This is a genomic window from Blautia sp. BCRC 81119 (assembly GCF_003184505.1).
Taxonomy (GTDB): Bacteria; Bacillota; Clostridia; order Lachnospirales; family Lachnospiraceae; genus Blautia_A; species Blautia_A fusiformis.
The window spans coordinates 1-57671 of sequence record NZ_QJHD01000014.1; the positions used below are offsets into that span (position 1 = coordinate 1).

The window sequence follows — 57671 nt, forward strand, 5'->3', positions numbered from 1 at the left end:
GGTTTGTTTAAACCGTTCTTTAAATGTAAAGAAATTTTCGAGAATCGTATGTGTTTCACTGTTTAGTTATCAAGGTTTGTTGTGTCTGTCTCTCAGACAGCTCGTTTATTTTATCTCATTTCTTTTTGTTTGTCAAGCACTTTTTTAAGTTTTTTTCAAACATTTTTGAGTTAAGATTTTGTTGTCGTTTCGTTGACGACTTGGATACTTTATCATATCTTCTGTCTTTTGTCAACTGTGAATTTCATTTTTCTGAAATCCTTTTTAATTGTTTTTTTTTTGAAAACAATTATTTGCGACAGCTCAGTTATAATACCACTGGGAGTTATGCTTGTCAACCATAAATTTCAATTTTTTTAGATTTTCCTGGAAGTTTGTTTTTATAGGACAATTTTTTATTCTTATTTGTAATTTTTAGGATTATCTTTATTGTTGTTTATTGTGTTGTTTTTTAATAATAAGTCTCTTCGCTGTATGGCGCTACGCCGGTCGCATTTTCAATGCGGGAATATGCAGGGGGAAGGCCATCTCAGAGTTCCGTAGCCCGAAGGCCCTCCCCCTGCACCCCCACCCTCTTGGGCACGGAAATAGTTCTTCGTTGTTGTGTGTGCTGCGTTATTGACTTTTGTCTGTATGCTGCGGTATTCAGAATGGAACGTTGTGCCGATCTGGTTTCTGTATTCTTCGATATTTATGGTGATACGCTGTGCCGATCCTGTTTCTGTATTCTTCGATACTTATAGGAATATTCTGTGCCAGTCTAACATTTCAGGACAGGACGCCCAGTCCGCTTCCATCCCCCGCATGTTTTTTCCTGTCGGCTGGAAGCGTCAGCCAGAGGAAGGTGGCATCGGGCCGGGCTGCTGCGGAGGAGGGGTGATTACTACTTGGGCTGCGAGAGACGGCGTTATTGCGGCAGGGTCTGCTGTCTGAGCCGCAGGCGAGTTCTGGCCCTGCCGCAATGCTTTTAGCCGTCTCACGGAGCCCTAGTAGTATCCCCCGACGGAGTCCCTGCCCGGAGCGATGCCACCTTCCTCTGGCGTCCCTCAAAAACATCCCCGCTTGCATCCACCCCCGGAGCGATGTCACCTTCCTCTGGCGTCCCTCTCCATCCTTCTCACAAAACCTCAAAAGCATCCCCGACTGCATCCACCGAGCAATGCCACCTTCCTCTGGCGTCCCTCGACCACATCCATACACACAAAAAAAAGCCCGGCATCTTCATATTCCAAAGACACCGGACTCCCATCAGTCATATATAAGCTGGAAATGAGACTCGAACTCACGACCCCTTCATTACGAGTGAAGTGCTCTACCGACTGAGCTATTCCAGCTTGTGCTAAACACAACTGATATTATACCGTATTTTACAAAAAATGCAAGCACTTTTTCCTACAATCCACTCAAATCCTTACCCTCCAATCACCCCAACCATATTCCCATTTAATTCACAAACCATCACTCATCCCCGGAAGCCCCCTTCCTGCGAGAAGCCACCCGTTTCACAACCTTTACCGCATCCTTTACAGCCACAGATTTTTCAACCACCGTCATTTTCGCTTTATCCATACGCTTTCCCCTGCTTTTCCCCACAGTCTTTTTCACATTTCCTTTCTTCACAGAGTTTTTCTTCACATTCCCCTTCTCCGGTGTACACCCAAATACCGCCACACCATAAGCCGGAAGCTTCAGCTTCAAAGAAAACTCCCTGTTATCACACTCCATATGAACAGCCGCTTTCGCCCGTGCGTTCACCACACCCTGTCCGCCAAACTTTTCACTGTCACTGTTGAAAATTTCCTTATATTTCCCTGCAAAAGGCACACCAACCCGGTAACTGTCATAAGATACCGGTGAAAAATTACACACCGCAAGAATCGTTTCTTCCGGCTTTTCCGTCTTACGAAGAAACGCAACCACATTCTCATCATAGCTGGTAAACTGGATCCACTCAAACCCATCCGAATTACCATCCATTGCATACAACGCCGGATGATTCCTGTAAAGTTCATTCAGATCATGCAGATACACCCTCATTTCCGGCCCCACATCCCCATCCGGCGCTGTCATCTTCACACCCGGATGAAGCATCAGATAGCCATACGCAGCACGCAGCTGAGCATCCTTCTGCCTTGAAGATCCCGGAAGCTTCTCCAGAAACTCTTTTAACGTACCCACATCTCTCTTCCCCAGAGTCAGTACATAATGCTCACTATATGCATACATCATGGAAAGCGTCAGCTGATCATAATAATTTCGTCTGTCCAAAGGCTCTGCTTCCAGGTAAGAAAGAAGATCCTTTGTCCAGCCACCACTCCATTTATAGTCAAACCCCAGATGATCATTCTCCACACTGTCTGTAAGCTGCGGCCATAAACCATCCTCCTGTGCGATCAGAAGAATCCCCGGATACTGCTTCTTCACAATAGAATTCAGATGCTTCAGAAACTCCAGTGCCTGAAGATTCTCATTGGAACTATAAAGATTAACCGTCCACTGTCCCGCCTCTCTTCCAAAATCCAGATACAGCATCGCATCTACATCATCCATCCGAAATCCGTCCACATGAAATTCATCCAGCCAGAAAAACGCATTGGAAATAAGAAAATCTTTGACCATAGGACTTCCGTAATTATAAAGCATGGTGCCCCACATCGGATGAACGGCCATAGCCGGATCCTGTACTTCATAAAGAGGAGTTCCGTCAAATTTCTCAAGCCCTGCATCAAACCGCGGAAACTGAGCCGGTGTCCAATCCAGGATCACGCCAATCCCTGCCTGATGAAGATCCTCCACCAGTGTCCGGAAATCTGCCGCAGTCCCAAAACGGGTAGTCACAGCATAATACGCAGACGTAGAATATCCTCCTGAACTTCGGTCAAGATACTCCATCACCGGATGAAATTCTACATGCGTATAACCGGTTTCCTTCAGAAACTCCACCAATTCACCACTGTTTTTCCACTCTGTTACATCCGTTTCATAAATGGAAACCGGAACTTCACGGCTGGCAAACCTTTCACGTTCCTTCATCCACGCTTCATCCTGCCATAAAAACTCCCCCAGCTCTGTTACAACAGAAATCACAGACGGCGCTCCCTGGGTTCCATTTCCGTAAGGATCAGACTTCCGCTGTACATTGCCGCCTTTGATCTTGATCTCATACTGGTAAGAGGCCCCTGCCTGTACACCTGGAACAAAAATCTCAAAAATTCCGGACATTGGCATCCGATGCATCGGAAGACGCCTTCCATCCCACCTGTCAAAATCACCGATCACACTGACACGGATTGCATTGGGTGCCCAGACAGCAAAATATGTTCCTTCTACCTCGCCACAGGTCCCCGGATGCGCTCCCAGCTTCTCATATGCCTTGTAATAGACACCGGCACAAAAAGCTCGTTCCTCCTCTTCCGTGATCTGGCATGGACATTCATACGCATCGTAAAAAGTCTCTTTCCTGCTTCCTCTTATCACACGGAAACGATATTCCGGAATCCTTTTCAGTGGAAGCATTACAGCATAATAACCAGCCTCATCTTCCAGGATCATCGGATAACTCTTTTCCCCTACAACAACCTCTGCAGCATCCGCTCCCGGAAAAAATCCCTGGATCAGAACGCCATCCTCTGTTACCCTTGGCTGCATCACATCACGAGGTGATGCCTCCTCCCCATAAACGATCGCCTCGATCCGGGGCCAATCCATATATTCATACGCTTTATCAGCCATAATCGTCTCCTCCATCATATTTGTTGTTTTATAGACTAAGTTTACCACCATTTTACAGAAAAATAAAGATAACAGTTCTAATCTTCGCAAAAAGCACCACAAGTAACCGGTAACAGAACAGAAAATAATTCGATTTGGTCCTTCCCAAAATCATGTGTAACGATTATAATATGAAGCAGAATATGAAACAAATAACTTATCAGGAGGAATCATCAATGGAAAACAGACAGTATGATGTAACAGCTCTCGGCGAGCTTCTGATCGACTTCACAGAAAACGGTGACAGTTCCCAAGGAAACCCTACTTTCGAGGCAAACCCGGGCGGAGCTCCCTGTAACGTTCTTGCCATGCTGAACCGTCTTGGCAAAAAAACTGCATTTATCGGAAAGGTCGGAAACGACATGTTCGGCAAGCAGCTGAAGGCTGCCGTAGAAGAATGCGGCATTGATACCAGAAATCTTGTCATGGACGATGAAATTCACACTACCCTTGCTTTTGTACATACTTACCCGGACGGAGACCGTGATTTTTCTTTCTACCGTAATCCAGGTGCAGATATGATGCTGACAAAGGATGAGGTAGATGCCGATCTGATCCGCAATTCCAGGATCTTCCATTTCGGCACGCTTTCTTCCACACATGAGGGTGTCCGTGAAGCAACCCGCTATGCTCTTGACGTGGCAAAAGAAGCCGGATGCATCATCACCTTTGACCCGAACTTACGCCCTCCACTCTGGAAGGATCTGAACGATGCCCGCAAAGAGATCGAATACGGCATGGAACGCTGTGATGTACTGAAGATTTCTGATAATGAAGTGGAATTTCTTTTTGACACAACAGATTATGATAAGGGTGCTGCCCTTATCGAAGAAAAATATCATATCCCGCTTGTGCTGATCACAATGGGAAAAGACGGAAGCCGCGCTTATTATCGCGGACGGAAGGTCGAGGCTGCTCCTTTCCTTCAGGAAAAAACCATTGAAACCACCGGTGCAGGAGACACCTTCTGTGCAAGCACCCTGAATTATGTGCTGGAACACGGTCTTGAGGATCTCACTGACGAAAATCTCGCAGAGCTTCTTACTTTTGCAAATGCAGCAGCTTCTCTCATCACAACAAAGAAGGGAGCACTCCGCGTAATGCCTGAAAGAGATGAAGTTCTTGACTTCATTGCATCCCGCAAGTAGTGTATGTTTTTCTTTTATTGAATTATTTTTTTGTTTATTGGCTTTGAAAAGCTGAGAAAACACCGCAGGGGGAGAAAGCACTCAAAGTTACGAAGCCCGTTTTTCTCCCCCTGCACCCCCTCTTTCCGGGCACGTACCGCGGAAACGGCGCTTCGCGCCTATCCGCCAATTGTTGTGTATTCTTCATATTTTCCCTGTTATATCATATATTTTTATTAATATCTTATCGTATAAAAATTTACAGCCAATATCATTACGCATATTATATTTGCACATTATATTTGTATTTGATATATTTACATTTAATATATTCGCATTTGATATATTTACACTTAATATATTTGCATTTGATATATTTACATTTGATCATTTGATATATTTGCATTTGATCATTTGATATATCTGCATTTGATATATTTCCCCCTCAAATTCACTTCTATATTATTCCAAAAAATCCGCAGATGTGCCCCGCACATCGAGACCTGCCAACGCCCTCCCACCCTCACTCTCGGCTCAACCTTCCACATCCAATACCGTCACATACCTATAACGCCTCAAGACTTTTTCACTCTCAACAACCCCTTCAGGCCGTTCTCCTCCATCGGCTCAACCTTTCGTTCCCAGCACCGTCGCATACAGACACAAGTCAACAAAACTCCCGTCCTCCACAACCAAGCACTCCTAAAAAAAGCCCGAGGGGTGTGCAGAGGGGCCGCGGCTTTGCGGCCCCTTTGCGGTTTTCCTTTTTTCCTCAAAAAAATACTGCACGCCATTCGCCAAAAAAGCAAACGCCACACAGTATTTAAAAAAAAGTATTTCTAACCTCTTGTTACTTTACTTAACAACACGCACCCTGTACATTCCCTCAATCTCCTTGAGTTCATCCAACGCCTTAGCAGACGCCGCACTCTCAAGATCAATAAGAGTATAAGCAAACTCCCCTTTACTCTTATTCGTCATATCCGCAATATTCAGTCCCTCAGATCCAAGGATCTTGGTAACCTGACTGATCATATTCGGTGTGTTGCTGTGCGCAAGAGAGATTCTTCCAACAGCCACACAGGTACCCATATCACAGTTCGGATAATTAACTGAATTTTTGATATTACCATTCTCAAGGTAATCGCGGATCTCCTTTACAGCCATCTCTGCACAGTTTTCTTCAGATTCCTCTGTAGACGCACCAAGATGCGGAGTTACCAGAATACCCTCGCGTCCTGCAACTGTCTCATTTGCAAAGTCAGTTACATACTTCTTAACCTTGCCACTCTCAACAGCCTCGATCAGCGCATCCTCATCAACAAGAAGATCTCTTGCAAAATTCAGAAGAACTACGCCGTCCTTCATCTTATCGAAAGCTTCTTTGTTGATCATCTTCTTAGTGCTGTCAAGAAGCGGCACATGAATGGTGATATAATCGCACTGGCTGTAGATCTCATCCAGGCTCTTGCTGTGCTTGATGGTTCTGGACAGGTTCCATGCCGCATCAATAGAAAGATATGGGTCATAGCCATATACTTCCATGCCAAGACCGCATGCTGCGTTTGCCACCATGGCTCCAATGGCTCCAAGACCGATGATACCAAGCTTTTTGCCGCTGATCTCGCATCCTGCGAACTGTTTTTTCTGCTTCTCGGCAAGCTTGCCGATGTGCTCTTTATCTTTCTCCTGTGCAACCCACTCGATACCTCCTACGATATCTCTGGATGCAAGGAGCATACCTGCAAGTACCAGCTCTTTTACGCCGTTTGCATTGGCTCCAGGCGTGTTGAATACAACAACACCCTTCTCTGCATACTCCTTAACCGGAATATTATTGACGCCTGCACCTGCACGTGCAACTGCGCAAACGCTCTTCGGCAGCTCCATGTCGTGCATTTTTGCACTTCTTACAAGGATTGCATCACACTGGTCAGCAGTCTCTGTTTTTTTATAATTATCGCCAAAAAGTTTCAGACCTTTTTCAGCGATCGGATTCAGGCAATGATACTGGAACATTATGCATTCTCCTCCTCGAATTTTTTCATGAATGCAACCAGTGCCTCTACGCCGGCCTTTGGCATGGCATTGTAGATGCTGGCACGCATTCCGCCAACAGTACGGTGTCCTTTCAGGTTTACAAGTCCTGCTTCAGTTGCCTCTTTGACAAACTTGGCATCCATTTCCTTGTCACCGGTTACGAACGGTACATTCATAAGAGATCTGTCTTCCGGAACTACAGTTCCTTTGAACAGCTTGCTGGAATCCAGGTAATCATAAAGGATTTTTGCTTTTTCCTCATTGCGCTGTTTCATCACTTCCAGACCACCCATCTTCTTCAGCCATTTAAATACTTTTCCGCATACATAGATGCAGTAAGCATTTGGCGTATTGTAAAGAGAGCCTGCGTCTGCATGTGTCTTATAAGTAAGCATGGTTGGGGTTCCCGGAAGAACATCCTCTGTGATCAAGTCCTCACGGATGATCACGATAACCATGCCTGCCGGTCCGATGTTCTTCTGAACACCGCCATAGATAATACCATATTTGCTTACATCCACCGGCTCAGACAGGAAGCAGGAGGATACATCTGCTACCAGGGTCTTGCCTTTTGTGTTTGGAAGTTTTTTGAATTTTGTGCCGTAAATGGTGTTGTTCTCACAGATGTATACGTAGTCTGCATCCGGGCTGATCGGCAGATCACTGCAGTCCGGGATATAGCTGAAGGTTTTATCTTCAGAAGATGCGATCTTGTTTGCTTTTCCGTATTTCTGAGCTTCCTGATAAGCTTTCTTTGCCCACTGTCCTGTTACGATATAATCTGCGACCTTGTTTTTCATGAGGTTCATCGGGATCATGGCAAACTGCTGGGATGCTCCTCCCTGAAGGAAAAGTACCTTGTAGTTATCCGGAATGTTCATAAGCTCGCGAAGATCTTTCTCTGCAGTATCAATGATCTCCTGAAAAGCTGCACTTCTGTGGCTCATTTCCATAACAGACATTCCTGTGCCGTTATAATCCATCATCTCATCCGCTACTTCTTTGAGTACTTCCTCTGGAAGCACTGCCGGTCCGGCAGAAAAATTATACACTCTACTCATGTTTCTTCATATCCTCCTCGTCAAATACATCATCAAGGTTCGCACCAGCCGGTACCATCGGGAACACACTCAGATCCTGATCGATCCAGCAATCCAGAACGACAGGTTCCTCTGCTGCCAGTGCCATCTTAAGTGCAGGCTCCACATCCTCCATCTTTGTCACACGAATGGCTTTTGCACCCAGCGCCTCTGATAATTTCACAAAATCAACGGCGTCATCCAGTACTGTGGAAGAGTACCTCTTTCCATAGAAAAGCGTCTGCCACTGACGCACCATTCCCAGTACATGATTGTTCATAACAATCTGGATCAGCTGTCTGCCACAGCGTGCAGCTGTTGCCAGCTCATTCATATTCATACGGAAGCATCCGTCACCTGCTATATTTACAACTGTTTTTTCCGGCCTGCCCATCTTCGCGCCAATTGCAGCGCCAAGGCCGTAGCCCATGGTTCCAAGGCCGCCGGAAGTAAGAAGAGTTCTCGGCTCTTTGTATTTATAATACTGCGCCGCCCACATCTGATGCTGTCCAACATCTGTGGAGATGATCGCATCACCGTTGGTCAACTCATAAAGCTTCTCTATAATATACGGACCTGTAAGCTGTGTGTGATCATAATTCAGCGGATATTTTGATTTCAATTCCTGGATATGTGCGATCCACTCCGGATGTTCTTTCTTCGGAATTTCCTCCAGAAGGCATTTCAGCACTTCCTTCACATCACCGATCACACTGGCATCCACTTTGATATTTTTATTGATCTCCGCAGCATCCACATCGATCTGAAGGATTTTTGCATTATGTGCAAAAGTTTTGGTATTTCCTGTTACACGGTCACTGAAGCGTGCACCGAGAACAATAAGAAGATCGCACTCTGTTACGCCAAGATCGGAAGTCTTGGTTCCGTGCATACCTACCATACCTGTATAGAGAGGATCTTCTCCCGGGAAGGTACCCTTGCCCATCAGAGTATCGCAGACAGGAGCCTGGATCCTGCGAGCCAGCTCACGTACTTCCTGGTCAGCACCGGAGATCACACATCCGCCGCCAACAAAAATAAACGGTTTCTCTGCCTCTCTGATCATTTCCAGTGCCTGATCAATATCTTCTTTACGGATACTTTTGATCTCACGGTTAACCATAGCCGGATGGCATGGCTCATATTCATATTTCATTCCTGTGATATCCTTCGGGACATCCACAAGCACCGGGCCGGGTCTTCCGCTTTTTGCAATATAAAATGCTCTTCTTAACGTATCTGCGAGATCTTCGATATTCTTTACGATGAAACTGTATTTTGTTACAGGCATTACGATACCTGCGATATCAACCTCCTGGAAAGAATCTCTTCCCAGGAGTGGTCTTCCTACGTTTGCAGTAATGGCTACCATCGGTACGGAATCCATGTATGCAGTCGCGATCCCTGTTACCAGGTTAGTTGCTCCTGGACCGGAGGTTGCCAGGCAGACACCTACCTTTCCGGTCGCTCTTGCATAACCGTCAGCAGCATGGGATGCACCCTGCTCGTGGGAGGTCAGTACATGTGTGATCTCATCTTTGTATTCATATAAGGCATCGTAAACATTCAGGATCGCGCCGCCCGGATATCCAAATACGGTATCAACGCCCTGTTCCTTCAGACATTCTACGATGATCTCTGCACCTGTAAGCTGCATATCTTTCGTTCCTCCTTATTTTGCTTTCGGTACTTCCAGGATCGCACCACGGTTTCCGGATGTTACCATGGAAGCGTATCTTGCCAGATATCCGGTTGTCACCTTCGGCTCTCTTGGCTGCCATTTTTCTCTTCTAGCCTGCATCTCTTCATCTGAAACCTTGATCTCCAGTTTCAGCTCCGGAATATTGATGCTGATGATATCGCCTTCCTCAACCAGTGCGATCGGGCCGCCTACTGCTGCCTCCGGTGATACGTGTCCGATAGCGGCTCCTCTAGATGCACCGCTGAAACGTCCGTCGGTGATCAGGGCTACGGAAGAACCAAGTCCCATTCCCACGATGGCAGATGTAGGGTTCAGCATCTCTCTCATTCCAGGGCCACCCTTTGGTCCCTCATAGCGGATAACCACAACATCCCCCTCTACGATCTTACCGCTCTTGATGGCAACAATTGCGTCATCCTCGCTGTCAAATACACGTGCAGGACCTTCATGTACCAGCATCTCCGGTACAACAGCAGAACGTTTTACAACACCACCATCCGGTGCAAGGTTTCCTTTCAGTACGGCAAGTCCGCCTGTCTTTGTATACGGATTGTCGATCGGGCGGATAACCTCCGGATTCAGGTTTACACAGTTTTTGATATTCTCACCTACTGTTTTTCCGGTTACTGTCATACACTCTGTATGGAGAAGTCCCAGCTTGTTCAGCTCATTCATGACCGCATAGACACCACCGGCCTCATTAAGATCTTCCATGTAGGTCGGGCCTGCCGGTGCAAGGTGGCAAAGGTTCGGGGTCTTCTCACTGATCTCATTTGCAAAGCTGATATCAAAATCCATTCCGATTTCATGTGCGATAGCCGGAAGATGAAGCATACTGTTTGTGGAGCATCCAAGTGCCATATCTACTGTAAGTGCATTTAAAACTGCCTCTTTTGTCATAATGTCTCTTGGGCGGATGTTCCTTCTGTACATTTCCATTACCTGCATTCCTGCATGTTTTGCAAGACGGATACGCTCGGAGTATACGGCCGGGATGGTACCGTTTCCTTTCAGTCCCATACCGAGAACCTCTGTCAGGCAGTTCATGCTATTCGCAGTGTACATACCGGAACATGATCCGCAGGTCGGGCAGGTTTTGTTTTCGAATTCTTCCAGATCATCTGCTGTGATGGTTCCTGCTGCATAGGAGCCTACTGCCTCAAACATACTGGAAAGACTGGTTTTGTGTCCTTTTACATGGCCGGCAAGCATCGGACCGCCGCTTACGAATACAGTAGGAACGTTGATCCTTGCCGCTGCCATCAGAAGGCCAGGTACGTTTTTGTCACAGTTGGGAACCATGACCAGGGCATCAAACTGATGAGCCAATGCCATGGCCTCTGTGGAATCTGCGATCAGGTCACGTGTAACAAGGGAATATTTCATTCCAACGTGTCCCATTGCGATTCCGTCACATACTGCGATCGCCGGAAATACAACCGGTGTGCCGCCAGCCATTGCAACGCCGAGCTTTACAGCATTTACAATTTTGTCAAGGTTCATATGTCCCGGTACGATCTCGTTATAAGAACTTACGATTCCTACCAGTGGTTTGTCCATTTCTTCCTTTGTCATTCCAAGGGCATTGAACAGGGAACGATGTGGTGCCTGCTGTGTGCCTTTTCTTACGGTATCACTTTTCATTTTTAAGGTCTCTCCTTTTTATTCTTTACGATAGGATCCGGTATCTGTTTATAGACTTCCTCTTCCAGGTACCGGGTTTTTCTGTTCTGTTTCGTTTTCTTCTCTCTGTCCCGCTTCATTTATGCAATGGCATCTGCGATCAGATCGCCCATCTCTTTGGTTCCGACAAGCTTGCATCCGTCAGACATGATATCTCCTGTTCTGTAACCCTCTGTAAGAACCTTCTGTACTGCTGTTTCCACAGCATCTGCTTCTTTATCAAGATCCAGAGAATATCTCAGCATCATAGCAGCGGAAAGAATGGTTGCGATGGGGTTTGCCTTGTTCTGGCCTGCGATATCCGGTGCAGAACCATGGCTCGGCTCATAGAGACCAAGCTTTGTCTCATTTAAGCTTGCGGAGGAAAGCATTCCGATAGAACCGGTCACCATACTTGCCTCATCAGAGAGGATATCTCCGAACATGTTTTCTGTAAGGATAACATCAAACTGCTTCGGATCACGTACCAGCTGCATTGCACAGTTATCAACCAGCATATGCTCCAGTGTTACATCCGGATAGTCCTTTGCCACATCCTCTACTACACTTCTCCAGAGTCTGGAAGAATCAAGAACATTGGCTTTATCTACACTTGTAACCTTATTTCTTCTCTTACGTGCGATCTCAAATGCCTTAATGGCAATACGGCGGATCTCATTCTCATTATAAGAAAGAGTATCTACTGCTGTGCGGACTCCGTTCTCCTCAGTAGTCTTTCTTGCTCCGAAATAAAGACCTCCTGTAAGCTCTCTTACGATGATCATGTCAAAACCATCTCCGATGATCTCATCACGGAGCGGGCATGCATCACGAAGCTCATTGTAAAGATAAGCCGGACGAAGGTTTGCAAACAGGTTCAGCGCCTTACGTATCGCAAGAAGACCTGCCTCCGGGCGTTTGGACGGCTCCAGCTTGTACCACGGGGATGTCTTGGCATCGCCGCCAATGGAACCCATCAGTACTGCATCAGAAGCTTTTGCCTGGGCAATGGCTTCCTCTGTAAGAGGTACTCCGTGAGCATCAATGGATGCCCCTCCTAAAAGAACCTCTGTGTATGAAAATTTATGACTGTATTTCTCACATACTCTGTCTAAAACTTTTTTGGCCTCGGCAACAATCTCCGGACCGATTCCGTCTCCCGGAATCAGGGCAATCTTGTACTCCATTTTATTCACTCCTCCGATTTCCCCTGTGCTGTAAAATTTTAACGCACTGGTGTGGATAATTGTTATTATCATAACGCACTTTTCGACGGATTTCAACCTATTAAATAGATAAAGTTATTTCCGGAATGTAAAAAATAAACGGCAATTCCCTGTTTCTGCCGCCACAGAGACATACTTTCGCACACAGAAAAAAGAAAAACTGCCCTACCATTCCGGTACAGCAGTCTTTCTTTTTTTATCATATTCTGTTTTTCCTGATGATATTCTCAGAATTTCCCGCTGGAACCGCCGAAGGTATCACCGGAAGATGAGGTATGGGTGCTGGAACCACCGTTATTATCCTCATTTTTCGGTTTTGCGGATTTTGATACCGTACTGTAGAGGTAAAAATCATTACTTCTGGTCACATTCATACTGCCCTGCCGCACATAAGAAGCCGCCCGATCCTGTTTTCGCACAGTTTTCAGCTTTCTTCTCATATTTCCGGTCACCAATAATCCTGCCACAAGCCCCACAGCAAGAGCGATCAGCAGGTTTATCCCAACCGCAAAAGGCTCATCCGGAAGGTTTTCCACATCGTATGGCTCTGCCTCATCTGCCTGCGTGATAAAATCATCGCATTCCGTGGCAAACTTATGAAACGCTTCGTTATAATCACCGTCACTTAAATAAGGCTTCACCTGATCCATGATGTAGGACTGTCCGGCATCCGTAAACACTTCTATCGCATATCCGTGTGTCGCAATGGCCCAGTTACGGTCTCCCATATCCAACAGGAATAAAATACCGTCACCATTTTCCCCCTGCCCATATCCATGGTCAATAAAATAATCCTCCGCATACGCCTGGGCTGTTTTTCCCTCAAGACTGTTAACAGTAACGACCACAACATCTACCTGATCCCGCTCACTGATCTCATCCAGAGTACTGCTCAGGCTATCCTGCTGCTCTGCATCCAGAAGTCCCGCCTGGTCATCCAGACGGCTTACGGTGCCTGCCCATACCGGAAAAGCACATGCCAGACACAAAAGGATCGATATCAAAAATACAGATATTCTTTTTTTCATGGCATCCACCTCCCTACAAAGCCCAGATCAGATACAGGATAATATAAGTGATCACACCCACGACCCCCGTTGTTCCCAGGAACCATCGTGCAAAAGCGTTCTTGTCTGTAGGCAGATTTCCCACAAATTTCCCTGTCTGACCATTCATGGCAAATATGTAATTATCACCCTTCCACTTCGTCTGCAGGATCCATACGGGATATAACGCATATTTCGTTGTCCCGTTATGAAGCCGGATACTGGTATTCTCCGGTACCACACTGGCGTATCCTCTCACCGTATCCCGGAATGCAGCCTCTGTGCTGCGGCGGATACGCTCATTGGCACGTTCCTCACACTCGCTCGCTGTCACATCATATTTATCTGCAAAATATCCAGCCAGATACGCAGTCTGAAAATCCACCGCTTCTTTGAAATCAAAAGGCTCTATAGACTCCATCAGATCATTTTCCATGCTGGCAGAGCCATCCACCGGTACATGATCAAAACCAAGAGAACCACTTCTGTGTACTGCATAATAGCTGGTCTCCGTATAATCATAATCACTATCGCTCCAGAACCGGGTCTTTGTTGCACGGTAACGGATATCTGCATCTGCGTCTGTGTCATACAGCCAAAACGGAACGTAGATGCCCTTAACCTCGCTGATATGATTCTCTGACTTAAATGCTTTCGGCAGAAGCCTCTTACCGGTAAGATGCTTTTTCAGCCTCTCCTTTGCCGCTTTCTTGTCCAGCTTAAACGGGATCACATAATCCGGCTTCAGTGCACCGGACAGCTGCCCGGTCATTACCACCGGACTTCCGCAAAACGGGCAGGCCGTTGCTGCCGTGTTGGCATCTCCCACGATCTCACCGCCACAGGACTTGCACACATAGGTACGCAGCCCCTCACTCTCCCCGTCCTGCCATTCACTGCCGGCCTCATCCGACCAGCTCATATCCTCAGGCTGCTCTTCCTCCACAGTCTGGGCATATTCCGATAACGTCCCGACATCAAACTCCGTATCACAAAATGGACACTTCATCTTCTGCACAGAACTGTCAAACTCTATGGAGCCACCACAGCACGGACACTTAAACTCCTGCATCTTCGCCATATATTCACCTCACTTCATCATTCTGTATCCAACAACCGGCAGGAGTTACCTTGCATTTTGCTCCTGACCATCTCTCTTTCTGATCTATACTGCATCCTCCGGTCCGAACGGATCACCGCACTCCGGGCAGAATTTCGGTGGATTCTCCGGATCTGCCGGTTCCCATCCGCACCTGCTGCAGCGATACTGCATCTTCTTCTCCGGTTTCTTCGCTCCGCAGTTCATACAGAACTTGCCTTTATTCACCGTACCGCAGGAACAGGTCCAGCTGTCCTCCACCGGACGCGATGCACCACACTCCGGACAGAATTTCCCCGAAGAAACCGCACCACAACTGCAGGTCCAGGAACCAGCCGCAGCCCCTGCTCCGTTCCCTGCCGGCGAAACCGGCTGCGCTGCCTGCTGCTGTACACTCTGCTGCTTCTGGCCCATCTCAAACAACTGCTGCGCATTCAGACCACCTGCATTAGCAGCCATACCCATGCCCATAAAACCAGTCATAGCCCCTGCTGAATTAGAAGCCGCAGCCTTCATAGCATCCGCCTGGGCCCCGGTCAGAGTAGCCGCAGCCATAGCAGGATCACGCATCATAGCCGTACGCTGAGCCTGCTTGATCATCTCGGCATCCTCATCCGGCAATGTCACAGAACCAAGTGCCACACTGACCACCTTAAGCCCACGAAGCTCCTCCCACTTGGCAGAAAGCACCTCATTCATGGCATTCTCCAGCTCCGTATTATGAGTCACGATCTGATTCGGACGCAACTCCAGCTCCGAAAGCCTTCCGAAAGCAGGCTGCAGCGCACTGATAAACTCCGCCTTCAGCTGTCCGTCCAGCTCCTCTCTGGTATACTCCCGCTCCACATTTCCACACACATTCGTATAAAAAAGAAGGGGATCCGCGATCCTGTAGGAATAAACACCATGACATCTCACAGCCACATCCACATCCAGCCCGATCCTGGAATCCACAACCCGGAACGGGATCGGATTAGCAGTACCAAACTTGTTATCCACAAGCTCCTTGGTATTAAAATAATACACCCTCTGATCCTTACCCGTATCACCGCCAAAAGCAAACCTCTTCCCGATCGTATCAAAGGTCTTCCTGATTCCGTCACCCAGACTACCTGAAAAAATACTCGGCTCCGTAGAAGCATCATACGTATACTCTCCCGGATCCGCACAAACCTCAACAACCTTTCCCTGCTCCACGATCATCATACACTGACCATCCGCCACAGCGATCCCGCTGCCGCTGGAAATGATATTATCACTCCCATGTTTATTGGAAGACCTGGAAGAAGACCTCTTCGTCCCCTTCACAACCATCACTTCTTTATCCATAGCCTCACAGTAAAAAAACTCCTTCCACTGATCCGCCAACGTACCACCCGCTGCACCCACAGCCGCTCTGATAAGACCCATAAATCCAACCCCTTTCTGAAAATTCATTCTTATTTACAATTTTACGATATTCCAAAGCCATCGTCACTCTCATTTCTGATAGTAACATCATTATTACACGAATTTTACCAAAAATCCACTTATTTCTATACAATATTACAATTGTTATATTCCCATCACATCCGCAATCTCAGCACATCCACACAATCCATCTGCGCTGGCATCAAAGGCTATTCTCCCATCACATCCGCAATTCTAGGCACATCCGCAACCCCAGGCTGACAGCGCAGCGCCTCAGCCGTCCCATCACCCAAACCCAAACTCATCCACTGCAGTCGTCCAGCGCAGCGCTGACGACCCACAACCTACCGTCAAACGACACTCCTTTCTCACCGGAAGCACCAGCCGGGGAAGGGGATGCTGGATGGCTCTGCTTCTGCAGGAGGGGAGCTGATTCTTGGACGGCGGGAATCTGCGTTGTTTTTAAAAAGTCCGCTGTCTGAGCGGCAGCAGGCCGCGAGTTCGGACTTTTTAAAAACGCTTTTAGCAGATTTCCGGCGTCCTAGAAGCCAGCCCCCGACGAAGCCGCAGACCAGCCAGCATCCCCTTCCCCAGCGTACCTTCATCCGTCCATACACATACAAAAAAGACACCACGTCACAAAAAAACGCAGTGCCTTTCACATATTCCCGTTATTGCGAAAAAAGCATCAGGCAGAAGCCTGATCAGCCTTCTCAACCTCAGCAATCGCCTGCTTCCTCATAGGAATACGGCAATTCTTATTATTACCAAACTCAACAATAACATCTTCCTCAGTCATATCAATAACAACACCATAAAAACCACTGGTAGTAACAACACTGTCACCAACCTCCATGCTGTTCAACATAGTCTGAGTTCTCTTCTGCTCCTTCTTCTGCGGACGGATCATCATAAAATACATAATTCCAAACAGAACTACGATCCAGACAATACCAAGACCCGCGCTAAGTCCGCCAGCTGCCGCTGTAGATGATGCGATCATTTCAAATTCCTCCTGCTAAAAACAAATAATCTGCGGTACCCCCGCCGTTACTGACCTCTAAAAGTGTCACTTCGTACTATCATACACAAAAACCAAAAAACCTTCAAGGGTTTTCTTATAAAATCAAAGCAATTTACACAAATTTTATAAATAAAATTTACCGGTTCCCGTTGATCCTGCCTTCCTCAAAGCCTTCCAGACGCATCTTCTTATAAGCCGCAAAATTTCCTGCATCCAGCGCATCCCGGATTTCTTCCATCATATGATTATAGAAATACAGGTTATGCAGAACACAAAGCCTCATACCAAGCATCTCCTTCGCCTTCAGAAGATGACGGATATACGCTCTGCTGTAATGACGGCAGGTCGGGCACTGGCACTCCTCATCGATCGGTTTGGAATCCAGCTCATACTTTGCATTAAAAAGATTCATCTTGCCATGATTGGTATACACGTGACCATGACGGCCGTTACGGCTGGGATATACACAGTCAAAAAAGTCAATACCACGCTCAACCCCCTCCAGGATATTGGCCGGGGTACCAACCCCCATAAGATACGTCGGCTTGTTCTGTGGCAAATGCGGAACCACCTCATCCAGGATCCGGTACATCTCCTCATGACTTTCACCAACTGCAAGGCCGCCAACTGCATAGCCGTCCAGATCCATCTCCGCGATAGCCTGGGCATGCTCAATACGGATATCTTCATAAACAGCCCCCTGGTTAATACCAAAAAGAAGCTGGTTCTTGTTAATGGTATCCGGCAGACTGTTCAGACGAGCCATCTCATCCTTGCATCTTTTAAGCCAGCGTGTTGTACGCGCTACCGATCTCTGTACATAATCCCTGTCTGCCACACTGCTTGGGCACTCATCAAAGGCCATTGCAATGGTAGAGGCCAGATTTGACTGGATCTGCATGCTCTGCTCCGGTCCCATAAAAATCTTATGACCATCGATATGAGAGTTAAAGTACACGCCCTCTTCCTTGATCTTACGAAGCTTCGCCAGCGAAAACACCTGGAATCCGCCGGAATCGGTAAGGATCGGTCTATCCCAGTTCATAAATTCATGAAGACCTCCCAGCTGCTTTACCACCTTGTCACCAGGGCGCACATGAAGATGATAGGTATTGGACAGCTCTACCTGTGTACCGATCTCATGAAGATCCACAGTGGAAACTGCGCCTTTAATTGCTGCAATCGTTCCTACATTCATAAAAACAGGAGTCTGGATCGTTCCGTGGACCGTCTTAAACTCGCCCCTTTTCGCTCTTCCTTCTGTTGTGATCAGTTTATATTCTGCCATTTCATTTCCCTTCTAAAAACATTTTAAAGTTGTCCCTGTCCGGCATCTGTGTTACAAGTACAGCCATAACCAGCTGCCGATGCAAATATCTTTCAAAACTTTTAGTCAATATCATAACACATTTTTTTCTTTACGGCTACTGATTGTTAAACTTTTACATTGCCATTTTTTAAACGATATCGTATAATATAGAATATTCGCTTAAAAATCCTTTATAATAAGAAGAAACAACTCCCATCTGACAGAAATGTCAGAGTCGGGAAACCCCTGTATAGATACAACGAGGAGGAAATCAATTTTTTATGAAGAAACACACACTTGGAATTGACATTGGTTCCACCACTGTTAAGATTGCGATCTTAGACGAAAACGATACGCTTGTCTTCTCCGACTATGAGAGACATTTTGCAAATATCCAGGAAACCCTTGCAGATCTTCTTCAGAAAGCTGAGGATCAGCTTGGTGAACTGACACTCTGTCCGGTCATTACAGGTTCCGGCGGACTGACACTTGCCAATCATCTGGAAGTACCTTTTGTACAGGAGGTTATCGCCGTATCCACTTCCCTGCAGAAGCTGGCACCAAAGACGGATGTTGCTATCGAGCTTGGAGGCGAGGATGCCAAGATCATCTATTTCGAAAACGGAAATGTAGAGCAGCGTATGAATGGCATCTGTGCCGGCGGTACCGGTTCCTTCATTGACCAGATGGCATCTCTGCTCCAGACCGATGCACCAGGTCTTAATGAATACGCCAAACATTACAAGGCACTTTATCCCATTGCGGCACGCTGCGGTGTTTTCGCAAAAACAGATATCCAGCCACTGATCAACGACGGAGCAACTAAGGAAGACCTTTCTGCCTCCATTTTCCAGGCAGTTGTCAACCAGACCATTTCCGGTCTTGCCTGCGGTAAACCGATCCGCGGACACGTTGCTTTCCTTGGCGGGCCTCTTCACTTCCTTTCTGAGCTGAAGGCCGCTTTTATCCGAACCCTGAAGCTGGATGATGAACATATTATCGCACCGGACAACTCTCATCTGTTCGCAGCCATCGGCTCCGCCCTGAATGCAAAGCAGGATGTTACCGTTTCCCTGACTGAACTGAAGGAACGCATGCGGACCACCATCAAGCTGGATTTTGAGGTAGAACGTATGGAGCCGCTTTTTGCCACAGAGGACGACTACCAGGCTTTCCATGACCGTCAGAGTGCCTACAGGGTAAAAACCGGAGAACTTTCCACCTATAAGGGCAAATGCTTCCTGGGAATCGATGCCGGCTCTACCACAACAAAAACCGCGCTGGTAAGCGAAGACGGAACTCTTCTTTATTCCTTCTACAGCAGTAACAACGGAAACCCGCTGAAAACCACCATCAGCTCCATCAAGGAAATTTACAGCCTTCTCCCGGAAGATGCAGAAATTGCTTTTTCCTGCTCCACCGGCTACGGCGAAGCCCTGATCAAAGCGGCACTTCTTCTTGACGAAGGTGAAGTCGAAACAGTTTCCCATTATTATGCAGCTGCCTTCTTTGATCCTGAAGTAGACTGCATCCTGGATATCGGCGGTCAGGATATGAAATGTATCAAGATCCGTAACCAGACTGTTGACAGTGTACAGCTCAACGAAGCATGTTCCTCAGGCTGCGGTTCTTTTATCGAAACCTTTGCAAAATCTCTGAACTACACAGTACAGGACTTTGCAAAAGCAGCTCTTTTTGCAAAACATCCTATTGATCTTGGAACGCGCTGTACTGTATTTATGAATTCCAAAGTTAAGCAGGCCCAGAAGGAAGGCGCTGAGGTTTCCGATATCTCCGCCGGTCTTGCCTACTCCGTTATCAAAAACGCCCTCTACAAGGTTATCAAGGTTTCCGATGCTTCCGAGCTTGGCAAGCATATCGTTGTACAGGGTGGTACCTTCTATAATGACGCAGTTCTCCGCAGCTTTGAGAAGATTGCCAACTGCCAGGCCATCCGCCCGGATATCGCCGGAATCATGGGTGCCTTCGGTGCTGCTCTGATCGCAAGAGAGCGCTATCAGGAGGGCGAAAAAACCTCCATGCTTTCCATTGATCAGATCAACAGTCTCCAGTACACTACATCCATGGCAAACTGCCGTGGATGTACCAACAACTGCCGTCTGACCATCAACAAATTCTCCGGCGGCCGTAAATACATCAGCGGAAACCGCTGTGAGCGCGGACTTGGAAAAGAAAAGAACAAGGATCATATCCCGAACCTTTTCGATTACAAATATAAGAGGCTCTTTTCCTATGAACCTCTTTCCGCAGATAAGGCTACCCGTGGACAGGTTGGTATCCCCCGTGTTCTGAACATGTTTGAAAATTACCCGTTCTGGTATACCTTCTTTACAGAGCTGAAATACCAGGTGGTGCTTTCTCCCACTTCCACACGTAAGATCTATGAGCTGGGTATTGAGTCCATCCCAAGTGAATCCGAATGCTACCCGGCCAAGCTTGCTCACGGACATGTCACATGGCTGATCCGTAATGGTGTGAAGTTTATCTTCTACCCATGCATCCCTTACGAACGCAACGAGTTCCCGGATGCGGTCAACCATTATAACTGCCCGATCGTTACTTCCTATGCGGAAAACATCAAGAACAATGTGGACGAACTCAGTGATCCGTCCATCACCTTCCGCAACCCGTTCCTGGCATTTACTTCCGAGGATATCCTGACAAACCGCCTTGTGGAAGAATTCCAGGATATTCCTGCCGCCGAGGTCAAAGCCGCTGCCCACAAGGCCTGGGAAGAACTTACGGCCGTACATATGGATATCCAGAAAAAGGGTGAGGAAACCCTGCAGTACCTGAAAGAAACCGGCCGCCGCGGAATCGTTCTTGCAGGCCGTCCATACCATATTGACCCGGAAATCCACCACGGTATCCCGGATATGATCAACAGCTACGGAATCGCCGTATTTACCGAAGACTCCGTTGCACACCTTGGACATCTGGAGCGTCCCATCCGTGTCAACGACCAGTGGATGTATCACTCCCGTCTCTACTCTGCCGCAAATTTTGTAAAAACAAGAGAGGATCTGGATCTGATCCAGCTGAATTCCTTCGGATGCGGACTTGATGCCGTTACCACCGATGAGGTTTATGAGATCCTGGATGGAAGTGACAAGATCTACACCTGCCTGAAGATCGATGAGGTCAACAACCTGGGTGCGGCAAGGATCCGTATCCGTTCCCTGATCGCTGCTATCCGTGCAAAACAGGCACAGAATAAAAAAAGGAACATCAAGCCGGCTTCCATTGAGAAGATATCCTTTACCAAGCAGATGCGTAAGGAGTACACCATTCTCTGCCCGCAGATGTCTCCATTCCATTTCGGAATCTTTGAGGCTGCTTTTAAGGCATCCGGCTATAACCTGGAAGTCCTCCCCAACGACAACAAGCATGCTGTTGATGTGGGCCTTAAATATGTAAACAACGATGCCTGCTATCCGTCCCTGATGGTTGTGGGACAGATCATGGATGCTCTTCTTTCCGGCAAATATGACCTGAACAAAACTGCAGTCATCATGTCTCAGACAGGCGGCGGCTGCCGTGCCTCCAACTATATCGCATTCATCCGCCGTGCCTTGAAAAAAGCCGGCATGGAGCAGATCCCGGTTATCTCCCTCAACTTAAGCGGACTGGAGAGCAACCCTGGCTTTAAGCTGACACTGCCGCTGATCAAGCGTATCGTTTACGGTGCCGTATTTGGTGATATCCTGATGAAATGCGTATATCGCATGCGCCCTTACGAACTGGAAAAGGGTATCGTAAACCGCAAGCACAAGATCTGGGAGCAGCGCGTCATTGCCTTCGTAACAGGCAGCAGCGTCAGCCATGGTACCTTCAAAAAAATGTGCCGTGAGATGGTCCATGATTTTGATACGATCCCGATTTCCGATGAGAAAAAGCCTCGCGTTGGTATCGTAGGTGAGATCCTGGTCAAGTTCCTGCCTGCTGCCAACAACCACCTGGCAGATCTTCTGGAGGCAGAAGGTGCTGAACCGGTTGTTCCGGATCTTATCGACTTTATCTGCTACTGCTTCTACAACCAGAATTTCAAGGTTGAAAAGCTTGGATTCAAGAAATCCAAGGCAACCATCGCAAATCTTGGTCTCAGAGCCATCGACTGGCTGAGAAAAACAGCAAATGAGGCCCTGGAGCAGAGCCGCCACTTTACACCGGCCGCAGATATCCGTGATCTTGCAAAAATGGCTGCGCCCATCGTTTCTGCCGGAAATCAGACCGGTGAGGGATGGTTCCTGACCGGAGAGATGATGGAACTCATCCACGGCGGTGTCCCGAACATCGTCTGCATCCAGCCTTTTGGATGCCTGCCGAACCACATCGTAGGAAAAGGTGTCATCAAGGAAGTTCGCCGTGAGCATCCGGAAGCCAACATTGTTGCCATCGACTACGATCCAGGTGCCAGCGAAGTAAATCAGCTGAACAGGATCAAGCTTATGCTTTCCACAGCACAGAAGAATCTGCATAAAAACGATAAAAAAGACGCATAACAATAAATGCAGGTTACAAATATTTTTTCCCAAAAAACAAATTCAAAGCTGCACAGCCGCAGGATCACTGTCGGCTGTGCAGCTCTTTTTATTTCAGATATGATTCCTGTCAGACAGATGTTTTTCTCTGATCCATCATTCTTCACAGGAGGCTTTGCACGGAGCATCAAAGCTCGGATTAAAGGCATAGAAATTTTTAGCATCCAGCTGCTCCTGCACAGAACGCAATGCTTCACCGAAGCGCTGGAAATGAACCACCTCTCTTGCCCGAAGGAAACGTATGGGATCTGCAACTTCCGGGATGTTTTTCACCACCCGGAGGATATTATCGTAGGTGGAGCGTGCCTTCTGTTCTGCTGCCAGATCTTCAAACAGATCCGTGATCGGATCACCCTTACTCTGGAATTCGCATGCATTAAACGGAACTCCACCTGCAGCCTGCGGCCAGATTCCCACCGTGTGGTCAATATAATACGGCCCAAGTCCGCTGTTCTCAATTTCTTCCATCGAGAGATCCTTTGTCAGCTGATGGACAATGGTGGACACGATTTCCAAATGTGCCAGTTCTTCTGTTCCCACATCATTGAGCACAGCCGCGACCATCCGGTTCGGTGCGGTAAAACGCTGGGAAAGATACCGCATGGAAGCTCCTATTTCTCCGTCCGGTCCGCCATACTGGCTGGATATAAACTGTGCCAGCTTTGCATTGGGCGTCTTGATATTTACAGGATACTGGAGTCTTTTTTCATAATTCCACATACCTTATCTGCACCCTCCTTCCTGTTCCCATGGAAACGGCTGTTCCATCCACTGCCATGACTTAAGATTGCTGTCGTTTCCGGTATCAATGGTCAGCGGTCCATAAAACTTTGCATATTTTTCCAGGAGCTCATTTCTTCTGGCTGAAAGCTCACTGTAATATTCAAGAGCCCTTTTTTCTTTTGGATGCGTATCCAGAAAAAGGAGAAGATCGTCAATGGCAAAGCTTACCTGGTCAATAAACTGCAGCAGTTCTTTTTTTGAAGTACAATTTCCGGACATCATCGGCACCCTCCTCTCCTGCCGCAGAACGGCTTGCAAAGCTCAGGGAAGATAGTTCCGACCTGAAGAGCTTTTTTCAGTTCAAAGGTAGGCGCAAATTCCTGATATGGCACATACGCCATTGCAGGAACCTGTTTTGCCATATCAGAAAATGATTGATCCGTCCGGCCTGCCATCCCGCTATTCATCCCACAGGTATACTGATATGGCCGGCAGCCCGAACGATTCATCTGAAATCGGTCCATAATCGAAATCCTTTCATTCATGATCACGCTATATTTTATGACCGTTTTTTAAACTTGTGAAAACGGGAATGTTCACTTTCCTTCACATATATCTGTCTTTCTGCCATTTTTTTCTATATATACAGGAAAATATTACTGTTTAAAAATCAGATATACAGTGCTATAATATCCTTGCCTATCTTTACACGGATGGGCGCTTTTACTTATGATTTGTAGCCTGACCGGCTATTGAAGGAGGAAATTATGCAGGTAATTATTGTAGGCTGCGGAAAAGTCGGTAGAAATCTTGCAGAGCAGCTTCAGGCAGAGGATATTGATATCACTCTTGTCGACGTTATTGCCGACAAGATCAATGATCTCTGCGAAAATATCGACGCTATGGGAATCGTCGGTAATGGTGCCAGCATCAATACTTTAATGGAGGCAGGTGTTGATACTGCAGATATCCTGATCGCAGTTACCGCTTCTGACGAGCTGAACCTTCTCTGCTGTCTGATCGCGCAGAAGGCCAACCACTGCCAGACTATCGCCCGCGTCCGTAATCCCATTTATGAAAAAGAAATCGGATTCATCAAAGAACGTCTTGGTGTTACCATGATCATTAACCCGGAGTTTGCTGCTGCCCAGGAAATTTCACGGCTTCTCCGTTTTCCATCTGCGATCAAGATTGACACCTTTGCACGTGGTCGTGTAGAACTTCTCAAGTTTAAAGTTCTCCCGGAATTCAAGCTGGACGGAATGAGCGTTTCCCAGATCTCAGATGCTTTCCGAAGTGATATTCTGGTCTGCGCGATCGAGAGCCGTGACAATGTATCCATTCCTGGTGGTGATCACATTATACACGACGGAGATATGGTTTCCATTCTGGCCTCTCCGCTTAATGCAGCGGCATTTTTCCGTAAGATCGGTCTCAAGACCAATCAGGTCAAAAACTGTATCATCGTAGGTGGCGGAACCATTTCATACTATCTTGCCCATGCACTTCTCGATATGAAGATCGATGTCAAGATCATCGAGCAGAACAAAAATCGCTGCGAGCACTTAAGCGAACTGCTTCCGGATGCGACTATCATCAATGGTGATGGAACAAACCGTTCTCTTCTTCTCGAAGAAGGACTTTCCGAGTCCGAATCTTTTGTCACTCTGACAAATCTGGATGAAGAGAATGTATTTCTTGCCCTCTTTGCCAAAAGCATCTCCGATGCCAAGCTGGTTGCCAAGGTCAACCGTCTGGAATTTGATGATGTCATCGACTCCCTGGATATCGGAAGTGTCATCTACCCGAAAAATATCACTGCTGATTATATCCTGCAGTATGTCCGCGCCACTCAGAACAGCATCGGCAGCAATGTAGAAACTCTTTATCATATTCTGGATGGCAATGCAGAAGCACTGGAATTTGCGATCCGTGAGGAATCTGCCGTAACTTATATCCCTCTTGCAGAGTTGAATCTCCGCAAAAATCTTCTGGTGGGATGCCTGAACCGCAACGGCCGCATCCGCATTCCCCGTGGTCAGGATATGATCCAGGTGGGAGATACCGTGATCATCGTAACCACTCACAAGGGGCTTCGCGACATCACAGATATACTGGAAAAATAGAGGTACTGACAAATGAATTATTCGATTATTATTTATATCCTGGGATGGATCATGAATGTGGAGGCTGTCTGTATGCTGGTTCCCGGCATCACTGCCCTTATCTACCGCGAAAAATCCGGTATTGCCTTCCTGATCACGATCCTGGCATGTCTGGCTATCGGTGTTCCTCTGGTCAGCCGCAAGCCCTCCAAAAAAGCATTCTACGCCCGTGAAGGTCTTGTTACCACTGCCTTAAGCTGGATCGTTCTCAGTATTGTCGGCGCTGTGCCTTTTGTACTCAGCGGAGCTATCCCCGATCCGATCGATGCTTTTTTTGAGATCGTTTCCGGTTTTACCACAACCGGTTCCAGTATCCTTTCTGATCCAACACAGATGCCTTACTGCATCAACATCTGGAGATGCTTTTCCCACTGGATCGGTGGTATGGGGGTTCTGGTATTTATCCTGACACTACTGCCCCTTTCAGGTGGCTATCATATGAACCTTATGAAGGCAGAAAGCCCCGGTCCTTCCGTAGGAAAGCTTCTTCCAAAAGTCCAGTCAACTGCCAAGATCCTGTACAAGATCTACATTGCGCTCACTGTTGCACTGATCATCCTTCTGCTTCTTGGAGGGATACCTCTTTACGACAGTCTCTGTGCAGCATTTGGAACTGCCGGAACCGGTGGGTTCGGAATCAAATCCGACAGTATGGGAAGCTACAGCTTATATGTTCAGATCGTCATCACCATCTTTATGATCCTGTTTGGCGTTAACTTCAATGTCTATTTTCTTCTTCTCACCAGGAAGTTTTCTCAGGCATTGAAATCTGAAGAGGTCCGTTGCTACTTCTTTGTGATCATCGCTTCTGCCCTGATGATCACACTCAACGTCCGACATCTGTTTGACAATGTGTGGGAAGCACTTCAGCAGGCATTTTTCCAGGTTGGTTCTATTATCACTACCACCGGTTATGCCACTACGGATTATAACCAGTGGCCTGCAGTATCCAGAACGATTCTGGTACTGCTTACCTTCTGTGGTGCCTGTGCCGGCAGTACAGGCGGCGGAATCAAGATTTCCCGTCTTCTGCTTCTTGCAAAATCTGTTCGCAAGGAACTGCATCTTTATCTGCACCCCAACGCAGTAAAAAAGATCAAAATGGACGGAAAAGCGGTGTCTCACGAAGTTATGCGTGCCACCAATATTTATATGATCGTTTATCTGATGATTGTGGCTGCATCTATCTTCATCATCAGTTTTGATGAATTTGATCTTGTAACAAATTTCACAGCCGTAGTCACCACTTTAAACAATGTAGGTCCCGGTCTTTCCCTGATCGGTCCTACCGGAAACTTCGGGATCTTTTCTCCGCTGTCCAAGCTGGTCCTTTCTTTTGATATGCTGGCCGGCCGACTGGAGCTATTTCCGATCCTGATCCTTTTTCTTCGTGAAACCTGGAAGAAATTCTGATAAAATAAAAATCGGAGAACTGATATGTTATCATCAGCTTCTCCGATTTTTTTCTCCTGATACAGGCACGCTCCTGCCTGCTGCTTATTGCTTTTCGCAATTGAAGCAGAGGCTTTCCCTGGTTCGGTTAACATTCCGTCTCTCATTTATTCATGTATATATTCGTCATATTTTGCTATATTCGTGGCATAAATTGTTCTTTTCACATTTATTTCAAATGTTAGACACACTTTCTTCACATTTTTGCTGTATATTATAGGTCATAGAAGGTGATGAACTTTCTATAATATTTTTCTTTTTCATACGCGCCGGTACGAAAGTACCGGCCTCCTTCCATTTACGGAGTATTTTTTTCCACTCCCTCATAATCGAAATCAGGAATAAAGCTTTCTGAAGCAGTTTCTCCTTCCTGGATAAATCCATTCTGAATCCCCATATCCACAGCAGCATCCAGAACTTTTTCATACTCTCTTTTTGTAACTTTCCGGTTTAATTCCTTAAATTCCACAAATTTTCTCACCGGCGTATACTGATTCATAATACTGATATAAATATCCTCCCCATAGGTTTCATGAAGATACCTCAGAGCTTTTATGGAATTTCCTGTATGTCCCGGCAGGATCAGATGCCGGACAATGGTTCCCTTCCGGATGTATCCATCCTCTCCAAACTCACATTTCCCGGTCTGACGCACCATCTCTCCGATTGCAGCCTTTGCAGCCTGCACATAATCCGGCGCATAAGAAAATTTCTGTGCAAGCTCCGGATCCAGATATTTCAGATCCGGAAGATAAATGTCCACATATCCTTCCAGAAGCTTCAGGGTTTCTGTTTTTTCATACCCACTGGAATTATACACCACCGGAATATCCAGACCATTCCTTCGGGCCATATCCAGTGCCTCTATGATCTGTGGTACATAGTGTGCACCTGTTACCAGATTGATGTTTGCAGCTCCTTTTTCCTTCAGTTCCAGAAAAATCTCTCCAAGCCGTTCCACACTTACAGCCCGTCCCCTGCTCCCGATGGCAATATCATGATTCTGGCAGAAACAGCAGCGCAGTCCGCACCCGGAAAAGAACACTGCCCCGGAACCTTTTGTTCCGGAGATACAGGGTTCCTCCCACATGTGAAGTGCAGCCCTTGCCAGATAAATTCTCTCATCCATGCCACAGAAGCCTTTTTTCCCTGCACCCCGGTCTGCCAGGCATTCTCTTGGACAAAGAGCACAAGCTGACATAATTTCTTCCGTACAGTGTGCGCTCCCTGCCATACTGCTGATTTTATTTTCATTCTCCACTTTCACTTTTCTCCTGATCTTTCTTCTATTATCGTTATTTTCTCTACTAGTTTAGCACATCACGTCTGCTGCCAACAAGTCTTTCTCTGTTTACACTATATCCTTAATATAGTACAATGGATTTCATGAAATCTTAAGAATTTACCCCTTTCGTCTTAATTTCCGACTGCTATTCTAACAACATCAGGGAGGTACAAAAAAGTGGCTAACATACTTGTTTGCGATGACGACAAAGACATCGTGGAAGCTATCGAAATCTATCTTACACAGGAAGGCTATTGCATTCTGAAAGCCTATGACGGACAGGAAGCGCTGGATATCCTGAACAGCGAAACTGTAGATCTGCTGATCATCGATGTGATGATGCCCCGTCTCGACGGAATCCGGGCAACAGTCAGGATCCGGGAAAGCAATCCTCTGCCCATCATCATCCTGTCCGCAAAATCTGAAGACACGGACAAAATCCTGGGCCTCAACATCGGTGCAGATGACTATATCACCAAACCCTTCAATCCTCTGGAGCTGATCGCCAGGGTAAAATCCCAGCTGCGCCGGTACACACAGCTTGGCTCCGCTGCACCGGCATCATCGGAACACATCTACACAACCGGAGGTCTTACGGTAAACGATGACAAAAAAGAGGTGCTGGTAGATGGAGAAGCGGTACGGATGACGCCCATCGAATATAATATCCTGCTTCTTCTCATGAAAAATCCCGGACGTGTTTTTTCCACCACGCAGATCTACGAGAGCATCTGGAATGAAGATGCTCTGGCCGCGGATAACACTGTAGCCGTCCACGTCCGTCACATTCGCGAAAAGATTGAGATCAATCCCAGGGATCCCCGCTATCTGAAAGTTGTCTGGGGCCTGGGTTATAAAATCGAAAAACTGAGCCGGTGAGCCAGCCGGCCATGAAGTATCTGTACTTCAGAAAGGGGTATTATGAATAAAAATAAACATACGGGAAAAAAACGTTCATTTATGCGCATTCCTGCTCTTGTCCTTGCTCTTATCCTGCCTGTGATCATGGTCTTTTCAGCGGCACTGGTGATCCAGGCAGGTATCCGGATAGACTCTGCAGAAGATCTTAAAACAAAGGATTATTTCCAGACTTCTGCTTTTGCTGACAGCTTTTACTCAAAAATTTCCACAATCCTGTCCGGGATCTCAGCCAGGGAAATCCTGGATAAAACAAGCGAAGATGCATACATTGATCTCGGAGAGCTTTATAACGGAGATTCTCTCTCCTTCAAAAACACCTCCGGACTGGCTTATTCCTTCAATGATCTTAAGGAATGGAGTTCACAGACGATCCATTCCAATGATAACTGGATCGTCCTGGGCCTTACCACCCCGGAGGGTGAAACAAAATATATGTACTATTCTGATTTCAAAAAAGCTCTGGAAGACGGAACCCTGCAGCTAAATGCCAACTCCGGTGCCCTGAAATACGAGGGAATTTCCCAGAAAGACTGGACTGAGCGGATTCTTTCCTCTCTGAGCGCCGAATATGCAGACGGCGGCATCCAGTCACAGGAACCTCTGAAAAACATCACAGACAAAAACGGAAACGTAGTTTACACAGATGTGGCAGATATGCTCACTCCAATCCTTGAAATCCCCTGTGCACCGGAAGGTTACGACAGTCTCCTGGATTACATGAATTCCACTTCATCCAAAACCAGGAATTTCAAAGGGAACCTGAACGATGCCTTTGAGCAGCTGGATAATGCCCGGGATCTTTTTTCCAGCTGGACAGAAGCTGCTCAGACACTGGAGGAGTACAGCAGTGATAATTCCAATATCCATTATGCCTATACGGATAACACCTCACAGAAAATCTTCACAAATACAGATGCAGCCTATACTTCCGACCTGACTGATATTTCCGGTTTTTCAGACAAAAAGCCTTACGTGTTTCTAAGTGTCAACGAAGCTGCCACAGATGAAAAAAATGCCCGGAATGGTCTTATGAACCTGAACCTTTCCGCTGCTGCAACCCCTTCTGTAGGAAACTGGATCGATCTCCTTCGAAACTCCACATACGATGAAAACTGCAGTTTTCTTGCCTGGATCGATGATACCAGTCTTCCTGTACAGGATTCCATTAAAACTGACAGACAGCATTTCCTGACTTACCATACTTTATTTATCCCGGCTGCTGTGATCACCGCGATCAGTTTTCTGCTCTTTATCATAGATTTTATCTGGCTTACTGTCCACACCGGAAGAAGAAATTCCGATAGCGGTAATACAGACACTGCTCAGCCAGAACTGAACTTTTTTGACAGGATCTATACGGAAGCAGCAGCAGGACTCGTGTGTATCCCGGCACTTGGTGTATTGACCGCAGGACTGAGCATGCAAGCTTCCACCTATAACCTTGTCTCCTCCCTGATCATCCTGGGTATCACGATTTTCCTGATCACGTGCCTGTTCTGGATCGGCTATTTAAGCCTGATCCGCAGGATCAAAGCTCGCACCCTGTGGAAAAACAGCCTGCTTCGCAAATGCCTGAAGCTTCCCCGTCTGTGTCTTTGTAAAGCCGGTAAGCTGATTGATTTTTTCTCCAGGAATACCATCAGCAGAATACGTATGGTAGTGGGACTTGGCGTATTTCTATTTCTTGAATTTTTCTTCAGTGCCCTGCTCGCGGCATCTGATGGATGGTTCCTGATGTTTTTGCTTCTATTTCTTCTGGATCTGGGCGCGCTTTTCTGCGTCTACAAAATTGCTCTTGGGCGGGAACTCCTCCTTGATGGTCTGAAACGGATCACCGATGGAGAGCTCACTTACAAGATCCCGGAAAAGGAACTCCGTGGTGATCAGAAGGCAATGGCACAGTATATCAACCGCATTGGTGACGGGCTGGACGCTGCCGTGGAAAAAAGCCTCAAAGATGAGCGTATGAAAACCGAATTGATCACCAATGTCTCCCATGATCTGAAAACGCCGCTGACTTCCATCATCAATTACATTGATTTGCTGAAAAGGCTGAACCTCAAAGATCCGGAAGCACTGAAATATCTTGAGATCCTGGACTCAAAGGCACATCGTCTGAAAAGTCTGACCGAAGATGTAGTGGAAGCTTCCAAAGCCAGTAGCGGAAATCTTTCTCTGGAAATGACGGAACTGAACTTTGTGGAAATGTTTTACCAGGTGATGGGTGAATTCGAAGAACGGATGGAAAACAGACATCTGACCCTGATGACACATCTGCCTGATTCTCCTGCCATGATCTATGCCGATGGCAGACGGATGTGGCGTATCCTTGAAAATCTTTTCGGCAATATTCTGAAATATGCCATGGAGAACACAAGGGTCTATGCGGAAGTTCTTCTGGAAAAAGATCAAGTCATCTTTACCCTGAAAAATATTTCCGCACAGCCTCTGAACATTCCGGCTGAAGAACTGACCGAACGTTTCATCCGCGGCGATGTTGCCAGAAATACAGAAGGCAGCGGACTTGGATTATCCATCGCACAGAGCCTTACCCAGCTTCAAGGTGGCACCTTTAAACTTTATCTGGACGGTGACCTTTTCAAAGTCTGCTTAAGTTTTCCACAGAAGATCTCTCCCACAGCCTTATCCTCACCGGAAGATCTTCATTCCGAAACACCTTCTTAACCATTCATAAAAAACAGCAGCTGAAGCCCTGATGCTATGATGGATCAGGGGCCAAGCTGCTGTTTTTCTCTTATTTTTGTTCTCTTTTACACTTTAATGGTGATCTCACGGTCTGTCCGGTTATATTTATAATACCGGACTCCGGCTGCATCCAGCATTTTTTTGGATGCGATCACAGACGGAGTATCTGCATATTTATCACAGTCATATACAATAGTCCTGATCCCTGCCTGGATAATAGCCTTGGCGCATTCGTTGCAGGGAAACAGGGACACATAAAGCTTGGCACCTTCCAAACTTCCTCCCCGGTAATTCAGGATGGCATTGAGCTCACTGTGTGTCACATAAAGATATTTGGTATCCAGCGGATCTCCTTCTCTTCCCCAGGGAAACTCATCATCGGAACATCCCTTTGGAAATCCATTGTACCCCATTGACAGGATCTTGTTATCTTCACTTACGATACAGGCACCAACCTGTGAATGAGGATCTTTGGAACGCATGCCGGAAAGCATGGCAACCCCCATAAAATACTCATCCCAGGAAAGATATCCCTGTCGTTTCTGTCCTTTTTTATCCATACAGAATCCTCTTTTTTCTATTGGTTTCTTACTGATCGATCAATCCTCGATCATGTTGATTCTTCTGATATGACGCTCATCCCCGGAAAATGGTGTATCCAGGAATGTATCCACGATCTTCAGAGCAAGTCCCGGTCCTACTACACGACCGCCCATGGCCAGAATGTTGGCATCGTTATGAAGTCTTGTTGCCTCTGCAGTAAAGCAATCTGTACAAAGTGCAGCACGGATTCCCTTAAATTTATTAGCAGTGATGGAAATTCCGATACCTGTTCCGCAGATCAGGATACCTTTCTCACACTCACCGTCCACGATCGCCTGTGCTACTTTCTTTCCATAAACAGGATAGTCTACAGATTCCGGACCATTGCATCCAAAATCTTTGTACTCCAGTCCTCTCTCTTCCAGATGCTTCTTTACCTCCTGCATCAGCTCATAGCCGCCATGATCACATCCCAGTGCTATCATTTTCTTTCTCCTCCTCAACATTGATAATTTTATGACCAGCCGCTTTCAATAAGCGGTTCATGATCGCCTGTCCCATTCTTGGTGTAAAAAATGCCTCTGAATAAATGGCACTTACATTACAGCTGTCAAAATCACGCAGGACCTCGTACAGATGATGCGCGATCGTGTCTTCCTGCGCCCGGCTTCCGATACTCTTTACGATTCCATGTGAATATCGGCCTTTTGTTTCATCTGTTGCGATGATCCCCACAGTCAGTCCCTTATCCTCAGCCTCTCCGGCTCTTTTTTCGATCTCCGCGATCACACCCTCTGTGGATCCCTCCACAATGGCAAGATCTGCCTTTGGTGCATAATGACGATATTTCATTCCCGGTGCTTTTGGATGGACCTTGCTGTCCGGTTTGATCAGCCCCTTATCCATCCTTACATCTCCAAGTGTTTCCCGGAGCATTTCCAGGGAAATATATCCCGGCCGCAGGACTACCGGTATGTCTTCTGTAAAATCTACGATAGTAGATTCCAGACCGATGTTTACCTGTCCTCCATCAATGATCATATCAATGGCTTCTCCCAGATCCTCTGCCACATGCCCCGCTGTCGTAGGACTTGGTCTTCCGGAAGTATTGGCACTTGGCGCTGCCACATATCCGCCAGCCGCAAGGATCAGCTCCTGTGCGATACGGTCACTTGGAAAACGTACTGCCACACTGTCCAGTCCTCCGGTTGTTTCCTTTGGCACGATATCTGCTTTGGGAAGGATCATTGTCAGCGGACCCGGCCAGTACTTCTCAGCCAGTACTCTGGCTTTTTCAGGAACCTCCGTAACGATCTTATCCAGGTCACGGATATCTGCGATATGTACGATCAGCGGATTGTCCGAAGGTCTTCCCTTGGCTGCATAGATCTTCATCGATGCTTTCGGATCCAGGGCGTTTCCTCCAAGACCGTATACAGTCTCTGTGGGAAATGCCACAAGCCCGCCGTTTTTCAGGATCTCGCCACCTCGGGCAATTGCCTTTCTGTCTATATTCTCCGCTGTCATAACTGCTATTTCTGCTTTCATTTTACGCTCCATTTACTGTCTGATATAAATCCCCTGCTCTTCAATAAAATCCTCCAGGTCCTGAAGGGCATCCTGTGCCCAGGTTTCGGATTTCTGAAAAGTCTCCGGGAAAAACATGTCTTTTACTATTTTTTTACCTGTTTCTGTTTTAAAGATCTTCTCTGCACTTTTCTTTATATGTTCTTTATCCAGTCCATCTTCAAAATAATTAACCAGAAAATCAGCTTCCACAAGGATCTGATAATCCAGCCCATCAATATCCTTATAGGTATGATGATGTCCTACCAGATATTCCACTCTGCGGATCACCCTCTCTTGAAATCCCAGTGCGGTAAGCATCTCTCTGGCAGCTGCCGGGCCTTCTGCTTCCTGCGTTTTTCCATCAGAGCGTCCGTATTTTTCCATACCGACTTTGATCCCGATATCATGGACGAGAGCCGCAGCTTCCAGAACATACATCGTGTCTTCGTCCAGACCCTCACCCTGGCCGATCAGCCTTGAAAGATCATGCACCTTCACAAAATGCTGGATATGTTTCGGATCCCCCTGATAATAATGGATCATTTCCATATAAAGTCTGTCGATTCTGTTCATAATATCCTCCTCTCTGCTGCCATCCCGCAACTGTTGCTTTTTCTGCATACTGCTCAGCAGAAATCTCTCAGAACATATCTGTACCAGTCACATAATAGTTATATTATAGCGTTATTATGGAAAAAATGTCAATCCTGCTCCACTTTCACAATGTAGGTTCCTGACATATCATCTTCAAAGACAATGCTTCCCAGACTCTGAAGAACTCTGTCATTAAGCTCTGTTCCATATTTTTCTTTTTCCCGTTCTCCTACAAAGATATAAGAAATATCATAACGGCTGATCAGTTTTTTTACCGTCTCTGTATCTGTGGAAGTATAAATAGTCTGGATGTCCGCACTTTTTTCATTGAGATCAGGTACATTATTTCTCCAGAGCCATTCATGCACATACCATCCCAGTACGGTCGGAAGCCCCGTAGATGCAGAAACTCTCTCATATCCGGTATAGCTGTCCCCGTTAGCCTCGAGCACCACAGGAGAGCCCTTGATATTCTGCTTCAGCCAGCGGATCGCCGACGCATCCTGAGGAAAATCCTGCTCAAGAAATGTAGTTGCATCCAGTCCCTGATACTCCGAAACCTTCCAGACATCCCCAAACCAGGAATGTACGGAATTTCCGAAATAGCCCACGGTCCAGAGCAGTACAAAAAGCCCCACACCTGAAAGGATCCGGATGATTTTCTGTCTGGATACCACCAGCATACGATAAATCCCATATCCCATTGTCATTCCGAAAAGGATATATGCCTGATACGTCAGCTTGAACATGGTATTGGCTCTGGCATTTCCATTTTCATAAATATCCCGTACATATACAAGCTCCGGGATCAGAACCAGTCCGATAGCACATAAGCCCATGATCACTGCAAAAAGATCCGGAACTGTGAGCGCCTCCAGCAGCCTGTAAAGGCTTTTGTGCTTCAGTCCCCTCATTTTTTCTGTGATAACAGACAGGATCAGCAAAACAGTAAGGAGCACCGGAAGCCCCCAAAGGATCAGAAGCTGATACCACAGCGAATGATGCTGTGCCAGTGCCACTCCCTGTACCATCGTATCAAATTTCAATGTAAAGGGCAGGATCACCAGATAAGAGAGCCCTATGATCTCCACTGCCTGTACGATCGTCACTGCCAGGATCCTGATTATCTTTCCCTCAAATCGTATGATATTTGCGATCAGGACAACGCCGCCGGTCACTACAAAATAGATCACAAAATCCCAGTAATTGGTCCACTGGAACATGCCAAGAAAAACTGACGCCAGAAGGATATGCGGCATCAGAAGCTGTCTCAGCCAAAAAACACTGCGTTCCTGTTTTTCAGGCTCAGGCCCTCTTTTTCGGATCATTTTCAGCCATGCATAGAGCATTCCTGCCAAAAATGTCACAAACATCACATTTACCACATGGGCATGAAGATCCCCCAGGACAAACGAATAGCATGGAAATTCATGTATGGTCTTATCACTGTCATTCACCGGATTATACCCTATGTAACGTGTTGCATCCGGGAACCAGTAGCTGGCTGCTTCTGCCGCCCCCTGCATCTTCCGAATCAGCGGTAATACACAACGATAGACGATATAATGTACATTTCCTGCAATAGATACTGCAATACCTGCAGTAATTCCTGCCAGTGACGGAAGATATTTCTTCTTTCCATCCAGCCGTCCATACAGCCTGTCCTTCGTCATCTGACGGACCAGCGAAAACGGATACACAAAGGCAAACGCTGCCACAAAGGTACGCATCAGATTATAAGTCACTTCCACTCTGCTTCCTGTAAGCTTCGTAAGAAATACTGCGAAATACTGCCCGCCATAGTAATAATTGATGGTTCCCTGAGAATACCAGAGATCACGTGCAGGAAGAGTTTTGCTCCGCATCATGGCCTCCATGAAGCCATAATCCATAAATTTCTCTGTTCCGTATGCCTGCGGCCGGAATCCAGCCAGATAAGTCCAGAGCAGAAAAATCCCAAAAAACAAAAGCTCCTCCCGAAAGACCAACCGGATCTTTCCTGACGGATAGCATTCAATCCCATGCTTCAGCTGAACATGAAAAAGTACAGCACACAAAATGCCAACAGCCACAGATACTCCTACACACACTGCTGCTGTAAAAGGAAGAATTTCCACCGCTACCAGAAGCCAGGTGAGAAATCCGGTAACCGCAATGGCAAGTATCTTTGAAAAAAGCCAGCCCCGGTCTTCAAAGCCTCCGAAAAGCCTTCCTGTGACCGGCATTGCCACCATTCCCATAAACAGTGCAAGCAGCCACCACGTCCAGAATGTCCATACATCTCCTCCCAGGAGATACGCTGAAAGTACTGTCAGGATCACTGCTGCAGTCAACTCCGGAAATAATTCTCTGATCTTTTTTTTCATCCTTCTGTCCCTCCTGTATCAGATCCTGCCCCGCAGACGGATAAAGTCCGCAAATGCCTGTCTTCCGATCTTTATGATCCGTTTCATGTTGATAGAGTTTTTTCCGGCCTGTCTCGGTCGGAATGTGATGGGGATATATTCCACATAAAGATGATGTTTTTCATAGATCACAGTCATCAGCACATTGGAAAGGAAAAATCCGTCTGGGATACGCTTCAGTACTTTGGCGAGCTGTTTTCCCTCCATCAGCCGATATGGCGTATTTGCATCTTTTACCCAGGTTCCAAAAATAAGAAAAAGCACAAGCCGCAGTATTCTTGTCACAAAAATCCTGGAGAACCCATCCTCTCTCTTCTGCCGGTAACCGATAAGAAGCCCGCACTTTTGACGTTTTTCCCAGAACTGCCAGAATTCCTCAGGAAGTGTCTGCCCGTCTGAATCCGTCTGAAAAATATAATCAGCATCTTTTTCCACTGCGTAACGATATCCTCTGAGTATTGTTCCTCCATGCCCTTCATTCGGTTTATCGATTCCTATAAGACGGTCATACTTTTTCTGATAGTTCTGTATTTTTTTGTAGGTAGCATCTTTGCTGCCATCATTCAGGATCACCAGGCGGCTGTCCCCGCCGATCTTCTCCACTACCGGATACCATTGCTCGATCACGGTCCCGATATTTCTTTCTTCATTATATGCCGGCATAATGATATATAAGCTGTCATGTTTCATAGATTCTTATTCTCCCATCCTCTGAGGTATACACCAGTGGATATGTCTCCCTGATGATATCCTCATGACATTCCTGCTGTTCAAATTCCATATCCTCCTCAAACAGGATATATGTGATCTTTTCCTGCTTTACGGCAGCTTTCAGTACCTCCGGATCATCCGTGGTATACATGAGCACTGCCTGGCCGGCACGATAGCTCGTATCGTACCCTGCAGACCATGCATAATAAGGCCATCCGCAATACAGCATGGCACCGGACATAGTGACCTCATTCATGGTATATTCCGGCGTCAGCAGAAGGTCATTTTTCTTAAGATTCGCACTGAGCCAGTCCGTCAGGCTGCTTTCCATATTTACAGTCATCCTGTGTGCGGAATCGTTGTCTCTTAAGATGATCACGTAATCGTAGATTCCGGTTGCACTAAGGCAGATACAAAGGACGGCTGCCACTGCGCGACCAGTCCATTTCTTCCAGCCTTTTTTTCCCTCAAGGAAAACACATCTAACGCTCCATCCCCAGAACACTGTCACAAATGCGTAGGAGATCATCACATATTTATGGTTGACATTGATGTCCGGAGTCAGCGATACCAGAAATGCAAATACCATTGGTAGCAAACAGCCCATCAGCACTGCCCGCTGACTTCTTTTCAGAAATACTGCTGCCACGATCATTCCCACAAAGAAAAATCCACTGATCTCCACCAGATACCAGAGTACACCGGAAATGCTTTTATTGTCTGCCAGAAATCCCCAGTAAAAGGATGGACTCATAACACTTCCCGACACAAAGATCTTCGACTGCAGTTCCGAAAAAAGTACCGCCAGTCCGGCACAGATCATATAATCCAGCTTACCGTCAGAAAAAACTGCCAGTCCGGCAAGGATCAGAAGACCGCCGATCAGCGCAGCTCCGTTCCAGAAGGCAGTTAATCCCAGAAACAGACCCAGAAGGATCGCCGTACCCTCATTTCTGCAGATCCAGGCTTCTTTTGTAAAAAAGCGGTTACGGATCCACAAAAAGCCCTGTTCCTTGTGACTGCATCCGGCTTCCACCCAATCTATAAAGGTCCATACCGCTACAGCTGCCATCAGAAGACCGAAGGCCAGATGACGCTGGTTCAGATATACATTGAAATTCCATAATCCCCAATTTTCATTGGTGGTATAACCGATAAACGCCGTATTTTCTTCCAGAGTCCGTACAAGATCCCCCGCCTGAAGATGTTCCCACAGATAACGCCAGAACGCTGTTCCGCTGCGGAAAAAAAAGAAAACAATGGCAGCTGCCCCTGCCCAGAAGCTTTTAAACATCCGGTAGCTGATCCCGTAAAGCACCATAAGAAATCCCACCAGAGACAGGATGCTTACCAGATTATATCCCAGATCAAGACGAAAGCCCAAATACTCCAGATTTCCCACAAGGAACTGGAACATAAAATGATATTTCACATCCTGCCCGCCATAATGCGGATACTGGGTTGGAAAATTATTTCCTCTGGAAAAAGATCGCATCATTGCCGTGTGGGGTGCATAATCTCCATATACAGAAAAACCGGAGTACAGAATGCCGTCTTTCATGTAAAAAACGTAAAACATCATCCAGGTCACAAAGACCGTCAGAATGCCAAAAAGCAGAAGCTCTTTTTTCAGGATCCATTTTCTGCTGATCATCCGTTCGGATATCACAAGATTTTTTTTCTGTTTTTTCTTTTTCCACCGGAAGATTCCCGAAAGCAGCAGGATATCCACCAGAAATACGATCAGATTTCCATAAAAAAGAGGATGCTCTACCCCCGCGCATATGCTGAACATCCAGGAAAGAATATAGACTGCCCAGGTCAGCATCAGGATCCCTATTCCAAATGCTGCCGGCAGGACCACCCATATCCTGTTTCCTCTTTCAGTTGTTTGACGCGGAAACAGACATCCTGCCATTTCCAGTCCTGTTAACATACATAATATAAGATAAATGATTCCAAGCATAGGATTCTCCTTAATTCACGTAAAGTATAGCAGAATCACCTTCCTATGAAAAGGCTATTCACATTTTTTTCAATTTTTTTCGTTTTCCTTCTGTTTTTCCAGATATGTAACGATTCCATCGGCCACAGCCTCTGCTACTTTGCACTGATACTTCTCTGTCTGAAGCAAGGAAGCTTCCTCCGGATTTGTAAGAAATCCACATTCTACGATATTGATCACACATGGACTTCGCTTCAGAAGATAATAAGTCCTGTTTCCTTTTGCCACCCGGGGCCGTACAATGGAAAGCTTCCGGTTCATGTTTTCCTGGATCGCAAGTGCCAGTGCTTTTCCGCTTTCCGAATCTTCATAATAAAATACCTGTGGACCTTTTACTCCGGGATCACTGTAGCTGTTCTGATGGATACTCACAGAAAGCACCGGTTCATATTTCCGGATCTGTTCAATACGATTCTGCAGATCCTGTGCTTTCATATTTTTTGTACCATTTTCATAAAGACCTTTATCTTCTTCCCGGGTCATCACTACGGCAAGGCCTTTTTTTTCCAGAATCCCTTTAAGTTTCATGGCAATATCCAGATTGATCCCTTTTTCCTTCAGTCCACCGATTCCCACCATTCCGGAATCCATACCGCCATGGCCGGCATCCACCAGGATCACCTGATCTGCTTTTATATTTCCGGATACATCTATAAGTCTGCCTGCAGTTTCTGCCGCTTCCCATGACAGAATATAAAAACAGACCAGCATAAGAACTGCCATTGCCAATTCTATGAAATGTTTTTTCAACGCAAAACACCCCCGGCATATTTATTTTAATATATGTTGCCGGGAGTGTTTTTAGCATTGTGAAGATCACAATGTTTTCTTCTGTTTATGACAGGTTTTCTGTGATCACGCTCCAGATTCCGCTGTTCTCGAACCCAAGCTTCCACTCTGCCACACCTGCCAGTTTGTATTTTTTGATCAGTTTAACCTTTTCCGCAATAGACTTAGAGTCCTCCAGCCAGATCTGGTATGTAGCACCGTCCCCTTCATAGGTTCCGTAATTCTGACTTGTCTTTTTGTCCCAGTACGTTTCTGCTCCGTTATCACCGATCGTCTGCTGTGCCTGATCCATACCGATGGCCTCACTTGTCAGTGCACCGCCATCTGTAATCTTCCAGAGCCTTGTGTAGAACGGGATCGCAAGGATCGTCCGTTGAGCTGCTACTTCTGAAAGCGTATCCTTAACCCCCTGTTCTACCCATGGCAGAGATGCCACGGAACCTGCGTCGGAGCCTACGTAATGCTCATCATAGCCCATAATGATCACATAATCTACAACCTTGCCCTGTTCCGCACGGTCATAATGACTGGTAAAATCTTCCGGAACCGGATTATCTACCGAAAGCACCAGGTTATTGGCGTGGCACTGGATAGAAAGTTCTCTTAAAAACTGAAGGAAATGGATTCCTGCTTCTTCGCTCAAAGATTCAAAATCAACATTGATTCCATCCAGTCCTGCTTTCAGTGCATAAGTGATCAGCTGATTCTCCAGATTCTGCCTTGAACTGGTTTTTGAAAGAACTTCTGTGGTACTCATGTTCTCATTAAAATTATCCACCAGTCCCCATACCTTCAGTCCTTTTTCATGTGCCTGCATCACATACTCCCCAGATGCAAGACTAGAAATATTTCCGGAGTTATCCGTTACAGAAAACCAGGTCGGAGAGATCACATTCACGCCTGTCATATTCTGTACCGCATCTGCGAAATAGCTGTTTGCGTCTGTGCTGGTAACCTGGTGCCATGCCAGGTTCACCGGCTCATCCATGGTAAGATATGTATAGGACTCTGTCTTAAAATCCCTTTCATAATCCGTTGTATCCACGGCACTTACTTTTTTCTTCTGAACATAACCGATGTAACCGTCATCGGTTGCCACCTGATCCCAGTCCTCACCTTCATTCATCAGACGGAGAACTGTATTCTTCGCCAGTTTGGAAAGAATCGGCGCCTTGATCCCGCCCCGGTAGCGGATCACTGTATCCTTCTTTGTGGTCACGGTCTCCACATTGGTAAATTTGTACTGTATCGCAACCCTTGCAGGATCCTGCCCTATATAAGAATCGATATCTGTATACTCTTTTACATAATCCAGTTTCAGATAAACCGTGTCATCCTTCAGCCACACGTTTCCGTCTGCCTTATCTGAAGCCGGTTCCTCTGTGAGACTGGATGGTGTTGCATACAAGATCTTCTTGTTTTCACTGTCCCAGTAATATCTCTGATTCAAATATCCGTTCACTACATCCAGCGGAAGATATACATCTTCTCCTGAGATAAGTGCCTTCTCCTCCAGTTTCTCAGTTCCAAGTATCAACGCAGCCTCACCGTCTGCATTCTGTCCGTAGTATTCTGTCAGATTCATCTGTTTCCTGCTTGGTATAACCTTATTGATCCCGTAAACAGCCCCTCCGGCAAGAACGACCAGAACGATCAGCAGACCTACCACAAGGATCGGTATGTGTTTTTTTGTCATATTTTTTTCCTTTCGGTATAAAATGTCATAATTTGTTTCATTATAACATATCTTGTCTACATTTCGTTATAAAAATCGACTTTTAATAATTTTTCACAATTTCTTTAGAATTTCGGTTCCCCGCATGGTATGCACGAGTGCAGGGGATGATCGTTATCCGGGGAACCGTTTTTTCTTATGTACGGTCATTCTTTACGAATAAGATCAAAGCTTACACAGGCGATATGGCCGTCTTCATCTTCCGTATAATCCCGCATATAGACCCCGTTTTCCGCAATCTGACAGGCTTTTGCGATTTTTTTCGGAGTGCTTGGTGCTCCATTGAGATAAAGAGAAACTCCGTTCTCACGATAAAGCTCCAGTTCCCTTCGAAGGGGTTTTGCGGATTTCTTTTTTTCCTGTGATATATTTGGCGTATCCCGACCTCCTTTCCTGGTTAGATTTTCAGAAAACACCAGCAATGGTTCTCGAAAAGCTGCAACTTCCCTGTTAGGATGATACTTGTAATAAAATATAAATAATAAAATGGGGAAAATTTATCTGTGTACCGACAGACTCGCCGATGAATTTCACACAGAATCCTTATCTTCAGAAAAATATGACTTTAAGTTATCGTTACTGTCTTCTTGCTTCTGGGATGAGACAGCTTTTCTGATTTTCATTATACCTGATTTCCCTTCAGATGCAAGTCTTTTATAAGAGAATAGGAAATTTTCTTTTTTTCTCAGGTTTCTGCATCTTTACATCTTGTGTATAACTGTTATATAATACAGTATGTAAAAGATTAATTTATTCACCTATAGGATGTGATCATATGAAAATAGAAAAAATCAATGAAAATCAGATCCGCTGTACCCTGACGAAAGAAGATCTGGACAGTCATCAGATCCGTATCAGTGAACTTGCATACGGTACCGAGAAAGCCAAACGTCTCTTTCGTGATATGATGCAGCAGGCACAGATACAGTTTGGTTTTGAAGCAGATAATATTCCTCTGATGATCGAGGCTATTCCTGTCAATGCCGAAAGTGTTATCCTCATTATCACTAAAGTGGAAGATCCTGAAGAACTGGATACACGTTTTTCCAAATTTGCCCCCTTCAAGGGCAACAAGCCTTCCGATACCGTAGAGATCGATGGCGCTGACAATATCATCGATATCTTCCAGAAGCTCTGTGAATCCAAACTTAAGGATTTTTCACAGAAACCGGAAGAAAAAAGGGCAGAAACTTCCACCTCTCAGGAAACAGAAACTCCGGATGCATCACAGCAGCCAGCTGAGAGTTCTGTAAAGCTTATACGCCTGTACTCTTTCCCGGAGCTGGATGATGTTATTGCCGCAGCTCATGGTATGAATGGTTTCTTTACCGGTGATAATACTCTCTATCGTGAAGGAGAAGACGGTGTCTATCAGCTGGTTCTTCATCAGTCAGACTGTACACCTGAAGAATTTAACAAGGTCTGCAATATCCTTTCCGAGTATGGCATCGGCCGCGCATTCACACCAGCCGGTGAAGCCTACTTCAGAGAGCACTGTGCACTGATCGCTGATCATGCACTTCAGAAACTTCTGAATATCTGACAAACCAGATATCCTGCAGACAAACAAACCGCTGTCGGAATGCGATCCATATGATCTGCATTTCCCGACAGCGGTCCTTTTGTTTTAGCAAAAAAGCTTCTGTTTATTACTCACCAAGAAAATCATTGATCTGAGCTACGAGGACATCTGCATCCAGGCCATGGACCATTGCTGCTTCCTCCAGAGATTCCATCTGTGAAGACGGGCAGCCAAGACAATGCATTCCTGCTCTCATCAGGATCGGTGCGATATTCGGGTCTACAGTGAGCAGTTCTCCGATCAGCATGCTCTTTGTAACTTTTGCCATGATTGTATTCTCCTTTACTGTTTTATCGAAATATTTTCATTCCGTTCTGCTATTATAATACGAATCCGGAATGGAATCAACGGGTTATGAATTTTCAGTTTTGTTTATAAATTTATACTTGTATTCTTTATGCAGATATATTAGAATGGGGATAGAATCCCTGGTAGGGGATACATACAATACACAATTTAAAAGGAGGATATCAATTATGGCATATGTAATTTCTGACGAATGCGTTAGCTGTGGAACATGTGAGGGTGAGTGCCCGAACGAGGCTATTTCTCAGGGAGACGAGCATTATGTAATCGACGCAGACGCTTGTGTTGACTGCGGAACATGCGCTGAGGCCTGTCCAGTTGGTGCTATCTCTGCTGAGTAATGCACCATCAGCTTGATAAGCTGCTATAATGAATGAGGCTGCCGGTTTACCGGCAGCCTTTTCTGTTTCTTTTATTCTTTTTTCCCTCACAGGAAGCTGCCGCTTCTCTTCTTGCCTGCTGCTGCCTGCGGATCGCTTCATCCAGAGAACGACACCGGTACTCTCCTTCTTTCTTTCTCTGCATTTCCTCACGGATCAGGCGTTCCATGATTTCCTGAAACTCCAGTATCTTATCGTTATCTGCTCCGCACTTCTCTGTATTCCCGAATTCCGCTTTTTCCATGAACTCCTTTTCAGATCCCGTATTTTTCATTGGGGTATCTTCAAGCTCAACAGCTTCTCCCTCCAGAATCCTGATATCAGATTCTGAAAAATCCGGTGTATCTGTCTTTCTTACCTCCGGTGGGATCAGTGTACGGATTGCTTTCAACTGAAGTCCCTTACTTTTCAGCTCATTTATTTTAAGAAAAAGCTGGATATCAAACGGTGTATAATAGCGATGTCCCAGTTCATTGCGTCCGATCCGAAGCTCCAGTTCTTCCTCCCAGTAACGCAGGACATAAGATTTCACTCCGGTCAGTGTTACGGCCTGTCTGACTGTATATCTTTTTTCCATTGTGAACGCCCCCTTATATAGAGATTCACTGCTGCTGTCTACAGTATAACCCCTGAGATCAGGAAATAGCAAGATTAATCGGTTGACATAATTTTACAAAATATGACTCTTTGCCTATATCCATAGCATCCCGAACTCCACTATCACACTGACAAAAATACAAAAGGCCATCAGGATAACTATAAGCTTCCATCCTGACAGCCTTTCATTTACCGTCTGCACGGCTCTATTTTTTCATATTTACAAACTGGGTATATCTTGGCAGCCATACCAGCTCCACAGTTCCGATAGGACCGTTTCTCTGTTTGGCTATGATAATTTCTGCAATGTCTTTCTTCTCGGTATCTTTGTGATAATAATCATCTCGATAAATAAACATGACCACATCCGCATCCTGCTCAATAGCTCCGGACTCTCGAAGATCCGAAAGCATTGGTCTGTGATCCGGTCTCTGTTCCACTGCACGGCTAAGCTGTGATAACGCAATTACCGGTACATCGATCTCTCTAGCCAACGCTTTCAGTGATCGTGAAATATCTGAAATTTCCTGCTGCCTGGAATCCGATTTTCCACTTCCGCTCATCAGCTGAAGATAATCGATCATGATGATCCCCAGATTATGCTCAAGCTTATATTTTCTGCATTTGGAACGAAGCTCCGCAATGGAAATTCCAGGTGTATCATCAATAATAAGATTGGAGCCACCGATAATATCCGCTCCTTCTACCAGCTTCGTCCAGTCCTCATCTTTCAGATTTCCGGTACGGAGATTCTGGGAATCCACGTGAGATTCCATAGCAAGAAGACGGTTTACCAACTGCTCCTTGGACATCTCCAGACTGAAAATAGCCACGGTCACATCTTTACGAAACGCCATATACTGGGCAATATTCAATACAAAGGCAGTTTTTCCCATGGAAGGTCGAGCTGCGATCAGTACAAGATCAGACGCGTGCATACCGGAAGTCTTATAATCCAGATCCACAAATCCGGTCGGAATCCCGGTAACGGAGCCCTTCAGCTTGGAAGCCTTCTCAATATTGCTGACTGCATTCAACACAACCTGCTGGATCGGCACATAATCGCTGCCATTTGTTCTCTGTAAAATATTAAACAGCTTTTTCTCGGATTCCTCAAGTATGGTTTCCGTACTGTCCTTTTCCAGATAACAGGCATTTGCAACTTCTTCCGTAGTCCGGATCAGCCGACGGAGAACTGCCTTTTCACTTACGATATTGGCATAGTATTTCACATTGGCTGATGTAGGAACTGCTGCGATCAAATCACGGACATATTCCATACTGCTGATGTCCGGCGGAAGTTCCTTCTCCTTGAGACGATTCTGCAGAGTGATCAGATCTACCGGCTGTCCTTCATTACAGAGTTCCACCATGGCATCAAAAATAATGCCGTATTGTTTTTGATAAAAATCATCACTGGTCAGGATTTCGGAAGCCACCAGGATCGCATCACGATCCAGGATCATGGATCCGATCACTGACTGCTCTGCCTCAATACTGTGAGGCAGAATCCTCTTGATCAGTGCTTCTTCCATTGATTACGCCTCTTTTACCCAGACTTTGAGACTTCCGGTTACCTTCGGATGAAGTCGTACCGGAACATTGGTAACACCCAGGTTACGGATTGGATTCTCCAGCTGGAGCTTTTTCTTATCGATATCAAGATTCAGCTGTTTTTTGGCTGCCTCTGAGATTTCTTTTGAGGATACAGAACCGAATGTTCTTCCGCCTTCACCTACCTTCAGAGTAAGGATAACCTCCTTTGTGGAAAGCTCCTCTGCAAATGCCTTGGCAGCGTCCAGGTTTTCCTGTGCAACCTTTTCTTCATTTGCTTTACGGAGTTTCAGGTCATTGAGATTCTTGGATGTAGCTTCAACACCAAGCTTTTTTGGCAGGATCATGTTTCTTGCATATCCGTCACTTACATTTACGATCTGTCCCTTTTTACCCAGGGATTTAACATCTTCCAGAAGAATTACTTTCATTTCTATTTGTCCCCTTCCTGATATAACTGGTCTATAATTTCTTTCAGCATTCTTTCGGTCTCATCCATGGTGTCTTTCACCTGTGCACCGGCAATATTCAGATGTCCGCCGCCGCCCATCCGTTCCATCATGACCTGTACATTCACTTCATCAATGGCTCTGGCACTGATGTAAACCTCATTATTATAGCTGGTAAGAACAAAAGATGCCTTGACTCCTGCGATATTGAGCAGCTCATTGGCCGCCTGTGCTCCTACAACGGTAGGACTTTCCAGACCTTCACTCGGACATCTTGCAATGGCAAAATAATCTCTGTAGATCTCCGCAGTACGAACTGCCTCCGCTCTCGCCTTATAGGAATCAATATTATCCCGGAGCATCTTACGTACACGTGTCACATCTGCTCCGCATCTGCGCAGGAATGCTGCTGCCTCAAAGGTACGCACACCCGCTCTTGTTGTAAAGTTGTTGGTATCGATCATGATACCCGCATAAATACAGTCCGCCTCAATACTTCGAAGCTTCAGCCCGTCTGCAAAATACTGCAGGATCTCTGCGATCATCTCGCAGCTTGAGGATGCATATGGCTCCACATAGGACAGAACTGCATTCTGGATCACCTCGCTGCCGCGGCGGTGATGATCCAATACCACAATGGTCTTTGTCATATAGAGAAGATCCTGGCATTCGGTATAGCTTGGCTTGTTGGTATCCACCACAATTACTACCGTATTGTTATCCACCAGTTCTTTGGCCTGATTACTGTCCACAAACATGGACGGCTCATAATCCGGATTCTCCATAAATCCACTCATCAGCGGCCGAATGGATGTGGTCGGATCATTGATCACAATATGCACCGGCTTGCCAAGAGTCTTACCGGCACGGTAAATACCGATTCCGGCTCCCAGAGCATCCACATCTGTGATCTTATGTCCCATAACCACCACTCGATCCTTGGTGCTCATAAATTCCTTCAGAGCCTGAGCCTTCACTCGTGCCTTCACACGGGTTGATTTCTCCATCTGCTGCGCTTTGCCGCCAATGTAGGTAATATTATTTTCATTTTTGATCACTACCTGATCACCGCCACGCCCCAGCGCCATCTCAATGGCAATTCTGGCATATTCGTAATTCTGGATATACGTAGCAGCATTCAGACCGATTCCGATACTTAATGTCACAGCCATTTCATTTCCGATGTTAACCGTCTTAACCTCATCCAGGATATGAAAACGCTGTTCCTTCAGTGTTTCCAGTGAACTCTGGCGCATGATCAAAAGATATTTATCTTTCTCCAGTTTCTTCACAAGGCCGTCAAAGTTGGAAAAATATTTCGTGATCTTACGATCGATCAGTGCGATCAGAAGGGATCTGCGCACATCCTCCACACTCTCAAGCGCCTCTTCATAATTATCCAGATAAGCCAGTGCCACAACAAGCTTATTGTCCTCATTCTTCTGAATGTATTCCTTAAGCTCTGTTTCATCATAAAGATACATGGCGATCAGACTGATATTCTGGGACATATTCTCCAGAATATCCGCATGACTGACCACTTCACCCATAGTCACCCGCTGCATGGAAGCCCGATAGATCCGATCCCCGAAATGTATACTAATCTCGGAAATTTCCAGTTCATCGGCTACAGGAAGCTTGTCCGGAGTAATATCCGGGAAAACTGTGCTGATATTTTTTTTATAAAACTGATCTCTCCCCGTAATCTCCGAAAAAATACGGTTGGACCAGATCATGCGGCCTTCCATATCCATAATGGCATACGGAAGCGCCAGTTCTTCCAGCATCCGCTTTTCTACCACATCATACTGATTGGCAAATGCGATCATATCATTGACGATCAGCGGTTTGTGATATCGAAAAAGCTGTACTGCAATAAAAATATAGATCACAGTACCTGCAGACACCAGAATTCCGGCCTTTACACTTACAATAAACACCAGCAGGTCCAGCAGCACGACCAGGACCGAAAGGTACAGCGGCCAGCGCATGAAGTGTTTCATAGGCCCCTTGAATTTAACTTTGTTGTTCATTGCTTTTTCCTGTTCTTAATGTAATTTAACCCACAAGTTATTTAACATTATACCAGATTCCTTATTATAATTCCATAGCAATGATAAAATCTGTTTTCCTCATAAAAAAAACAGGGCCGCTGCCTCCAGATGACTGCTCATCTGTTTCGCAACGACCCCGTATAAGATCAGAATTAGTCCTGAACGTATGGCATCAGGGACATATGACGTGCTCTCTTAACAGCAACTGTCAGTGCTCTCTGATGTTTCGCACAGTTACCTGTAATTCTTCTCGGGAGAATTTTACCTCTCTCGGAAACATACTTTCTTAACTTTGCTACATCCTTGTAATCGATCTCGTTATTCTCTTTACCGCAGAATACACAAACTTTTTTTCTTCTGCGTCCGCCTCTTCTCTTCATCGGAGAATCTGGTCTCTCGCCTCTATTGTAAGCCATGATTGTTTCCTCCTATCTTATTCGTCTCATCTGTCTTGATCAGATGTTCTAATTGAACGGCAGCTCCTCATCAATTCCATCTGGAATGTTCATGAAGCCGTCGGCGCTTGCTGCGCTCGGACTCGGCATAGACGTTGCAGGTGCTGCCTCTGTTCTCGGATGAGCTGCTGCATAGCTGTCGCTTGATGCTTTGCTCTCAGCAAATTCCTGATCCTCAACAACAACCTCTGTCGTATAAACCTTCTGTCCCTCACGGTTCGTATAGCTTCCTGTCTGGATACGTCCCGTAACTGCAATTTTCAGTCCCTGTCTGAAATACTTTTCCGCAAATTCTGCTGTACGTCCGAAAGAAACACAGCTGATAAAATCAGCACTTGCCTCTCCGTCACGACGGAATCTGCGATCAACTGCCAGTGTATATCTGGCGATTGCCAGGGCATTTTCTCCTGCGGAATATCTTACCTCAGGATCTCTTGTCAAGCGTCCCATTAATATTACTTTGTTCATCGTTCTACCTCTCTTATGATTTCACTTAACTGAACAGGTTCTTAATGGTGTTTTCGAAAAATCCGCTGCAAAAATTATGCCTCTTTCTTGACAACCAGGTATCTTAATACATTGTCCATGATGCGGACATGTCTCTCGATCTCCGCCGGGCACTGAGAATCTGCTTCAAACTGAATAAAATAGTAGAAGCCTTCATGCATTTTCTGAATCTCGTAAGCTAATTTCTTCTTACCCCATTCTTCAACTTCTGTGATCACGCCGTTGTAACGTGTGATGTAGCCTTTTGCTTTCTCAACTACAGCGTCACGTGCTTCGTCCTCAAGCTTAGCGCTCACAACTAATGCTAACTCGTACTTGTTCATGCTTGTCTTAACCTCCTTATGGTCTTTTGGCCCTTTGCCTGTCAAAGAGCAAGGATATGAAATATATCACGATTTTTGATTCTAGCACATCTCTCCCGTGATGTAAAGCATAAATTTAATTTTTTTCAATTTTTTTCAAATCTCGTGTATTTTTCTCAACCAGCTTACGTGCCACCATGATCTGATGTCCGCAGCCCTTGCATTTCAGGCGGAAATCCGCTCCTACGCGAAGGATCTCCCATTCTTTACTGCCACAGGGATGAGCCTTCTTCAGTGTGACAATATCTCCAACTTCATAATTTAATCCCATTTGATACTCCTCATTTTTATTTTTGCAGATCATCCCAGGTTCCCATATTTTCAAACTCTTATCTGAGAAAACACCTGCCCGATCGGTTCTTTAATAAGAAGATCCGCATATTTATCCCTCGGTGTCGGTGCCTTATTGATCACCACCAGATGATTTCCCCGGAAATAATCGATCAGGCCTGCTGCCGGATATACCGCCAGAGAAGTTCCCCCAATGATCAGCACCTCCGCCTCCGAGATCACTCTTACTGATTCCTGGATCGTATAGTCATCCAGCCCTTCCTCATAAAGGACCACATCCGGCTTGATCATGCCGCCGCAGCTACACCGCGGAACACCTTTCGATTCCTTCATATATTTAAAATCATAGAATTTCCCGCATTTCATACAATGATTTCGGTAAACGCTTCCGTGAAGCTCCAGGACCTTTTTACTTCCTGCCATCTGGTGAAGATTATCGATATTCTGAGTGATCACAGCCTTCAGCTTTCCTGTTTGCTCCATCTCCGCCAGCTTCAGATGCGCTGCATTCGGTTTTGCAGTATCACAAAGCATCTTATCTCTGTAAAATTTAAAGAATTCCTCAGGTTTTCGCATAAAAAATGTATGGCTTAAGATTGTTTCCGGCGGGTAATCATATTTCTGGTTATACAGTCCGTCCTGGCTTCGAAAATCCGGGATCCCGCTTTCTGTTGAAACACCTGCACCGCCGAAAAATACAATATTTCTGCTCTCATCAATGATCTTTTGTAATTTTTCTATCTCATTTCCCATATCATTTCCTCCCAAACTTATCCGCAAAAGCTCTACTGTGGGTTCACCGCATTCACTCTTTTTCCCTGTACCACAAAACGTGTTGCCTGATTGCCGGTACAGGTTGATAATGTAACGATCTTATCCTTCACATTGGCTTCACTTGCAGTGGCATCTGTTCTGATCTCCGAATTCTGGAACATTTTTTTCTCATATTCCAGAAACTCTTTGCCAGGTCCCTTAAATAAGGTATACGTATCGCTGTTCACAGAAGTCGTATACGCTGCAATGATCTCATACCGGTAATCTTTTTCCGGTGTGAGGATCCAGAAATATTTGCTGGCATTGTAAAGCGTCTCATCAGCTCTGTATTTTTTCAACATTCCAAACATGGAACCATTCTTCATATTGTGTCCGTACACCAGGGTATTACAATCGCTGAAATCCCTTTTGTTCTCATAATCAATAAAGATCGTTCCCGCAAAATTATAATTTTTCTCATATGTCTGGTGCAGATAAAAATTATTATCCTCTCCCTGTACCACCGGATAACTGATCTCAGGCAATGCCTCCATATAGATCCAGCCGATCACATCCTCATTGATACTCCTGAGAGAATCAAAATCAACACGCACAGGTGCTACAGGCTGTTCATCCGGCTGATTCATCTCTTCCACCTGGTCCGGATCACGTTCTGTCACTGCCATTTCGGAAATGCTGTTATATTCATCGGTTCCTTTTTTATATTCTGTATAAATATGATAAAGGTTAAAAGCTGCATAACAGAAAATACAGATTGCCACGATCAGAACGATCGTCAGAATATGATCTCCCACTGTTTTTTTCTTTTTCACCTTGTTTTTCCTGCTCATAATCACACTCCTTTAAATCTGTCAGGATCATCTGGTTTCTGTATTTATTATAAATATCCCTCCGTTTTCTTGCAACCGTTTTGTTTTTGTCCTGTTTTATAAAGAAAGAAGCCGCCTCGGAATGGGCGTCCGAAGCGGCTTGTAAGGTATGTTCTATTTCAGAACTGCTGTTATTTTCAGGCCAGTTCTTTTCCTGTAAGCATTTTGTATGCCTGGAGATATTTCTCAATAGTCTTGTCAACGATTTCCTGAGGAAGTGTCCAGTCGTTGTCCGGATTGGCTTTCAGCCAGTCACGTGCAAACTGTTTGTCAAAAGATGGCTGACCATGTCCTGGTTCATAGCCTTCTGCCGGCCAGAAACGGGAGCTGTCCGGTGTCAGCATCTCATCACCGATGACCATGTTTCCGTCCTCATCAAGACCAAACTCGAATTTTGTATCTGCAATGATGATTCCCTTGCTGAGTGCATACTCTGCACATTTTTTGTAAAGAGCAATTGTGTTGTCACGAAGCTTTTCTGCATACTCGCGTCCTTTTCCCGGGAAGTATTTCTCAAGATGATCGATACTCTGCTCAAAGGAAATATTCTCATCGTGATCACCGATCTCAGCCTTGGTAGATGGTGTGTAGATCGGCTCAGGCAGCTTGTCGGATTCCTTCAGCCCCTCCGGAAGCTTGATGCCGCATACAGTGCCGTTCTCCTTGTAGCTTGCCCATCCACTTCCTGTGATGTATCCACGTACGATACACTCGATCGGCAGCATGTTCAGTTTACGGCACATCATGGATTTTCCTTCGAATTTCTCCTGCTGGAAAAACTCCGGCATATCCTTGGTATCTACAGAGATCATGTGGTTCGGAAGAATGTCCTCAGTCATGTCAAACCAGAATTTGGACATCTGGGTCAGTACAGCACCTTTCTTTGTAACTTCGTTATTCAGAATTACGTCAAAGCAGCTGATACGGTCTGTTGCAACCATGATCAGACTGTCTCCATTGTCATAAATCTCACGTACTTTACCTTCTTTGATTGGTTTTAATTCCTGCATGTTCTCACACCTCATCATTCGGTTATTTGATTTTTGTTTTCGACACCGTTACCGTATCACCTCACAAGCCCTCCTGTCAAGATGTCAGGCCCCTTTCAGTCATAAGTATTCGTTAAGGGATCATTCATATTTCTAATAGTGACGCACATTCCTCCTGAAGCTTTTTCTCCTGTTTCCGGTAAAGAAGCTTCTCACTGCAGGCAAAATAAGGATCACAGCCATATTCCCGGATAAAGGCCGCCGCATGGGTGTTCCGGGTCAATCCGGTAACAAAAAGCACCGTTTCCTGTCCGTCCCCGAAGCATTCCTTCATAAATGCAAATGCCTGTTCCAGCTCCCCGGTGATCTTTTTCGCACAGGCCTTTCTCTTTTCCGCCATTTCCGTAAAAAGCTGCCGGATCCGTTCAAAGCCAGCCTCTGTTTCTGTGATATGCTCCTTGCGGATAGTAAGACTGAATTTCTCCAGAGTGCGGATCACAAGCTCTTCCGTGGTCTGCTGATCTGCGGTAAGAAGCTCCGCCTCCAGACGGACAGCCAGACTTTTCTTCTTCATATCTGTAAATTCATCCAGCGCCGTCATGTCCTTTTTATCCTGGAGAAAAGCTTTCAGATGCAGAAGTTCCTGATAAACAGCACCTGTCTCACCATCCATCTTCTCATAGGTCAGAAAACTTCCGTTCAGGCCGTCAAGCAGAAGCCCTGTCACAAGGAAGCGTTCCTCAAAGGAAGCATCCTTCGCCATTTTTACCTTTTTCAGCTGCTCTTTCTCCGGCATCTCTCCGGAAAGCAGGCGTTCCAGGCCATAGTCCTCTCCGTACTTCCGGTACAGCTGATAGCTGGCAAAAAAGCTTCTTGCGATCTCATCTCTGCATAAATACTCCCCGACCAGATTCTCCGTGATCTCCACGCCCAGTTCCTCATAAGCCTTCAGGATCTCAGACAGGTCTTCCCAGCCTCTTGCTGTCACGAAGAATTTCCCGTCCACTGTATTCTCCACAGAATAAAAATGATCCTTTTTCATGCCGAGATAAGCCAGGATCGATCCGTGGATCTCCTTTTTCCAGGCATACTCCATCCACACCTCAAGATCTGCCTCGATATCCATCCTCCGCACACGGTCCAGTGTTACAATATCAAACTCCCGGACCGATTTATTATATTCCGGAGGATTTCCTGCTGCCGCGATCAGCCATCCTTCTGGCACGCTGTGACTTCCGAAGGTCTTGTTCTGAAGAAACTGCAGCATAGTGGGTGCAAGTGTCTCGGAGACACAGTTGATCTCATCAATAAAAAGGATTCCCTCCTTCTTCCCGGTACGTTCCATACAATCATACACAGAAGCAATGATCTCACTTAAAGTATACTCTGTGATGCTGACCTCTTTTCCGTTGTAGCACCGGGTCACGATCCTTGGCAGTCCTACCGCACTCTGTCTTGTATGGTGGGTGATGGTATAGGCTACCAGACCTGCCCCGCATTCCTCTGCCACCTGCTCCATGATCGCTGTTTTTCCGATTCCTGGAGGTCCCATAAGCAGGATGGGACGCTGCCGGAGTCTGGGAAATGTATAGCGCCCGGCTGCATCCTTCCGGTTGTAAGCCAGTAAGGTATGTTTGATCTCTTCTTTTGCCTCTTTTATATTCATGTTCTGTAACGCACTCCTTCCTGCTCTGCCACAAGCCGGATCGCCCAGGGCGGAACAAGCTCCATTTTTTCTGTTTTATGCAAAAATACAAAGGCCGTTTCATAATCCGGTTTGCTTCCGGGATATATCCCGTCCCCGTCTGTAAAATAGATCAGCGCCTTAAGACTGCGGATTTCTTTTTTCTCCTGCTGTTCCTTCACATACCGGAACACCGGCCGGAAATCCGTTCCGCCCCGGCCCTGTATGATGATATTTTTGCTGTATTCCTTCCATTCTTCCTCGGAATAGATCACCTTAACATCCTGGATACAGCAGTCACACTGGATCAGGTACACCTTCATTTTGTGGAAAAAATTCTCTTTTTCACTGAGAATGGAATACGTTTCTCCAAGGAATCTCCGCACAGTCTCTCCATCACAGGAGCCGGAAGTATCAATGGCGATCACCAGCTCCTCCAGACGGTTCACTTCCTTATATTCCAGCGGCTCGATCAGCGGAAGATTTCCATAATGCTCCATCCCGTAATTATAAAAAATATAATCAAAGCTTTCCGTATCCAGTTCCACCTCTTCCCGCAGCACAGAAAACTGACGGAGAAATTTTTTGTAATCGTACCTTCCGGATCTTACCGTTCCTGTTTCTTCCTTCTGGTCCCCTTTCTGGCTTCCCCGCCGTTTCCGGTGATCCTGACGGTTAGCGGCAGTATAGGAAAGAAGCTTGTTCCATTTTTCCTTTGTTCTTTTTCCTTTTTCTCCTGTGCAGGTGTCCCACAAGGTGTGATCGTCAAAATGAAAGGCTTCTTCCAGTTCTTCCAGGTGGAACGGAAAAGCCTGTTCCTTCAGCTTCCGGCATATCGTTTCTGCGGAATCCGACCTGTCTCCCAGAATATGAAAAACCTTTTCACGGATTTTTTTCGCATCGCCGCCTGTCTCCAGAATCGGAATCTTTTCCCTGGAAATGATCTGTTCTACTGCAATATCACAGGCCAGGTTCCATAAGCGTCTGTCCTCCTGATCTTCCCGAAAAAGATGCAGATACAGGCAGTGCAGCAGCATGTGCAGATAACCTCTTCGTACTGCCTCCGGCCTTTTTACATAAAGCTCCAGCAGATATTCCGGGGAAAAAAGGAAGAAAGCTCCATCTGTTCCAATGGTTCCGGTCTGCTCTGAGCCCTTCCCGGAAATACAGGCAAAGGCACCGTCCAGATATGGAAAATAGTAGTACAGCTCGTTCCTTATGTTTTCCAGGATATGTATTCCCAGTTCTTCCTGATTCCGGTCCACCGAATCCGCCTCCTGTCCTTCTGATCAAACTATAGCACTCCAAAAAAATACTGCACACTCTTGACAACAGGACTATGATAGAGTCAAGAGGTGATTATTATGTTACATGATGAAACACGTAAACTACTTATTGAAGCTTGGAATAAAACGCACAATGCAAAAGAAATCCCAGAGTGTTTTTCTGTGAATACCAGTACTGTTTACCGCCTGAAAAAACAAATGCGTGAAACAGGTTCTGTAAAAACAAGAACATCACAGAGAGGACGTAAACATGCCCTGACACCGGAAGATATCCAAAATATTGACCGGGTGGTTCAGCAGGAACCAGATATCACAATTGATGAAATCATTGATAAACTTGGTCTGCATGTTTGTAATGAAACAGTCCACAAGGCAGTTATTAAACTCGGGTATTCTTACAAGAAAAAATCTCTTCATGCCTCAGAGCAGGAGCGTCCCCGATGTCAGGGAAAAACGCAGAAACTGGAAAAAACATATGTCGGAGAGAGACATAAATCATCTGGTCTTTCTGGACGAAAGCGGAGTAAACATCAATATGACGCGACATTATGCCAGAGCATGGAAAAACCGGAGAGCAGTAGATAAAACTCCACTCAACACGCCCTGCAATACAACCGTTCTTTCTTCCATACGTCTGAATGGAGACTGTGCCTATACAGTCTATCAGGGAGGAACTACTGCAGAGCGGTTTGCAGAATACCTGAAAACAAAGTTGCTGCCGACGCTTTCAGAAGCAGACATTATCGTTATGGATAATATGCGTTCCCATCATGCAAAAGTGGTGAAACAGCTACTGGACAGCTCAAAAGTAACCTATCTGTATTTACCCCCGTATAGTCCGGATCTGAATCCGATTGAAAAGATGTGGTCAA

The 57671-nt window shown here is 46.0% G+C and carries 49 protein-coding genes and 1 tRNA gene (1 of these 50 running past the window's edge); 10 read left to right on the forward strand and 40 right to left on the reverse strand.

What is annotated here, in order from left to right; translation table 11 throughout:
- Positions 1-1261: 1261 nt before the first annotated feature.
- Together DMI82_RS09950 and glgB are read right to left on the reverse strand one after the other, a co-directional pair.
- Positions 1262-1334, reverse strand: a tRNA-Thr gene (locus DMI82_RS09950).
- A 124-nt stretch (positions 1335-1458) separates the two neighbouring features.
- Positions 1459-3732, reverse strand: a complete 2274-nt coding sequence (glgB, locus tag DMI82_RS09955) for a 1,4-alpha-glucan branching enzyme (protein ID WP_110103197.1) — start codon at positions 3730-3732, stop codon at positions 1459-1461.
- Positions 3733-3947: 215 nt separating this feature from the next.
- On the opposite strand from glgB, the gene DMI82_RS09960 reads away from it, so the two are divergent.
- Positions 3948-4919 carry a carbohydrate kinase family protein gene (locus tag DMI82_RS09960; RefSeq protein ID WP_022427213.1) on the forward strand — a complete coding sequence of 324 codons (972 nt, stop codon included), beginning with the start codon at positions 3948-3950 and terminating at the stop codon, positions 4917-4919.
- A gap of 834 nt (positions 4920-5753) precedes the next feature.
- Here DMI82_RS09960 and DMI82_RS09965 read toward each other — a convergent pair.
- The 10 genes from DMI82_RS09965 to tgt all read right to left on the reverse strand — a co-directional run bounded on the left by DMI82_RS09965 (position 5754) and on the right by tgt (position 18474).
- On the reverse strand, positions 5754-6917 hold the full coding sequence (locus DMI82_RS09965) for a phosphoglycerate dehydrogenase (RefSeq protein ID WP_021651414.1): 1164 nt from the start codon (positions 6915-6917) through the stop codon (positions 5754-5756).
- Entirely contained in the window at positions 6917-7999 is a 1083-nt protein-coding gene (gene serC, locus DMI82_RS09970) for a 3-phosphoserine/phosphohydroxythreonine transaminase (protein WP_015527147.1), read from the reverse strand. Before serC ends, DMI82_RS09965 begins: the two co-directional genes overlap by 1 nt.
- A complete protein-coding gene (ilvB, locus tag DMI82_RS09975) occupies positions 7992-9674 on the reverse strand; it encodes a biosynthetic-type acetolactate synthase large subunit (RefSeq protein ID WP_110103198.1) in 1683 nt (560 codons plus the stop codon). The genes serC and ilvB overlap by 8 nt, the downstream gene beginning before the upstream one ends.
- A gap of 15 nt (positions 9675-9689) precedes the next feature.
- Complete coding sequence (gene ilvD, locus DMI82_RS09980; RefSeq protein WP_092068317.1) at positions 9690-11363, reverse strand: dihydroxy-acid dehydratase; 1674 nt, start codon at positions 11361-11363, stop codon at positions 9690-9692.
- Positions 11364-11482: 119 nt separating this feature from the next.
- Positions 11483-12568, reverse strand: a complete 1086-nt coding sequence (gene leuB, locus DMI82_RS09985; protein ID WP_015527150.1) for a 3-isopropylmalate dehydrogenase — start codon at positions 12566-12568, stop codon at positions 11483-11485.
- 266 nt (positions 12569-12834) lie between these two features.
- Positions 12835-13635 carry a TPM domain-containing protein gene (locus DMI82_RS09990; protein ID WP_110103199.1) on the reverse strand — a complete coding sequence of 267 codons (801 nt, stop codon included), beginning with the start codon at positions 13633-13635 and terminating at the stop codon, positions 12835-12837.
- Between the two features lie 13 nt (positions 13636-13648).
- Positions 13649-14734: a hypothetical protein gene (locus DMI82_RS09995; protein ID WP_022426084.1), complete on the reverse strand. Its 1086-nt coding sequence runs from the start codon at positions 14732-14734 to the stop codon at positions 13649-13651.
- Positions 14735-14818: 84 nt separating this feature from the next.
- Complete coding sequence (locus DMI82_RS10000; RefSeq protein ID WP_110103200.1) at positions 14819-16162, reverse strand: SPFH domain-containing protein; 1344 nt, start codon at positions 16160-16162, stop codon at positions 14819-14821.
- 688 nt (positions 16163-16850) lie between these two features.
- Positions 16851-17165 (reverse strand): preprotein translocase subunit YajC, encoded by a 315-nt coding sequence (gene yajC, locus DMI82_RS10010; protein WP_015527154.1) that lies wholly within the window; start codon positions 17163-17165, stop codon positions 16851-16853.
- Positions 17166-17322: 157 nt separating this feature from the next.
- Positions 17323-18474, reverse strand: coding sequence for a tRNA guanosine(34) transglycosylase Tgt (tgt, locus tag DMI82_RS10015; protein ID WP_110103202.1), 1152 nt, complete (start codon positions 18472-18474; stop codon positions 17323-17325).
- A 302-nt stretch (positions 18475-18776) separates the two neighbouring features.
- Here tgt and DMI82_RS10020 point away from each other — a divergent pair, with 302 nt between their 5' ends.
- Positions 18777-23018 carry a 2-hydroxyacyl-CoA dehydratase gene (locus DMI82_RS10020; protein ID WP_110103203.1) on the forward strand — a complete coding sequence of 1414 codons (4242 nt, stop codon included), beginning with the start codon at positions 18777-18779 and terminating at the stop codon, positions 23016-23018.
- Positions 23019-23153: 135 nt separating this feature from the next.
- On the opposite strand, the gene DMI82_RS10025 is transcribed toward DMI82_RS10020, so the two are convergent.
- From DMI82_RS10025 to DMI82_RS10035, 3 genes are read right to left on the reverse strand one after another with little or no spacing between them, the layout of a single operon-like run.
- On the reverse strand, positions 23154-23777 hold the full coding sequence (locus DMI82_RS10025) for a manganese catalase family protein (RefSeq protein WP_015527157.1): 624 nt from the start codon (positions 23775-23777) through the stop codon (positions 23154-23156).
- Between the two features lie 3 nt (positions 23778-23780).
- Entirely contained in the window at positions 23781-24059 is a 279-nt protein-coding gene (locus tag DMI82_RS10030; RefSeq protein ID WP_110103245.1) for a spore coat protein CotJB, read from the reverse strand.
- A complete protein-coding gene (locus tag DMI82_RS10035) occupies positions 24059-24304 on the reverse strand; it encodes a spore coat associated protein CotJA (protein WP_110103204.1) in 246 nt (81 codons plus the stop codon). Before DMI82_RS10035 ends, DMI82_RS10030 begins: the two co-directional genes overlap by 1 nt.
- Before the next feature lie 243 nt (positions 24305-24547).
- Between DMI82_RS10035 and trkA the strand changes: the two genes are divergently transcribed.
- Both trkA and DMI82_RS10045 read left to right on the forward strand, forming a co-directional pair.
- Positions 24548-25906 carry a Trk system potassium transporter TrkA gene (trkA, locus tag DMI82_RS10040; protein ID WP_110103205.1) on the forward strand — a complete coding sequence of 453 codons (1359 nt, stop codon included), beginning with the start codon at positions 24548-24550 and terminating at the stop codon, positions 25904-25906.
- Between the two features lie 12 nt (positions 25907-25918).
- Positions 25919-27358 carry a TrkH family potassium uptake protein gene (locus DMI82_RS10045; RefSeq protein WP_110103206.1) on the forward strand — a complete coding sequence of 480 codons (1440 nt, stop codon included), beginning with the start codon at positions 25919-25921 and terminating at the stop codon, positions 27356-27358.
- A gap of 337 nt (positions 27359-27695) precedes the next feature.
- Here the strand turns inward: DMI82_RS10045 and DMI82_RS10050 are convergent, their stop codons facing one another.
- Positions 27696-28631 carry a radical SAM protein gene (locus tag DMI82_RS10050; RefSeq protein WP_227573884.1) on the reverse strand — a complete coding sequence of 312 codons (936 nt, stop codon included), beginning with the start codon at positions 28629-28631 and terminating at the stop codon, positions 27696-27698.
- Positions 28632-28859: 228 nt separating this feature from the next.
- Between DMI82_RS10050 and DMI82_RS10055 the strand changes: the two genes are divergently transcribed.
- Complete coding sequence (locus DMI82_RS10055; RefSeq protein WP_110103207.1) at positions 28860-29561, forward strand: response regulator transcription factor; 702 nt, start codon at positions 28860-28862, stop codon at positions 29559-29561.
- Positions 29562-29603: 42 nt separating this feature from the next.
- Positions 29604-32288: a sensor histidine kinase gene (locus DMI82_RS10060; RefSeq protein WP_110103208.1), complete on the forward strand. Its 2685-nt coding sequence runs from the start codon at positions 29604-29606 to the stop codon at positions 32286-32288.
- A gap of 86 nt (positions 32289-32374) precedes the next feature.
- Here DMI82_RS10060 and DMI82_RS10065 read toward each other — a convergent pair whose 3' ends face one another.
- From DMI82_RS10065 to DMI82_RS10110, 10 genes are all read right to left on the reverse strand, one after another.
- A complete protein-coding gene (locus tag DMI82_RS10065) occupies positions 32375-32869 on the reverse strand; it encodes a deoxycytidylate deaminase (protein WP_015527165.1) in 495 nt (164 codons plus the stop codon).
- A 39-nt stretch (positions 32870-32908) separates the two neighbouring features.
- The gene (gene rpiB / locus DMI82_RS10070; protein WP_015527166.1) at positions 32909-33337 is read right to left on the reverse strand and encodes a ribose 5-phosphate isomerase B; all 429 of its coding nucleotides are present in this window, start codon (positions 33335-33337) and stop codon (positions 32909-32911) included.
- Positions 33318-34400: an L-threonylcarbamoyladenylate synthase gene (locus tag DMI82_RS10075; RefSeq protein ID WP_110103247.1), complete on the reverse strand. Its 1083-nt coding sequence runs from the start codon at positions 34398-34400 to the stop codon at positions 33318-33320. The genes rpiB and DMI82_RS10075 overlap by 20 nt, the downstream gene beginning before the upstream one ends.
- Before the next feature lie 12 nt (positions 34401-34412).
- Entirely contained in the window at positions 34413-34994 is a 582-nt protein-coding gene (locus DMI82_RS10080; protein ID WP_110103209.1) for an HD domain-containing protein, read from the reverse strand.
- A 128-nt stretch (positions 34995-35122) separates the two neighbouring features.
- Entirely contained in the window at positions 35123-37381 is a 2259-nt protein-coding gene (locus DMI82_RS10085) for a DUF2298 domain-containing protein (RefSeq protein ID WP_110103210.1), read from the reverse strand.
- A gap of 18 nt (positions 37382-37399) precedes the next feature.
- Entirely contained in the window at positions 37400-38110 is a 711-nt protein-coding gene (locus DMI82_RS10090) for a glycosyltransferase family 2 protein (protein ID WP_110103211.1), read from the reverse strand.
- Positions 38100-40097: a hypothetical protein gene (locus DMI82_RS10095; protein ID WP_110103212.1), complete on the reverse strand. Its 1998-nt coding sequence runs from the start codon at positions 40095-40097 to the stop codon at positions 38100-38102. The genes DMI82_RS10090 and DMI82_RS10095 overlap by 11 nt, the downstream gene beginning before the upstream one ends.
- 69 nt (positions 40098-40166) lie before the next feature.
- The gene (locus tag DMI82_RS10100; protein ID WP_242981828.1) at positions 40167-40886 is read right to left on the reverse strand and encodes an N-acetylmuramoyl-L-alanine amidase; all 720 of its coding nucleotides are present in this window, start codon (positions 40884-40886) and stop codon (positions 40167-40169) included.
- An 85-nt stretch (positions 40887-40971) separates the two neighbouring features.
- Positions 40972-42621: a glycosyl hydrolase family 18 protein gene (locus DMI82_RS10105; protein WP_110103213.1), complete on the reverse strand. Its 1650-nt coding sequence runs from the start codon at positions 42619-42621 to the stop codon at positions 40972-40974.
- Between the two features lie 185 nt (positions 42622-42806).
- Positions 42807-43076 carry a hypothetical protein gene (locus tag DMI82_RS10110; protein WP_021651392.1) on the reverse strand — a complete coding sequence of 90 codons (270 nt, stop codon included), beginning with the start codon at positions 43074-43076 and terminating at the stop codon, positions 42807-42809.
- A 359-nt stretch (positions 43077-43435) separates the two neighbouring features.
- Between DMI82_RS10110 and DMI82_RS10115 the strand changes: the two genes are divergently transcribed.
- Complete coding sequence (locus DMI82_RS10115) at positions 43436-44203, forward strand: adaptor protein MecA (protein WP_110103214.1); 768 nt, start codon at positions 43436-43438, stop codon at positions 44201-44203.
- A gap of 106 nt (positions 44204-44309) precedes the next feature.
- On the opposite strand, the gene DMI82_RS10120 is transcribed toward DMI82_RS10115, so the two are convergent.
- Entirely contained in the window at positions 44310-44510 is a 201-nt protein-coding gene (locus tag DMI82_RS10120; RefSeq protein ID WP_015527179.1) for a DUF1858 domain-containing protein, read from the reverse strand.
- Positions 44511-44718: 208 nt separating this feature from the next.
- On the opposite strand from DMI82_RS10120, the gene DMI82_RS10125 reads away from it, so the two are divergent.
- The gene (locus tag DMI82_RS10125) at positions 44719-44889 is read left to right on the forward strand and encodes a DUF362 domain-containing protein (RefSeq protein ID WP_015527180.1); all 171 of its coding nucleotides are present in this window, start codon (positions 44719-44721) and stop codon (positions 44887-44889) included.
- Between the two features lie 46 nt (positions 44890-44935).
- Here the strand turns inward: DMI82_RS10125 and DMI82_RS10130 are convergent, their stop codons facing one another.
- The 13 genes from DMI82_RS10130 to DMI82_RS10190 all read right to left on the reverse strand — a co-directional run bounded on the left by DMI82_RS10130 (position 44936) and on the right by DMI82_RS10190 (position 56778).
- Complete coding sequence (locus DMI82_RS10130; protein WP_110103215.1) at positions 44936-45505, reverse strand: MerR family transcriptional regulator; 570 nt, start codon at positions 45503-45505, stop codon at positions 44936-44938.
- 226 nt (positions 45506-45731) lie between these two features.
- A complete protein-coding gene (gene dnaB / locus DMI82_RS10135; RefSeq protein ID WP_015527183.1) occupies positions 45732-47060 on the reverse strand; it encodes a replicative DNA helicase in 1329 nt (442 codons plus the stop codon).
- Positions 47061-47063: 3 nt separating this feature from the next.
- Complete coding sequence (gene rplI / locus DMI82_RS10140; protein WP_015527184.1) at positions 47064-47510, reverse strand: 50S ribosomal protein L9; 447 nt, start codon at positions 47508-47510, stop codon at positions 47064-47066.
- 2 nt (positions 47511-47512) lie between these two features.
- Complete coding sequence (locus DMI82_RS10145) at positions 47513-49561, reverse strand: DHH family phosphoesterase (protein ID WP_110103216.1); 2049 nt, start codon at positions 49559-49561, stop codon at positions 47513-47515.
- A gap of 173 nt (positions 49562-49734) precedes the next feature.
- A complete protein-coding gene (rpsR, locus tag DMI82_RS10150) occupies positions 49735-49998 on the reverse strand; it encodes a 30S ribosomal protein S18 (RefSeq protein WP_021651398.1) in 264 nt (87 codons plus the stop codon).
- A gap of 48 nt (positions 49999-50046) precedes the next feature.
- Entirely contained in the window at positions 50047-50505 is a 459-nt protein-coding gene (locus DMI82_RS10155; RefSeq protein WP_015527188.1) for a single-stranded DNA-binding protein, read from the reverse strand.
- 74 nt (positions 50506-50579) lie between these two features.
- Positions 50580-50867, reverse strand: coding sequence for a 30S ribosomal protein S6 (rpsF, locus tag DMI82_RS10160; protein ID WP_015527189.1), 288 nt, complete (start codon positions 50865-50867; stop codon positions 50580-50582).
- A gap of 115 nt (positions 50868-50982) precedes the next feature.
- Positions 50983-51177, reverse strand: a complete 195-nt coding sequence (locus DMI82_RS10165) for a DUF951 domain-containing protein (protein ID WP_022426426.1) — start codon at positions 51175-51177, stop codon at positions 50983-50985.
- A gap of 50 nt (positions 51178-51227) precedes the next feature.
- The gene (locus tag DMI82_RS10170) at positions 51228-51950 is read right to left on the reverse strand and encodes an NAD-dependent protein deacylase (RefSeq protein ID WP_110103217.1); all 723 of its coding nucleotides are present in this window, start codon (positions 51948-51950) and stop codon (positions 51228-51230) included.
- A gap of 32 nt (positions 51951-51982) precedes the next feature.
- Positions 51983-52801, reverse strand: a complete 819-nt coding sequence (gene srtB / locus DMI82_RS10175; RefSeq protein ID WP_110103218.1) for a class B sortase — start codon at positions 52799-52801, stop codon at positions 51983-51985.
- 176 nt (positions 52802-52977) lie between these two features.
- On the reverse strand, positions 52978-53850 hold the full coding sequence (locus DMI82_RS10180) for a phosphoribosylaminoimidazolesuccinocarboxamide synthase (RefSeq protein WP_015527192.1): 873 nt from the start codon (positions 53848-53850) through the stop codon (positions 52978-52980).
- A gap of 124 nt (positions 53851-53974) precedes the next feature.
- Positions 53975-55495, reverse strand: coding sequence for an ATP-binding protein (locus tag DMI82_RS10185; protein WP_110103219.1), 1521 nt, complete (start codon positions 55493-55495; stop codon positions 53975-53977).
- Positions 55492-56778: a vWA domain-containing protein gene (locus DMI82_RS10190; RefSeq protein ID WP_110103220.1), complete on the reverse strand. Its 1287-nt coding sequence runs from the start codon at positions 56776-56778 to the stop codon at positions 55492-55494. Before DMI82_RS10190 ends, DMI82_RS10185 begins: the two co-directional genes overlap by 4 nt.
- Before the next feature lie 99 nt (positions 56779-56877).
- On the opposite strand from DMI82_RS10190, the gene DMI82_RS19770 reads away from it, so the two are divergent.
- A complete protein-coding gene (locus DMI82_RS19770) occupies positions 56878-57384 on the forward strand; it encodes a helix-turn-helix domain-containing protein (protein ID WP_158526448.1) in 507 nt (168 codons plus the stop codon).
- Positions 57275-57671, forward strand: the 5' portion of a protein-coding gene (locus tag DMI82_RS10195) for an IS630 family transposase (protein WP_084449127.1). The gene runs 134 nt beyond the window's last position; the window shows 397 of its 531 coding nt (coding positions 1-397); its start codon is at positions 57275-57277; its stop codon lies off the right edge, out of view. The genes DMI82_RS19770 and DMI82_RS10195 overlap by 110 nt, the downstream gene beginning before the upstream one ends.

Bases quoted from the DNA above. Each gene is read 5' to 3' on its own strand.
- glgB (WP_110103197.1), bottom strand. From the start codon at position 3,732: ATGGCTGATAAAGCGTATGAATATATGGATTGGCCCCGGATCGAGGCG.
- DMI82_RS09960 (WP_022427213.1), top strand. From the start codon at position 3,948: ATGGAAAACAGACAGTATGATGTAACAGCTCTCGGCGAGCTTCTGATC.
- DMI82_RS09965 (WP_021651414.1), bottom strand. From the start codon at position 6,917: ATGTTCCAGTATCATTGCCTGAATCCGATCGCTGAAAAAGGTCTGAAA.
- serC (WP_015527147.1), bottom strand. From the start codon at position 7,999: ATGAGTAGAGTGTATAATTTTTCTGCCGGACCGGCAGTGCTTCCAGAG.
- ilvB (WP_110103198.1), bottom strand. From the start codon at position 9,674: ATGCAGCTTACAGGTGCAGAGATCATCGTAGAATGTCTGAAGGAACAG.
- ilvD (WP_092068317.1), bottom strand. From the start codon at position 11,363: ATGAAAAGTGATACCGTAAGAAAAGGCACACAGCAGGCACCACATCGT.
- leuB (WP_015527150.1), bottom strand. From the start codon at position 12,568: ATGGAGTACAAGATTGCCCTGATTCCGGGAGACGGAATCGGTCCGGAG.
- DMI82_RS09990 (WP_110103199.1), bottom strand. From the start codon at position 13,635: ATGAAAAAAAGAATATCTGTATTTTTGATATCGATCCTTTTGTGTCTG.
- DMI82_RS09995 (WP_022426084.1), bottom strand. From the start codon at position 14,734: ATGGCGAAGATGCAGGAGTTTAAGTGTCCGTGCTGTGGTGGCTCCATA.
- DMI82_RS10000 (WP_110103200.1), bottom strand. From the start codon at position 16,162: ATGGGTCTTATCAGAGCGGCTGTGGGTGCAGCGGGTGGTACGTTGGCG.
- yajC (WP_015527154.1), bottom strand. From the start codon at position 17,165: ATGATCGCATCATCTACAGCGGCAGCTGGCGGACTTAGCGCGGGTCTT.
- tgt (WP_110103202.1), bottom strand. From the start codon at position 18,474: ATGGCAGAATATAAACTGATCACAACAGAAGGAAGAGCGAAAAGGGGC.
- DMI82_RS10020 (WP_110103203.1), top strand. From the start codon at position 18,777: ATGAAGAAACACACACTTGGAATTGACATTGGTTCCACCACTGTTAAG.
- DMI82_RS10025 (WP_015527157.1), bottom strand. From the start codon at position 23,777: ATGTGGAATTATGAAAAAAGACTCCAGTATCCTGTAAATATCAAGACG.
- DMI82_RS10030 (WP_110103245.1), bottom strand. From the start codon at position 24,059: ATGTCCGGAAATTGTACTTCAAAAAAAGAACTGCTGCAGTTTATTGAC.
- DMI82_RS10035 (WP_110103204.1), bottom strand. From the start codon at position 24,304: ATGGACCGATTTCAGATGAATCGTTCGGGCTGCCGGCCATATCAGTAT.
- trkA (WP_110103205.1), top strand. From the start codon at position 24,548: ATGCAGGTAATTATTGTAGGCTGCGGAAAAGTCGGTAGAAATCTTGCA.
- DMI82_RS10045 (WP_110103206.1), top strand. From the start codon at position 25,919: ATGAATTATTCGATTATTATTTATATCCTGGGATGGATCATGAATGTG.
- DMI82_RS10050 (WP_227573884.1), bottom strand. From the start codon at position 28,631: ATGGCAGGGAGCGCACACTGTACGGAAGAAATTATGTCAGCTTGTGCT.
- DMI82_RS10060 (WP_110103208.1), top strand. From the start codon at position 29,604: ATGAATAAAAATAAACATACGGGAAAAAAACGTTCATTTATGCGCATT.
- DMI82_RS10065 (WP_015527165.1), bottom strand. From the start codon at position 32,869: ATGGATAAAAAAGGACAGAAACGACAGGGATATCTTTCCTGGGATGAG.
- rpiB (WP_015527166.1), bottom strand. From the start codon at position 33,337: ATGATAGCACTGGGATGTGATCATGGCGGCTATGAGCTGATGCAGGAG.
- DMI82_RS10075 (WP_110103247.1), bottom strand. From the start codon at position 34,400: ATGAAAGCAGAAATAGCAGTTATGACAGCGGAGAATATAGACAGAAAG.
- DMI82_RS10080 (WP_110103209.1), bottom strand. From the start codon at position 34,994: ATGAACAGAATCGACAGACTTTATATGGAAATGATCCATTATTATCAG.
- DMI82_RS10085 (WP_110103210.1), bottom strand. From the start codon at position 37,381: ATGAAAAAAAAGATCAGAGAATTATTTCCGGAGTTGACTGCAGCAGTG.
- DMI82_RS10090 (WP_110103211.1), bottom strand. From the start codon at position 38,110: ATGAAACATGACAGCTTATATATCATTATGCCGGCATATAATGAAGAA.
- DMI82_RS10095 (WP_110103212.1), bottom strand. From the start codon at position 40,097: ATGCTTGGAATCATTTATCTTATATTATGTATGTTAACAGGACTGGAA.
- DMI82_RS10105 (WP_110103213.1), bottom strand. From the start codon at position 42,621: ATGACAAAAAAACACATACCGATCCTTGTGGTAGGTCTGCTGATCGTT.
- DMI82_RS10115 (WP_110103214.1), top strand. From the start codon at position 43,436: ATGAAAATAGAAAAAATCAATGAAAATCAGATCCGCTGTACCCTGACG.
- DMI82_RS10120 (WP_015527179.1), bottom strand. From the start codon at position 44,510: ATGGCAAAAGTTACAAAGAGCATGCTGATCGGAGAACTGCTCACTGTA.
- DMI82_RS10125 (WP_015527180.1), top strand. From the start codon at position 44,719: ATGGCATATGTAATTTCTGACGAATGCGTTAGCTGTGGAACATGTGAG.
- DMI82_RS10130 (WP_110103215.1), bottom strand. From the start codon at position 45,505: ATGGAAAAAAGATATACAGTCAGACAGGCCGTAACACTGACCGGAGTG.
- dnaB (WP_015527183.1), bottom strand. From the start codon at position 47,060: ATGGAAGAAGCACTGATCAAGAGGATTCTGCCTCACAGTATTGAGGCA.
- rplI (WP_015527184.1), bottom strand. From the start codon at position 47,510: ATGAAAGTAATTCTTCTGGAAGATGTTAAATCCCTGGGTAAAAAGGGA.
- DMI82_RS10145 (WP_110103216.1), bottom strand. From the start codon at position 49,561: ATGAACAACAAAGTTAAATTCAAGGGGCCTATGAAACACTTCATGCGC.
- rpsR (WP_021651398.1), bottom strand. From the start codon at position 49,998: ATGGCTTACAATAGAGGCGAGAGACCAGATTCTCCGATGAAGAGAAGA.
- DMI82_RS10155 (WP_015527188.1), bottom strand. From the start codon at position 50,505: ATGAACAAAGTAATATTAATGGGACGCTTGACAAGAGATCCTGAGGTA.
- rpsF (WP_015527189.1), bottom strand. From the start codon at position 50,867: ATGAACAAGTACGAGTTAGCATTAGTTGTGAGCGCTAAGCTTGAGGAC.
- DMI82_RS10165 (WP_022426426.1), bottom strand. From the start codon at position 51,177: ATGGGATTAAATTATGAAGTTGGAGATATTGTCACACTGAAGAAGGCT.
- DMI82_RS10170 (WP_110103217.1), bottom strand. From the start codon at position 51,950: ATGGGAAATGAGATAGAAAAATTACAAAAGATCATTGATGAGAGCAGA.
- srtB (WP_110103218.1), bottom strand. From the start codon at position 52,801: ATGAGCAGGAAAAACAAGGTGAAAAAGAAAAAAACAGTGGGAGATCAT.
- DMI82_RS10180 (WP_015527192.1), bottom strand. From the start codon at position 53,850: ATGCAGGAATTAAAACCAATCAAAGAAGGTAAAGTACGTGAGATTTAT.
- DMI82_RS10185 (WP_110103219.1), bottom strand. From the start codon at position 55,495: ATGAATATAAAAGAGGCAAAAGAAGAGATCAAACATACCTTACTGGCT.
- DMI82_RS19770 (WP_158526448.1), top strand. From the start codon at position 56,878: ATGTTACATGATGAAACACGTAAACTACTTATTGAAGCTTGGAATAAA.